Here is a 54,569-nt window from a genome sequence, read left to right on the forward strand (position 1 = left end):
TCAGCGCGGGCCCGACGCTGGTGGAGGACGGGCGGACGCGCATCGACGCCGCCACGGAGGGCGTCCTCGACCCGCAGGACCTGTCGTTCGGCTTCGCCTGGGCGAACAACCGCCAGCCCCGCACCATGGCCGGCATTGACCGGCAGGGCCGGCTGCTGCTGGTGACCGTGGACGGCCGCCTCAGCGGCGGCAGCGAGGGCTTCACGCTCGCCGAGGGCGCCGCCTTCATGCGCTCCCTCGGCGCGGTGGACGCGCTCAACCTGGACGGAGGCGGCTCCTCCGCCATGGCGGTGAACGGCGCCCTGGTCAACCGCCCGTCGGACGCGACGGGCGAGCGGCCGGTGGGCGACACGATCCAGGTGCTGCCCACCCGCTGACGCCCGCCCGTCACCGACGCGGCGCCCGTCCGGCCGGAACCCCCGGCCGCGACGGACGCCGCGTTCAGCGGCCTCGGCCAGATCGGGTGCGCGCCCGCCGTCCGATTCTCCTCACCCGATAGCGTGGTCGGTCATGATGCGCAGTTGGACCCTGCCGATCCTGTTCGTGGTCGCAGGCGTGCTCATGGCGGTTGCGGTCACCGACACGGGCGTGCCGTTTCTCGTGGCGTTCGTACTGCTCGCGGGGCTGAACTCGCCGCTGATGTTCCCGCGCTCGATCGCCGCGACGGAGGCGCGCCGCCGCAGCGCCCTGGACGGCCGGCCGATCGTCTACTGGCGGCCGGGCTGCAAATACTGCATCCGCCTGCGGATCCGGCTCGGCCGCGACGCCCGCCGGCTGCACTGGGTCAACATCTGGCGCGACCCGGACGGCGCGGCCGAGGTCCGGGCCGCCAACAACGGCAACGAGACCGTCCCCACCGTCGTGACGGCAGGCCGTCCCCACGTCAACCCCACCCCCGACTGGGTACGCGGCCAACTCCCGCCATCCACGTGACCCGCTGGGCGTGCGAGTGGGGAGCCGTCCGCGAAACTCCGTTGCGTGCCCGTGGACCCGCCGACCAAGATCGGGCCATGGGATCGGACAGGATCGATGCGGGCCGGCTGATCTTGCGGCCCTTCACTCCGGAGGACATCCCGTGGGTCTACGAGGTGTCCCTGGATCCGGCGTTGCAGCACTTCGTGGACCTGCCGTCGCCGTACCGCATGGAGAACGCGGCGTTCTTCGTCGAGGAACTGGCCATCGCGGGCGGGCCGGACGGACGGCGGCTGGAGTTCCTCGCGGAGGACGCCTCCACCGGAGAACGCCTGGGCCGCGTGGGTCTCGGGCTGGGCACGCCGGGCACGGCCGAGATCGGCTACTGGGTCGCGCCGCAAGCCCGCAAGCGCGGCGTCGCCACCCACGCGGTGCGAACGGTGTGCCGATGGGCGTTCCGTACTCACGGCCTGGAACTGATCGAGTGGCGCGCTGAAGTAGGAAACCTGGCCTCGCGCCGGGTCGCCGAGAACGTGGGCTTCATCGTGGAGGCCACGCTGCGGAAGCGGCTCTTCCATCGGGGCGTACGGGTGGATGCGTGGGTCGGCTCCCTGCTGGAGACCGACGCTCGGTGAACGCACCGCTTGCCGCACCTCGTCCACCGGCAACGGGGTGACGCCGCGGCCCCGGACGTCCGGCACCTGAAGGCCACCGCCGCCGCCCACGTGACCCACTGGGCGTTCGCCTATGCCAGTTGTTCGCGGGCGAGCCGGTCGAACACCTCGCTCAGGTCCAGGTCGCGGGCGATGTCGAGGACGGCCTTGGCCATCACCGAGCCCGGGCCCGTGCCGGACAGCACCAGCCCGACGCGCGGCTCGTGGGCGGGCCGCTCCAGCCGGACGACCCGCATCCCCTCCGGGACGCCGAACATGTACAGCCACGCGTGCGCGATGACGCTGGACCAGCGGTGGGTCGCCACGTGCGCGAACAGGGCGGAGACGGTGTCGGTCTCGATCGCGGGGACGGCCACCGCCCCGGCCTGCCGGAAGATGGCGTCCAGGATGCGGCGGTTGCGCATCTCGGGGGCGAGCAGGCACAACGGCAGCGCGGCGACCTCGGCCCAGCGGGCCACCCGCCGCTCGGCCAGTTCGCCGTCGGCGGGCGTGAGCAGCAGGTAGCGCTCCTCGTACAGCGGGACGGTGCGCATCTCGCCGAAGTCCTCCTCGCCGTCGTCGAGGTAGGTCATCGCCATGTCGATCTCGTACTCGGTCAGCCGGCGCGCGATCTCCCGCGACGACAGCGACGTGAGCAGCACCCGTACGTGCGGATATCGCTCGCAGAACGGTGTCGTCAGCATCGACGCGGCGGTCAGCGCGGTCGGGATCGCCCCCATGCGCAACCGGCCCGTCAAGCCCTCGCGCATCCTGGACAGGTCCTGGCGCAGGGCCTCGGTGTCGGCGAGGATGCGATGCGCCCACAGAAGCACCCGCTCGCCCTCCGGCGTCAGCCCGGCGAAGCGCTGCCCGCGCCGCACGAGGGGCACGTCCAGCTCGCGTTCGAGCTTGCGGATGGCTGCCGACAGCGACGGCTGGGAGACATGGCAGGCGGCCGCGGCGCGGGCGAAATGTCGCTCCCGGGCCAGGGCGACGAGATACTCCAACTGGCGCAACAACACGTCACAGCATGCCCCGGGCGTGCCCGTCCCGTCCACCCCAAGATCGCGAGCGACAGGAGATCCCCTTGCCCGCCACCCTTGCCGGCGACTTCGACTACGACCGTCACGGACACGGCTACGCCCAGCAGCGCCGTACCGATCCGCGCATCGCCGCCCGCGTCGAGGCCGCGCTCGGCCAGGCGCGTACCGTCATCAACGTGGGCGCGGGCGCGGGCTCCTACGAGCCGGAGGACCGGCACGTGGTCGCGGTCGAACCGTCGGCGGCCATGCGCGCCCAGCGCCCCCGCCACCTGGCCCCCGCCGTGGACGCCACGGCCGAGCGGCTGCCGTTCGACGACGACTCCTTCGACGCCGCCATGGCCACCGTCACCGTCCACCAGTGGGGCGACACCGAACGCGGCCTGCGCGAGCTGCGCCGCGTCAGCCGCGGCCCGGTGGTCGTCCTGACCTTCGACGGCGACGCCCTCGACCTGCTCTGGCTCGCCGAGTACGCCCCGGAGCTGATCGTCGCCGAGCGCCGTCGCTACCCGCCGATCGAGCTGATCGCCTCCCTCATCGGCGGTCACGCCGAGGTCGTGCCTGTCCCGATCCCGATCGACTGCGTGGACGGGTTCACCGAGGCCTACTACGCCCGCCCGGAACGCTTTCTCGACCCGCGGGTCCGCGCCTCGCAGTCGGCGTGGGGCTTCGTCGACGACGCCGCCGAGGCACGCGCGGTCGACTCACTGCGGCGCGACCTGGACAGCGGCGACTGGGACCGCCGCCACGGTCACCTGCGGGAGCAGCCCGAGTTCGTGGGATCGCTACGGCTCGTCATCGGGCATCCGTGATCCACCGCATTTGGTACGGGAGTTCCGCCCGCCCCGACCTCACTTGTGCACCCCTTCCGTCTGCGGGAGCAGCCCCTTGCCGCATGGGCCTGCTCCCGCAGACGGGCTCACCCTGCTGATGGTGTCAGTGAGGCGATGACCGCCAGAGTCGTGTAAGGCATGGTGAAGCCGCCGCCGGCCGCGTCCACGGCGGCGCCGACGGCTTCCAGCACCTCGGCGAGCTGGTCCGGCGTGAGCCGGGTCAGTCCGCCGGTGGTGGGCAGCAGGTCGAGCCATTCGGCGCGGGTGTAGTGCCGCTCCCAGTCGAAGCGCCACAGCTCCGGCTCGCCGAACGCGCCGGCCTGCCGGATGCCGTCGGCGAACGTGGCGAACATCTGCTGGTAGACCTCCTGGGCCGGCCTCGGCGGGCCGGAGCCGAACGGCGAGTCGGGCACCACCCGCCGCATCGCGTCGGCCAGCGCCTCGGCGATCGGCGGCGGCGCGTCGTACACGTGGGCGAAGGCCGCCAGCAGTCCGCCGGGACGCAGCACCCGCGCCGCCTTGGCCGCGCCCGTGACCGGGTCCACCCAGTGCCAGGACTGCCCGGCCACGACCGCGTCGAACGTCCGCCCGGCGGCCTCCCAGCTCTCGAACGTCGCCACCTCGACCTCGACCCCGCTACGGCGGGCGAACTCGGCCATGCGCGCGTCCGGCTCGACTCCCAGCACCGCGCAGCCGGCCGCGAGGAACTGCCGGGCCTCGATGCCGGTGCCGCAGCCGACGTCCACGACGTCCCGGCCGGGGGCGGCGGCCATGATCCGCCGCACCAGGGCCTCGGGATAGGGGGGCCGGGCGCGGTCGTAGCGCTCGGCGTCGATCCCGAACGACTCGGCGATCTGCCTGGCCTTGTGGGGCGGCGTGGGCTGGGGGTGCTCCTGCGATATAGTGGGCATGCGCCCACCTTAGTGGGCAAGCGCCCACTCGACAACCGGACAACGTTCCGCGCTGGGCGAAAGACCGATGAAGGGAAGAACGGGCGATGCCGACCGGAGTGGCCCTCCGCGATGTGCGGCAGCAACTCTTCGACGCCGCCGAGCGCGTCCTGCTCAGGGACGGGGCCAACGGGCTGACCAGCCGGGCGGTCACCGATGAGGCGGGCGTCGCCAAGGGCGTTCTGCACCGGCACTTCGACGACTTCGACGCCTTCCTGGCCGAGCTGGTGCGGGCACGCATCGCCCGGCTCGACGGCCGGGCCGCCGAGCTGCGCGGCTCGGCGGGGACCGGCACCGTGGCCGGCAACCTCACCGCCGCGCTGCTCGACCTGTTCGATCCCGTCGCCGTGGCGGTCGTCAGCCTCGTCATCTTCCGGGACGAGCTGCGCGCCCGCCTGCGCGAGGACCGGCCCGCGCCCGGCGTCCCGGTCCTGACGCAGGCGGCGGGCATGATCACCGCCTACCTGGGCGAGGAGTGCGAGATGGGGCGCATCGCGGCCGACGCCGACGTGGACGCGCTCGCGCTCTCCCTGATCGGGGGCGCACACCTGCTGTACGCCGACAGGGAGGCAGGCCCGCCGGAACCGGAGACCGTCGGCAAGCTCGTGCACGCGGTCATCGCCGACGTCGTACAGAGGCGCCTGCTCTGAGGCCGGCGAGGCCGCGGCCCGGCGTCGCCGTGGCGCGGAGGCCCTGTGGCGCGGTGGCTCGGTGGCGCCGTGGCTCGGTGGCGCGGCGGCACGGTGGCGCGGCGGCACGGTGGCGCGGCGGCACGGTGGCGCGGTGGCGCGGTGACCCGGCGGGGCGGTGACCCGGGGGGCCGTGGCCCGGCGGGGCCGGCGGCGGATCGGTGTCCTGCCCGGGCTCCCAGCCGTTGAGTGCAGGCCCCTGGCGGCGTGCCCATCCGGCTGATCGCGGGGGCCGAGGATCCGGCGCACACGCTAGCGGCCCGGGCGCGCGACGGTCGCACGGCTCTCCGGCTGGGGCGCGGATGCGGCCCTGGTGTGGCTCAGGGAGCTCGGGATCCAGGGCAACGGGCATTTGCTGGTCTCCGAGGACAACGAGCGCGCGGTGCTCGATGTCATCGCCGCGCAGAGCGACACGGTCGCCGGGATCGGCGCCACCCGTCCTGTGTCCGTGGCACCGTCCGTCCGGGGTCTGGCGCCGCCTGTCCTGGCCGTGGCACCGTCCGTCCGGGATCTGGTGCCGCCCGTCCTGGCCGTGGCATCGTCCGTCCGGGATGGCGCCACTCGTCCTGTGTCCGTGGCATCGTCCGTCCTGGATGGGGCGGCACCCGAGCGGGTCCTTCCAGTGGTGGCGGGTGACGAGACCGGTGGTCGAGGTGGTGGATCGGTGCTCTGGTGGGGCGGGCAAGGGGCTCGGTCGCGTCAGGGCATCCGGCTTCTGGGACGGTGGGCGGTGCCGGTGGGCGCGGGCAGGAGTTTGCCGAACGGGACGGCGCGCAGGGCCCGGAGGCGCTCGGCGGCGCCCGCGTGGCCGTGGTCGGCGGCGAGCCGGTAGTAGAACCTCGCGATGTCGCCCTTGGCCGGCCCTTCCTGCTCGTAGGCCTGGCCGTAGCCGAAGGCCTGGTCCGCCGCGAACTCGATCGGGCGCGGATCGCCCGCGAAGGCTTCGGCCTCGGGGTGGCGTCGCTGGACGGCCGTGTGGATCCAGTAGCGGGCCGCCGCGGAGTCGCCGGTCAGCACGTGGATGACGGCCAGGCGGTAGGCGGACTCGACGTCGCCGCCGCCCGCCCACCGGACCAGGCGCGCGACGGTCCTGTTGGTACGCCGCTCCGCCTCGTCGGCGGGCGTCTTGAAGAGGTCGTACGAGCCGGGGGCGTACGGCGGGGACGGCTCGTTCCTGGCGGCACGCCAGCGGGCCTGCCACTGGGCCACGGTGCCCAGGTCGTCCGTGGGCAGGCCGGTCAGCTCCGCGTGGCGACGACAGACCATCACGAAGGAGGCGACCAGCTTCCAGTCGGGCAGGCGTTCCCGCTTGCCGTTGAGGATGTCGTTGAGCGTGCTCTCGGGCAGTTCCTTGGGGATGCCCGGCGCGCGCGACAACACTTTCATCTCGGAATAGCTCGGCTGGCCGGCCGATTCCCGCAGCTCTATGAGCTCAGCAATGAAGGCGGATTGAGATCCTGCCCTGAAGGTTTCAGTCATCGTCCTTGATCACGGAGTCCAAAGGGTCGAAATCTTCTGGTGCCGTCATATTTCCAGAAAAGTTCTCACAGCTCGGGACACTTCCCGGATTCCATCTCATCCGGTTGCTGTGGCCACCTCAGGTGATCATCGCCCCATCAGTCCCAAGCGTAGCGCCCAGCGCAGTTTGATGAGATGAATTCGCTTTTGTCGCTATCGGCTGGCCTATAGCCGGATAAATCCGGATGGATCCGGATGACCTCGGCGGGTCGCGGAGGTTTGCTTTCCCGCGACCGGTATTCGGTGTCGTTCGGGTCCGTCCGAGCACGTGTGGACCGCTGGCCCGCCGCCTTCCCCAGGATGCAGGGTTGGCCGCGTTCGCCGCTGCCCTTCGGGAGGCCATCGCCCCATGCCGTTACTCACGGCCCGCCCGTCAAGCATCGCGTACTGCGCCGACGCCGCCTGCCTGGCAGACGAGCAACTGCTGGTCACGCTCTTGACGACGTGGGTGCTCGCGACGGGACGCACCCCGCCCGCCGTACGCCCCGACGACCTGACCCCCGAAGAGCTCATCGACTTCTGGGCCGACGACCGTGTCTGAAGAAAGAGGACCGATGTTCACCACCTGTCAGCTGCTCACGCTCACCGTGACGATCACGATCGCCGCGATCACGTGCGCGCTCCTCCTGGCCACCGGCGCGGAATGGCCGGGCGCCCTGCTCGGCGCCGGCGGTGCGGGCGGCGCCACGCTGGCGACCCTGCCCAAATTGCTGAACCGGCGCGAACCGTAGCCGCCCCATGCGCCCCACACCTACAATCAGCGGGCAAAAGATCCACATCTACCCGAATTAACCACGACCAGAGGCGGCTACATGAGCGGCAACGTCCCTGCCGGGATCAACCCGGACATCCCCAACGTCGCCCGCATGTACGACTACTACCTGGGTGGACGCGACAATTTCGCCTCGGACCGCGCGGCGGCCGAGAAGATCATCGAGCTCGGACGGCAGATGGGCAACGACGCCCGCGAGATCGCCCGCGCGAACCGGGCCTTCCTCGGCCGGGCCGTGGGCAGCCTCGCCGCCACCGGGATACGCCAGTTCCTCGACATCGGCGCCGGGCTGCCCACCCAGGACAACGTGCACCAGGTGGCCAAGCGGCACGCCACCGACAGCCGCGTGGCCTACGTGGACAACGACCCGGTCGTGCTCAACCACGCCCGCGCCCTGCTGGCCAGGGATTCCGACGTCATCACCGTCGAAGGCGACCTCAGGGACGCCGACGCCATCTTCGACAACCCGGACATCACCTCGCATCTGGACTTCAGCCGGCCGATCGCGGTGCTGCTCGTCGCCATCCTCCACTTCGTCCCGGACAACGACGAGGCCGCGGGGATCGTCGGCCAGGTCAAGAAGCGGCTGCGCCCGGGCGACTACCTGGTGCTGTCGCATGTGTCGGCGGGCACCACGACGCAGCGGGACGCGCAGGAGGGGCAGCGCGTCTATTCCGCCACGACCTCCGGCGGGATCGCCCACCGCGGATATGCCGAGATCTTCCCGTATTTCGATGGCCTGGAGCTGCTGCCTCCCGGCCTGGTGCCCGTCGCCGACTGGAAGCCGGCCGTCCCGCCGGGCCCGGACACGGACTTCGACAGGCCGGGCATCCTCGGGGCCGTGGCCAGGGTGCCCGGGTAGCGGGCCCTCAGAGGGCGGCGAGGAGCTGCCGCATGCGGGTGATCTCGATGCGCTGGTCGGAGTCGACATGGGTGGCGAACTGGTCGATCTCCGGCTCCATGCCGCCCTTCTCGGTGTACAGCTGCTCCACCATCCGCAGCGCCCCGGTGTGGTGCTGGATCATGTACTGGTAGAAGAGCCGGTCGAACTGCTCGCCCTTGGCCGCGCGCAGCTCGGCGAGCTGGGCCTCGGTGAGCATGCCGGGCATGAGCGCGCCGCCGCTGTGAGCGTGCCCGGAGTCCACGCTGGGCACCTGCTGCATGCGCTCGCGTAGCCAGTTGACCATCAGGTCCATCTCGTCCCGCTGCGAGACCTCGATGCGCTTGGCGAACCGCGGCAGACCCGTGCTCTCGGTGCGCCCGGCGACCAGGCCGGTCATCTCCAGCGCCTGCGCGTGGTGGCGGATCATCCCCTGCATGAACCGTACGTCCGCGTCCGTGTAGTCGGTGTCGGGCGGCTGCACCTGGTCCAGCGGCAGCACCTGGCCGGTCTCACCAGGCCGTCCCGGCTGTACGACGGTCACCGAGGACCGGTCATCGGAGCACCCGGTGAGTACGGCGGCGCCGATCAGCAGCGAGGGAACGAGAAAGCGTAACCACGACATAAAGGACGCTCACTTCGAAAATGCTAGAAACCGGACATATCGGGAAGGGCGGACGTGATATAGCACATCTCACCAAATTACTTTAGTGTCCGCATAACCGTCGTGCCGCATACCGGCGCTCCGAGTCGGCACTCGGACCTGTCCGGGGTCGTGGCACGCGCGTTGGGTCACGCCAGGAACACCAGAAAAGGAGGGGTGCGACCCATGCAGGAGATCAGTACGGTACGACGTCGTACCGGGTTGCGCAGCTTAGTTTTGATCGCCGCGGGGGTGATCTTAGCCGCCCTGCTGCCGACCACCGCCGCGTCGGCCGACCCGGCCGCGCCGGGGACGGACCCGCGGGTCGGGCTCGGAGCCGGATGGCTCGACGCCCAGCAGGCCGCCAACGGGCTCAAGCTCGTCGCCCACCAGGACCGGCCGGAGGGTTTCTTCCAGCCGGACAATCCGGGCAACCTCGCATTCGCGAACTCCGACCTCGCGTTCAGCGGTAAGTACGCGTTCGTCGGGAACTTCAACGGCTTCAACATCTACGACATCTCCAAGCCGTCCCAGCCGGCCCTGAAGACCTCCGTGGTCTGCCCGGGCGGCCAGGGCGACATGTCGGTGTACGGGAACCTGCTGTTCATGTCGGTCGAGGAGACCCGGGGCCGGCTCGACTGCGGCACCCAGGGCGCTCCCGGCACCGTGAACCCGGAGCGCTTCCGCGGCGTCCGGATCTTCGACGTGAGCAACATCGCCCAGCCGGTGCAGGTGGCCGCGGTGCAGACCTGCCGCGGCTCGCACACGCACAGCGTGGTGACCAGCAAGAAGGACAAGGAGAACGTCTACATCTACGTCTCCGGCACCGCCGGGGTACGGAGCGGCCAGGAGCTGACCGGCTGCGCGAACGCGCCGGCGACCGACCCGGCCACCGCTTTGTGGCGGATCGACATCATCAAGGTTCCGCTGGCCGCCCCGCAGAACGCGGCCATCGTCAGCCAGCCGCGCCTGTTCACCGACCCGGCCACCGGCGCGATCAACGGTCTGCAGAACACCCCGCCCGCGCCGACGCACCCGTCCGGCGGCAACTGGTCGCCGCAGCCGGTCACCAACCACTGCCACGACCTCACCGCCTTCCCGGCGAAGAACCTGGTCGCGGGTGCCTGCGCCGGCAACGGCATCCTGATCGACACCACTGACCCGGTCAACCCGGTCCGGCTGGACGAGGTCACCGACCCCAACTTCGCCTACTGGCACTCGGCGACGCTGAGCAACGACGGGACGAAGGTCGTCTTCACCGACGAGTGGGGCGGTGGCACCGGCGCGCGCTGCCGGAACACCGACGAGCCGTCGTGGGGCGCGGACGCCATCTTCGACATCGTCGACGGCAAGATGGAGTTCCGCAGCTACTACAAGATGCCCGCGGTCCAGACCACCACGGAAAACTGCGTCGCCCACAACGGGTCGCTGATTCCGGTGCCCGGACGGGACATCATGGTCCAGGCGTGGTACCAGGGTGGCGTGTCGGCGTTCGACTTCACCGACTCGGCCCACCCGAAGGAGATCGCCTTCTTCGACCGCGGCCCGATCAACGCCGCCCAGCTGGTGACCGGCGGTCTCTGGTCCGCGTACTACTACAACGGCAACATCTACGGCTCGGAGATCGCTCGCGGTCTGGACGTCTTCGAGCTGACGCCGACCGAGGACCTGGCCAAGCCGGAGATCGCCGCCGCGGCGAAGGTCAAGTCCGACCTGTTCAACGCCCAGCACCAGCCGCAGGTGACGCACCAGCCCAGCTTCGAGGTGGTCCGGTCGTACCAGGTGCAGACCGAGCGGGCAGGCACGATGAAGAAGGGCACCGCCATCGCGGTGGACAAGCTCATCGACTCGGCCGAGCGCATGGTCGACCGGCGGCTTGAGCGGGTGGCCGCGATCGAGCTGCGTACCGCCGCCAAGCTGCTCAGGACGTCTGACCCGGCTCAGCGCGCCTTCGCCGGCGCGCTCAACGACCTGGCCGGAGCCCTGGACTAGCGACCGTACGACGCCACGAGGGGGCGCTCCCGGCCGGGGGCGCCCCCTCCGCGCGTCCTGGCCTCCGGCGCGTGACCCGAGCGAGTCCCGCACGCGCCACACTGGGAGGATGCCCAGACGTCCGTTACTCGCGCTGCTGGCGCTGATCACGTTGTCCGGCTGCGGCTCCGGCTCGGCGCTGAGCCAGGCCGCGATCGACCAGGCCGCCCGGCAGGGCGTGGCGCCCGACCTGATGTACGTGGTGGACCTGCCCGGATACGAGCTGGCCGAGCAGTCGGTGGGGGCGGTCAACGAGGAGGGGTTCGGTGCCGTCTACACCGCGGCCGGCGGCAAGCAGGTGGAGCTGCGGGTGGATCGACCGCCGTACAAGTGCGTCGGCACCTGCGAGCGGGACGGCGACGGCTGGTACACCGAGCACGAGGACCGGCAGGAATACGTGGCGGTGCGCACCGACCATTACGTCCGCCTGGTGGCTCCGGCCGGGCAGGTGGACCGGGCGGTGCTGAAGGAGGCGGCGGAGGGCGCCCGCCCGGCCGTCGGCGACGGGACGCCCGCTCCTGACGAGCGCGGCGACGGGACGCCCGCTCCGCCGCGGAGCCCGGTCGAGCGCGGCGACCTGCCGGAGAACGGCGACGGCGCCCCCATCCAGCCCACCGGCGCCGGCGGCTGAAACCGGCGACCCAGGCGAGGACGACGCGCCCGCGGCCGGGGCGGGGGTTTCAGTCGTCGAGGGTGGACACCGGGGTGCCCAGCGCGTCTAGCGCGGCCCAGAACTCCTCCTGGACGGTGGTCGCGTACAGGATTTGCAGCTGGCCGAGGCGTTCCGGCCGGTTGACGCCGACGATGGTCGAGTGCACCAGCGGGTTGCGGAGCGAGAACCACAGCGCCACGGCGGGTAGCGTGAGCCCCCACTCCTCGCAGAGCCGCCGGACGCGATCCACCCACGCCAGCAGCTCCGGCGGGCTCGTCCGGTAGGCGTAGCGGTCGCCCCGCCCGGCCAGCAGCCCGCCGCCGAAGGGCGCGGCGTTGAAGACCCCCATGCCGAGCTCGGTCGCCTGCTCGATGAGTGCTTCGGCGCGGCGGTCGACCAGGGTGTAGCGATTGTGGGTGAGCAGGACGTCGAACACGCCGGCGGCCACGTATCTCGTCATCATCGTGACCTCCCCTGCGGCGATGCCGATCGCGTCCACCAGCCCCTGGTCGCGCAGCTCGGTCAGGCCGCGGACGGCGCCGCCGGGGCCGAAGGCCTCCTCGACGGTGATGGTGTACGGGTCGTGCAGGTGGAGCAGCGGCAGGCGGTCGAGCCCGAGGCGGCCGGTGCTCTCCTCGAACGACCTCCAGACGCGGTCCCGGTCGAACCGCCCGGTGTCCGGGTCGGCGTCGACCTTCGTCACGATCTCCCGGTCCGCCGGCAGGCCGTGCGCGGCGATCGCCTGCCCCAGGGCGGTCTCGCTGCGGCCCTGGGCGTAGTTGTTGGAGGTGTCGATCACGGTGAAGGGGCCGGTGAGCAGCATCGCGGCCAGCTCGACCGGGTCGGCACCCGAACCGGCCGCCGGGTTGCCGAGCGAGGACGTGCCCAGGCTGATCGGGCTCACGCGCAGAGCCGTGCCTCCCAGGGTCCGCAGGCTGGTGGACGGCGCGGAGTCGGTCATGAAGTGCCTTTCCTTGGATGCGAGCCGGCCCGACGAGCATGCCGGGCGACCGCGCGGCGGGCAAATCACCCTCGGAGGACAAGCTCGGACCAGTCCGCTCGCATTGCTTGTCATTTAGTGACATGCTGTCGTTTGAGGACGGAAGGGGTGTCAGCGCGGTCATGACGACGGAGAAGCGCGGCGGGGGAGGGATGAGCGAGCAGCGGCGTACGCGGCTGCGGCTGGAGATCTCCCGGGAGGCGGCGCGGCTGTTCTGGGAGCAGGGCGTGGCCGCGACGAGCGGCGACCAGATCGCCGAGGCCGTGGGCCTGTCGACGCGCACCATCTGGCGGCACTTCCGCAGCAAGGAGGCCTGCGCCGAGCCGGTCGTGATGCAGGGCGTCATGACGCTGATGAGCGTGCTGCGCCGCTGGCCCCGGGAGAGCTCTCTTGAGGACCACCTGCTCGCGGAGCTGACCCGGCTCGGCCACGAGAAGCCGCCCGTCGATCTCGCCGACGAGCTGCTCGCCATGAAGATGATCCGGCTCGCCGACACCGAGCCGGCTCTCCGTTCGGCGTGGTTGATGGCCTGTGACCAGACCGAACGCGAGATGCGCGCGATCATCGGCGACCGTCTTGAGCGCCCCGCCGACGACCTGGAGGTGCGGCTGCACGCGGCGGCGGCGGCCTCTGTGGTGCGCGTTCTCGACGAGCACATCGGCGCCGCCGTCCTCGCCGGGGGCGACCTCACCGAGTTCCAGGACGTGCAGGCCCTCACCCGGCGATACGCCCAGGCGATCCGTACAGCCACCGGCGGAGCCGTCGGCGACCCCATCGGCTGAGACAGCGCCGATCGCACCGCGACGAACCCAGAAGGGTGTCCGTTATGCCCATGCCCGACAAGGCGCGCGAGGTTCCGCGCCTCGCCGTTGAAGATCTCTTCGGCGCGCCCCTTCGTGCCGGCGCGTCGATCTCACCCGACGGCTCCACCATCGCCTACCTGGCTCCCTGGCGGGAGCGCCTCAACGTATGGGTGGAGAGCGTCGATTCGGACGGGGAGGCGCGCTGCGTCACCGCCGACCACGACCGCAGTGTGCTCCGCTACCACTGGAGCGACGACCCGCGCTGGCTGCTGTACGAGCAGGACGGGGCCGGCGACGAGAACTGGCACGTCTTCCGGGTCGACCTGGACGACCCGGACGCCGAAGCCGTCGACCTCACCCCCTTCCCCGGGGCCAGGGCCGTGGGCTTCGAGATGAGCGTCACCCGGCCGGGCAAAGCGACCCTGCATCTGAACCACCGCAACCCCGTCGAGTTCGACCTCTACGAACTCGACATCGCCACGGGTGAGCTGACGATGCTGGCACAGAACCCCGGTCAGGTCGGCGGTCTGCTGCACACGCGCGACGGCGACCTGTACGCCCACGGCCTGACGGCCGACGGCGACATCGAGCTGTCGCGGTGGGACCCCGGCACGGGGCAACTGCGTCCGGTCATCACCTTCGACGGCTCCGACTACCCGCTGGACATCCAGCCGTTCCAGCTCACCCCGGACGGCACCGGCGCGTGGATCGGCTCCAACCGCAACAGCGAACGGACCCGCGTCGTGCGGCTCGACCTGGCCACCGGCGAGGAGTCCGAGGTCGACAGCCACCCGCTGTACGACCTCGACCCGCGTTCCGCCGTCTTCCCCACACTGCCCTCGCCGCTCATCCTCGACCGGGGCACGGGAGAGCTGATCGGGGTGCGCTACCTTGGCGAGCGGCAGGTGATCCGGCCGCTGGACCCGCGTTTCGCCGCGGTCCTCGAGAACCTCGAAAAACTGTCCGACGGCGACCTGCTGGCACTCTCGTCCGACACGAGCGGTCAGCGCTGGATCGTCAGCTTCAACCACGACCGCGACCCCGGCGTCACCTACTTCTACGACCACACCACCCGGCAGAGCCGGATGCTCTTCCGGCCCTACCCGGACCTGGACCCCGATGTGCTCGCCCCCATGACACCGGTCACGATCCCCGCCCGGGACGGACTGCGGCTGCCCTCCTACCTGACGCTGCCCGTGGGAGTGGAACCCACGCGGCTGCCGCTGGTGCTGCTCGTCCACGGCGGCCCCTGGCACCGGGACGGCTGGGGTTTCGATCCCAGCGCCCAGTTCCTCGCCAACCGTGGGTACGCGGTGCTCCAGGTCAACTTCCGCGGCTCGACCGGCTACGGCAAGGCGTTCCTCAAGGCCGGCATCGGGGAGCTGGCCGGGAAGATGCACGACGACCTCATCGACGCCGTGGACTGGGCCGTCAAGCAGGACTACGCGGACCCGGACCGCGTCGCGATCTTCGGCGGCTCGTACGGCGGTTACGCCACCCTGGTCGGCGTCGCCTTCACCCCCCACGTCTTCGCCGCGGCGATCGACTTCTGCGGCCCCTCCAACCTCGTCACCTACCTGCGCACCGCACCGGAGTTCGTCAAGCCCTACCTGGTCAACAACTGGTACCTGTACGCCGGAAACCCCGACGACCCGGAGCAGGAGGCGGACCTGTGGGCCCGCTCGCCCCTCAGCCGCGTCGACGACATCCGCACACCGCTGATGGTGATCCAGGGCGCCAACGATCCCCGCGTCGTCAAGGCCGAGTCCGACCAGATCGTCGACGCGCTGCGCGCCCGCGGGGTCGAGGTCGAGTACATGGTCAAGGAGGACGAGGGCCACGGCTTCGTGAATCCGGAGAACAACATCGACATGTACCGCGCGGTCGACCGCTTCCTCGCCCGGCACCTGGGGGGAGCGGCGGACCCGGACAGGTCCCGCGGGGACGAGGCATAGAGTCCGCGGTATTTGGGTCGTTCGGCCGGTTGCCATGGGACGGGAGGGGAAAGCACCCGACTGATACGTCGTGACAGGGAGCAGGTGAGCGATGCCCGCACACGAACCGGCGCCCTGCGGCGGGCGGCCATGAGGCTCGCCGGCGCGCACGTCCTGGTCACCGGGGCCTCCTCCGGCATCGGGGCGGCCACCGCGCGGGCGCTGGCCGGCACCGGCGCGCGGCTGACGCTGGCCGGGCGCGATCGCGCCCGGCTGGCGGCCGTCGCCGCGGCCACCGGCGGTGACGTGCTGGCCTACGACGTCGCCACCCAGGCCGAGGAGCTGGTCGCCCGGGCCGGGCCCGTCGACGTGCTGGTGAACAACGCCGGCGTGGGGTGGGCGGGGCCGTTCGTGCGGATGCCGGCCGGTGACGTCGAGCGGCTGCTGGCGGTCAACCTCGCCGCGCCGATCGCGCTCACCCGGCTGCTGCTGCCCGGGATGGTGGCGGCGGGCCGCGGGCACCTCGTGTTCGTGGCCTCCATCGCCGGGGCGGTGGGCGTGGCCCAGGAGGCCGTCTACTCGGCCACCAAGGCGGGGCTGCTGGCCTTCGCCGAGGGCCTGCGCCACGAGTTGCACCACGTGCCCGGCGTCGGCGTGTCCGTGCTGCTGCCCGGGGTGGTGGACACCCCCTTCTTCGTCCGGCGCGGCACCCCGTACACGCGGGCCTGGCCGGCGCCGGTCGCGCCGGAGCGGGTGGCGCGGGCGATCCTGGCGGCGATCAGGGACGGCCGGCCGGAGTCGTTCGTGCCGGGCTGGCTACGGGTGCCGGCCAGGCTGCGCGGAGCGGCGCCCGGCGCGTTCCGCGCGCTCGCCCGGCGTTTCGGAGGCATGCCGGGGCCGGCCGCCGACGGGTGAGCGGGTCAGCCGTTCCTGATGGCGCGCAGTGACTGCCGCAGGGACCCGACCGTGGCCAGGACGGCGGTCGGCTCGTATCCGCAGTGCGCCATGCAGTTGTCGCACCGGGGATCGCGGCCCCGGCCGTAGGCCGACCAGTCGGTGTCCTCGATCAGCTCGCGGTAGGTCTGCGCGTACCCGTCGGCCATCAGGTAACACGGCCGCTGCCAGCCGAACAGCGAGTACGACGGGATGGCCCAGGCGGTGCACGGAAGCTCGATCCGGCCCTCCAGGAAGTCCAGGAACAGCGGCGAGTGGTTGAACCGCCAGCGCCGCCGCCGCCCGCCGGCGAACGCCTCGCGGAACAGCGCGCGGGTCTCCCGTACGCCCATGAACCGGTCCTGGACGGGCGCCTTCTCGTACGCGTACGCGGGAGAGACCATCATCTGGTCGACCGCGAGCTCGTCATTGAGGTAGTCGAGCACCTCGATGACGGTTCGCGGGCTGTCCGAGGAGAAGAACGTCGTGTTGGTGGTGACCCGGAAGCCGCGCCGCTGGCACTCGCGCACGGCGGCGACCGCCTCGTCGAAGACGCCCTCCTTGCACACCGAGGCGTCGTGCCGCTCGCGCACGCCGTCGATGTGCACGGTCCAGGCGAAGTAGCGCGAGGGTTCGAACTCGTCGATCTTCTTGGGGATGAGCAGCGCGTTCGTGCACAGGAACACGTACTTCTTCATCTCGACGAGCCGGTGGACCAGCTCGCCGATCTGCGGGTGCATGAGCGGCTCGCCGCCGGCGATGGACACCATCGGGGCGCCGCACTCCTGTATGGCGGCCACGGCCTGCTCCACCGGCATGCGCCGCTTCAGCACCTCGGCGGGATGCTGGATCTTGCCGCAGCCGGCGCATTTCAGGTTGCACGCGAACAGCGGCTCCAGCTCCACCAGCAGCGGGAACTTGGTACGCCCCCGCAGCCGCTGGCCGAGGATGTAACCGCCGACGCGCAGGACCTGCCGTATCGGGATCGTCATGACAACGCCTCCTTCGGTAGCGAGAACTGCACGGTCTCTCGGGCGATCACCCGCTCCTCGACGGCCACCGGGCCGAGCCCGCGCAGGGCCGACACGATGTCGTCCACGAGCGAGGGCGGGGCGGAGGCGCCGGCGCTGAGCCCGACCGTACGGGCGCCGGCGAGCCAGTCGAGGGCGATTCCGCCCTGGTCGTCCACCAGGTGGGCCGGGGTGTGGTGGCGGGCGACCTCCACCAGGCGCAGCGAGTTGGAGGAGTTGGCCGAGCCCACGATGAGGACGACGTCGGACTCCGCGGCGATCGCGCGGACGGAAGCCTGGCGGTTGGTCGTCGCATAGCAGATGTCGTTCCGCTTCGGCCCCCGGGCGTCGGGGAAGCGGCCGCGGATCGCGGCGGCGATCTCCGCCGCCTCGTCCTCGGCGAGCGTCGTCTGCATGAGGTAGGCCACCGGCCGGTCGCCCGGCAGGGCCGCCACGTCGTCCACCGTCTGCACCAGCACGCCCGCCCCGCCGGTCTCGCCCAGCGTGCCCTCGGCCTCCTCGTGGCCGGCGTGCCCGATGAGGGCCACCAGGCGTCCCTCGGCGGCGAACCGGCGCGCCTCCGCGTGCACCTTGGACACCAGCGGGCAGGTCGCGTCGATCACCCGCAGCCCGCGGCGGTCGGCCGCGTCCCGGACCTCCGGGGACACCCCGTGCGCGGAGAAGACGGTCACCGCCCCGGCCGGCACCTCGTCGAGCTCGTCCACGAACACCGCGCCGCGCCGGCTCAGGTCCGCCACCACGTGCAGGTTGTGCACGATCTGCTTGCGTACGTAGACGGGCGGGCCGTACCGCTCCAGCGCCACCTCGACGATCTCGATGGCGCGCTCCACCCCCGCGCAGAACGAGCGCGGCTCGGCCAGCAGCACGATCCGCGGCCCGGTGGCCGCAGCCCAGCGCGCCAGGACGGGGCCGACGGCGCCGAGCGTGCGGCGGGCGGCGACGCCCCGGGCGAGCGTGCCCGGGCTCAACAGCGGCGCCGCGGGCGTGTCGACGATGACCCGCACGGCGGCCAGCGGCCTGCCCACGGTGGCGCGGGCCAGCGGCCCGGTCTCCATGTCCACGGCGTACGCGCCGGTCGCCGCGAGGCGGTGCCGCTCCGCGCCGCCGACCAGGTGATCGGCGGTGACCAGCGGCCCGATCCGGACGGGCAGCCCGGCCCTGGCCAGCTCTCCCGCGAGGAGAGGAGCGGAAGGACACGGATGCACACGCCCGGCGAACCGGACCTCGCTCGCCACCAGGACGTCGCCGGGCCGCAGGCTCCGGTCGACGGCGCCGCCGAAGCCGACCACGGCCACCGCCTCTTGCCCGCCCAGGCCGACGGCCGCCCTGGCCGCCCGCCGTGGGCCGACCCCGGTGACGACCACCCTGGTCCCGGACAGGCCGGCAGGCAGGCCGCGGCTGACCGCGCGGGCCTCGATCCCGAGCGCGGCGCAGATCAGCAGCCCCGTCACGAGGATTCCTGACCTGCCGCGTCGCGGCGCAGGTAACGCCCGAGGGCGCTGATCGGGAAGACGAGCCGGTAGAGGTGGTAGTTGAGGTAGAAGTCGCCGGGGAAGCCCGTGCCGGTGAAGTACGGTTCGTCCCAGGTGCCGTCCGGCCGCTGCCGCTCCACCAGCCAGCGCACCCCCTTGTCCACCGCCGGGGAGCGCTCACCGGCGGCGAGCAGGGCCAGTAGCGCCCAGGCGGTCTGCGAGGCGGTCGAGGCGCCGCGGCCGATCCAGGCCGGGTCGCGGTAGGAGCGCAGGTCCTCGCCCCAGCCGCCGTCGTCGTTCTGGTGCCGTTCCAGCCAGGAGACGGCGCGACGTACCGAGGAGTGTCCGGGACGGACGCCGGCGGCGACGAGCGCGGGCACGGCGGCGCCGGTGCCGTAGACGTGGTTCGCTCCCCAGCGGCCGAACCACGACCCGTCCTCCTCCTGCGCCTTGAGCAGCCAGACCACCCCCCTGCGCAGGACGGGCGAGCCGGGCCGCTCCTTGGCCAGCGCCTCGACGACGTGCGCGGTGACGTCGGCGGACGGCGGGTCGATCACCGCGCCGAAGTCGCAGAACGGCAGCCTGGTGCAGAGCGTGCGGTCGTTGTCGGCGTCGAACGCCCCGAAGCCGCCGTCGGCACTGGCCATGCCGGCCATCCAGCGGACCCCGCGCTCGATCGCCGGCCGCGCCCCGGGGCGGTCCAGCCGGCGCAGCGCCAGCACCACCTCCGAGGTGTCGTCGGTGTCGGGGTAGCCGTCGTTGTCGAACTCGAACGCCCAGCCGCCGGGCGCCAGGCCGGGCCTGCGTACGGCCCAGTCGCCCGCCGTCGTGACCTCCTCGCGGAGCAGCCAGTCGGCGGCCGCGGTGACGGCCGGATGGTCGGCGGGAGTGCCCGCGTCGAGCAGCGCGTTGATCGCCAGCGCCGTGTCCCAGACGGGCGACTGGCACGCCTCCAACCGGCGCCCCCGCTCGTCGCGGATGGTGAACCGGTCGAGCCCGCCGATCGCCCGGCGCATCACCGGATGGTCCAGGTCGTAGCCGGACAGGTGAAGCGCGAGGATGGAGTACACCCACGGAGGCTGGATGCCGCCCCAGGACCCGTCGGCCTCCTGGCGTGCGACGACCCAGCCGACGGCGCGCCGCAGCGCGGTCCGCCGCAGGACCGGCGACGGATGCCGCTCATACCGGTGCAGCACCTTGTCCAGCGCTTGGAACACCGTCTCCCAGCCCCCGCGCGCCGCCCGGCGGGGCGCCCGTCCGGTACGCAGCTCGGGCAGCTCGAACGGGAGCCCGCGCACCGGCCGGTGCGCCATCACGACGGTCATGGGCACGATCGTCTGCCTGGCCCAGCAGCCCCAGTCGTAGATGTTGAGCGGGAACCACCGCGGCAGGAACATCAGCTCGGGAGGCACGACCGGCAGGTCCCGCCACGACCACTCCCCGAACAGGGCCAGCCAGATCCGGGTGAACACCCGGCTAGCCTCGATGCCGCCCATGGCCCTGACCTGCCCGGCCGCGGCCCGCATGTGCTCGGCCTCCGGCGGATCGCCGGCGAGCCGCAGCGCGGCGTACGCCTCGATCGTGGTGGACAGGTCCGCGGGTCCTTCGTGGAAGTTGGCCCACGTGCCGTCGGCCCGCTGCTCGGAGCGGATCCACCGGGCGGCCTCCGCGGTGTCCTGCTCGGTGCGGATGCCGAGGAACTGCCGCAACAGCAGGTCCTCCGCGTCCATGGTCACGTTGGTCTGCAGCTCGCCCTTCCACCAGCCCTCCGGCGACCGCAGGCCGATCAGGTGGTCGCAGGCGGCCTTTAGGGCGTGCTCGGCGGTGGCGAGCCCGCTCTGAGTCGTTTCGAGGGTGGTCATGTCAGTGATCCCTGGCTGTGATGAATCGGGCGATCTGCAGGAACTCGGCGCGTACGTCCGCCGGCAGGTCCGCCTCGTCGAGCCGCCGGGCCGCGGCGTCGAGGCGCCGCTCGGCCTCCAGCTCGGCCCACGCCCGGCCGCCCGCCTGCTCCACCATCCGGGCGGCCTCGTGCAGGTCGGCCTCCGCCAGCTGCCCCGGCCTGGCCAGCAGCTCGGCGAGGCGCTCCCCGGACTCCGTACCGCCGGTGAGCGCGGCGACCACGGGCAGGCTCTTCTTGCGGGTCCGCAGGTCCGACAGGACCGGCTTGCCCGTCACCTCGGGTTCGCCCCAGATGCCGAGCAGGTCGTCGGCCAGCTGGAACGCCAGACCGGCCTCGGTGCCGAACTCGAACAGCGAGCCGGCCAGCGAGCCGCTGCCCTCCACCGCGGTGACGCCGATCGAGCAGGCGCAGGCGAGCAGCGCGGCGGTCTTGTGCCGCGACATCAGCAGGCACTCGTCCCTCGTCACGTCGTCACGGTCCTGGAACTCCAGGTCGAGGGCCTGGCCCGCCATGAGCGAGAGCGTGGCGTGATTGAGCATGCGGGCCGCCGCCGCGTAGCCGGGGGTTTTCTGCTCCAGCAGGAGCTCCCCGGCCAGGACGAGCAGCGCGTTGCCGCAGAGGATCGCCTGGGAGCGGCCGAAGACCGTCCAGGCGGCCGGGCGGTGCCGGCGTACCGGGTCGTCGTCCATGACGTCGTCGTGCAGGAGGGAGAAGGCGTGCACGAGCTCCACCGCGGCGGCGGCGGGCAGGCACCGCTCGGCGCCGGCTCCCGCGGCCCGGGCCGACAGCACCGCGAGCGTGGGCCGCAGGGCCTTGCCGCCGGCGGCGCGGGGCCGGCCGTCGCCGTCGGTCCAGCCGAAGTGATAGCGGGCGACGCGTGCGGCGTGCGGGTCGAGGCGGTCGACGGCCGCGCGCAGCACCGGCTCGACGAGCTCGCGGGCGGCCTCCGCCGGTGGCAGGGTCAGGGTCATGACACGCTCTCCTGGTGTCGCATGTGGTGTCTGACCAGGCTGGCCGCGTGGAGTCCGCTGCGTACGGCGCCCTCCATGGTGTCGGGCCAGCCGGTGTCGGTCCAGGCGCCGGCCAGATAGAGGCCGGGCCATCGGGTGGTGCCCTGCGGGCGGAGCGCGCCGCTGCCGGGGCCCTGGCGGAACGTCGCGCGCCGCTCCCTGGTAACGAAGAAGTCGGTCATCCTGGCCTCGTGCGCGGCCGGGAACACCGAGCGCAGGGCCGGGGCGAAGACCTTGCGGATGTCCGCGGTCGGCCGGTCGATCCACGTGTCCGCGACCGACACCGACACCGCCAGGTACTGTCCCTCGCCGAGTCCGGCGACGCGGGTCTTGTCGAACACCCACTGCACGGGCGAGCCGGTGACCGCGACGAACGGCATCCGCATGACCGGCCGGTCGTAGACCACGTGGACGTTGATGATGGGGCTCGCGTCCAGGGCGCTCCATCCGTCCCTGCCGGGCGCCGCCCCCGGCGGGACCAGCTTCGCGGCCTGCTCGTGGCGCGTGGCCACGACCACGGCCGACGCCCGCGTCCTGACGCCGTCCACGACGACGGCCGGGCCCGGCTCGATGGCCGTGACCTTCGCCGCCAGGCGCACGGTGCCGCCGCGCCGCGCGATGGCGGCCCTGGCTGCGGTGTCGTGCAGCTCGCCCAGCGGGACCAGCGGGATGCCCAGGTCGGCGGCGTCCGTCCGGCCGAGCAGGGCCGTCTTGAACACCTTCACCGCCGGGCCGAGCGCGGCCTCGTCGACGCCGGTGTTCAGGGCCGCGACCGCGAGCAGGTCCCAGAGCGCCTCCCGGACCGGGTCCCGCTGGCCGTGGGCCGCGAGCCAGCTCCCGAACGTCATCGTGTCGAGTGCCGGATCCGCCGGATCGAGCCTGCTCAGCGCGAGCGAGCCGCGCAGGGCCTGGAGCCGGTCGCCCGGCCCGAGCAGGCGGTAGCCCGCGAGCGCGGGCACGAAGTGGAGCGGGCCGGGCAGCGCGGTGCGGCGCAGCCGTCCCGACCGGCCCGCCGTGCCCAGCACCCGCACGTCGAACCGGCTCTGCAGGCCGACCCGCGCGGTGCCGCCGAGCCGTTCCAGCAGCCCCCGGTACGCCGTGCAGCAACGCAGGAAGACGTGCTGGCCGTTGTCCACCGTCAGCCCGCCGCGCTGGAAGGAGTAGGTGGCGCCGCCCAGCCGCGGGCGGGCCTCGTACAGGGTCACGGGATAGCCGCCCTCGGCGAGCGCCAGGGCGGCGGTGATGCCGGCCAGTCCGCCGCCGACCACGGCCACCGGCGCGATCGTCGTCACAGGTCTCCCGGGGAGGGTGTCGTCGGCGCCGGTTCGCGGCGCGGGCCGCCCTCTCACGCGGACGGCAGTCGTCGCATGTCCGCACCGGGCGGCCTCATGGTCATGAGGACCCGCGCCCACGCCCCGATCAGGCGTGCGCGGCGGGGCCGGACGGTCCGGCCCAGAACGTCGTGACCGGCGGCTTCGAGCGCGGCCAGGGTCGCGTGGCCGCCCGCGACGTAACCCGCGACCGCCGTGCGGGCGAAGCCGGACAGCGAGGCGACGATCGCCTCCCCCTCGGCCAGCATCGCCCCGGCCCGTGCCGTCTGCGCGGCCACCACGTCGCGCAACCGCGGTGACGTGGTCGCCGCCGCGAGCTCGCCGATCGGGCAGCCCGCCCGGCGCAGGTCCTCTCCCGGCAGGTAGACGCGGCCGCGCCGGTAGTCCTCGCCGACGTCCTGGCAGTGCTCGATGACCTGCAGCGCCGAGCACACCTTGTCGGACAGGGCCATCCGCGGGCCGCTGACCTCCCCGAACACGTGGAGGACGAGGTGGCCGACCGGATTGGCGGAAAGCTCGCAGTAGCCGAGGAGCTCGTCGAACGTCTCGTAGCGGGTGACCGTCTGGTCACGCCGGTTGGCGTCGATGAGGCGGTGGAACGGGTCGGCGGGGATCGAGCACTCCCGGACGGTGCGGGCCAGCGCCGAGATCGGCCCGAGCCGGGGCGGGTGGCCCTGGTAGAGCCGGATCAGGTCGGCCTCGGCCTCGTCCAGCAGCTTGAGCCGGTCGTCGGGGTGCGCGTCGTCGCCCAGGTCGTCGATCGAGCGGGCGAAGCCGTAGACGGCCATGAGGTGGTCGCGGTGCCGGCGGGGCAGCAGCCGGGAGGCCACCGGGAAGTTCTCCCGGCGCGCCTTTTCCGCCAACTCCCCTGAATGGCATCGTTTCGACCGCACGACATGGAATTATCCGCCGCCGGACAGCGCAAACATGGCGGCATTGGTTCTATATTACGTTGCCCGGCGATTGGCATTTAATTTACTTCACCGCGGCGTCGGGAAGGCCGCGTTTGAATGACCACGGAAAGGGGGACTGCCCGTAATGGAATACGCGCTCGTGAAGTGATTGGAGGCGGCCGCCCGGACACCGTGGTCGCGCAGCGGGCCCACGCTCAGGCCCATGAGCCGGCAGCGGTCCACGAGCGCGGGGAGGGCGCCGAGCGCCGATCTCCAGGAACCAGGGACGGAGGCGTGGTCGGAGTCATGGAGCAGTACGGTCGCCCCACCGCGCAGCCCACCCGCCACGGTGGCCAGCACCGAGCCGGGCGTGGCCGCCGCCTCCCAGTCGCGGCCCCAGACGGTCCACAACACGGGGTGGAGCCCCCGCAGGCGGGCGGCGAGCAGCGCTTCCAGGCTGAGCACCCCGTAGGGCGGGCGATACCAGACGGCGGGAGTCCCGGCGACCGCGCTCACCAGGTCGGCGGCCCGGCCGAGCTCCGCCGCCACCTGCCCCGGCGGGGCGATCAGCGCGTTGCCGTGCCGCCAGCCGTGCACCGCGAGTTCGTGACCCTCGGCCACGATGCGGCGGCCGAGGGGCTGGTGGCGCTCCAGCAGCTCACCGAGGACGAAGAAGGTCGCGTGGCAGCCGAGCCGCCCCAGCTCGTCCAGGAAGCGCGGGGTGGAGTCGGGATGGGGGCCGTCGTCGAAGGTGAGCGCCACATGGCGGGGGTCGCCGGCGCCGGCGAGGGCGGGCACCCGGCGCCGGACCGAGGGCAGCCAGGTGGCGGCGGGACCCACGTGCAGCAGGGCGAGGCAGGCGAGCCCGAGCGGCAGCGCGAGGCGGCCGAGCGTGGGGGATGAGACGGTACGGCGGCGCGTCCTCATCCTGAGCGCGTCGATGGGCAGCGGCCACGACGGGGTCGCCACCGAGCTGGCCGCCCGGCTCGCCGCCGAGGGTGCCGATACAGAGATCATGGATGTCCTCCGGATGCTCCCGCTCCGCCTGGGACCGGCGCTGCGGCGCGGGTATCGCTGGATGATCCTGCACGCTCCCTGGCTCTACGACGTCATCTACCAGGTCTTCTTCGTCGGCAAACGGGCCGGCGGCACCTCGCCGCTGACGGCGCTCGCCGCCCCCCGGCTGCGCCGGCTCGTCGCCGCCCGTGCCCCTGACGAGGTCGTCTCGACCTTCCACCTGGCGGCGCAGCTCACGGGGCGGCTGCGCGAGCGCGGCGGGCTGCCCTGCCCGAGTACGGTGCTGGTCACGGACTTCGCGGTGCACCGGTTGTGGCTGCACCGCGGCAACGACCTGTACCTGTGCCCGAACCCCGGCGTCATCGGGGAGATCGCCGCCAGGACCGGCCGGCCGGCGCTGCACTGCGCTCCTGTCGTGCGCCCGGAGTTCGCCCGGGCGGGGGCCTTCTCAGGGGGAATGGCCGGTTCGGGGGCAGCGGCCGGCGCCGGGGGAGTGCCCGGTTCTGGCGGGGCGGCGGGCTCGGATTCCGGTGAGCGGTTCGTGCTGGTGTCGGGTGGGTCGTGGGGGGTCGGGGAGGTCATCGCGACCGCGCGTACCCTGGCGAGGTCGGGGCGGTACACGCCGCTCGTCCTGTGCGGGGACAACACCGGGCTGCGGCGCCGCCTGCGGGCCGCCGGGCTGGGCCCGGGGCTCGGGTGGCGCGACGACGTGCCGGAGCTCATGGCGGCCGCGTACGCCCTGGTCGACAACGGCTGCGGCCTGACCTGCGAGGAGGCCTTCGCCGCCGGGCTGCCGGTCGTCATCCACCGGCCCATCAGCGGCCACGGCCGGGACGGCGCGCGGGCGATGGCCAGGGCCGGGGTGAGCCTCCACACCGTCACCGCGTCCGCCCTGCTGGCCGCGCTGGACCTGCTCAGGGACGGGCGGTCGGGACAGGGTCAGGCGGGCCGGGCGGCCGCGCTGTTCTCCGCGATGCCGGCCGAGGCGGGTCTCATCTCCGCGCCCCGGGCGTCCCGGTATGGGTCTGGATGATCGGCGACCTGGTCAGCACGATGACCCCGTAGACCAGGAGTCCGGCACCGGCCGCCTCCATCACGATCCATGGGCCGGTACGGATCGGCTCGCCGTACATCAGCGCGCCGTACAGGATGCCCGCCATGGGGTCGCTGATGGTCAACGCCGGCTGGGCGACGACGAGGGATCCGCTGTGCAGGGAGTTCTGCAGCAGGAACACGCTGCACAGGCCGGTGAACACCATCGCGTAGAGCGGCCAGGACACCGGCAGCGCACCCGGGTCGTCCTCCAGGAGCGTCACGCACTTCTTGATGAGCGTGGCGGTGAAGGCGAAGCCGATGCCGGCGGCCACGCCCAGCGCGGCGGCCCGGAGGGGCCCGCTGGACAGGGCAGCCAGCGCCACCAGCCCGGCGACCGTGGCCGAGGTCACCACGGCGGCGACGACCCATTCGGTGGTGTCCGGCGACCACCGCCCCGGGCCGGGAACCGCCGCGGCGAGGAACATCCCCAGGCCGGCCGAGAGCACGCCGATCGCCAGCCACGACCGCCGGTCCAGCACCGTGCCGAACGCCCAGGACAGAATGATCATGGTGAACGGGAGCTCGATCACCAGGGCCGGCTGGACCAGGGCGACGCCGCCCTGGGACAGCGCCGCCGCCTGGAAGACGAAGCCCGCGATGAGCGCCGTGATGCCCCACCGCCACAGCCGGTTCCTGACGAGTGCCCAGATCAGGCCGAGCCGCAGTCCGAGCTCCGGCGGCACCGTTCGCGCCGCTCGTCGTTGCAGGACAGACGCGCCGGCGTTGCAGGCCGCGGCGAGCACCGCCAGCAGAGCCGCAAAGATCAACGGAACCACGCTCGGCGTCGTCCGCGATGGCCTTCCCCCAAGGCGGAACTCCAGCGCCGGCACCGGGCCGCCCTGACCATGCCCTATCCGCCTCTTCCGCGTCGCGCCTGGACGAGGGCACGTACCGCGACCATGGACTTCTCCCGCGTCGTCAGCGACATCCGGGTGGCCAGCGCCCGGCCCGGATCGGCGGCGATGCGGTCGAGCAGGCAGCGGTAGATCCCGGCCATGGTGGCCGTGCAGGCGGCGCTGCGCGCGTCCAGCAGGGGCAGCAGGCGCATCCCGGTCGCGAACCAGTCGCGTGCCCGGTCCGCCTCGAACCGGACGAGCCGGGCCAGGCGCTCAGGTGGATCGCTGAACCGGCCGTACGCGTCGACGTCCAGGGCGCAGCCGAACCGTTCGAGGTCCTGGACGGGCAGGTAGACCCGCTTGGCCAGCCGGTCCTCCCGCAGGTCGCGCAGGATGTTGGTGATCTGCAGGGCCACGCCGAGCGCGTCGGCGAGCGGCGTGGCCCTCCCGACGTCGTCGGTGCCGAACACCCCCAGCGACAGCCGCCCGATCGAGCCGGCGACGCACCGGCAGTAGCCGACCAGGTCGTCGAACGTGGCGTACGTCGTCCCGCGCACGTCGGCGGCGCACCCCTCGACGAGGTCCGCGAACGCCGCGAGCGGGATCGGGTAGCGGCCGGCCGCCTCCAGCAGCGCCACCAGGACGAGGTCGGAGCGGGCGGGAGCGTTCTCGCCGAGCAGTTCGGGAACCGCGGCCAGGCGTTCCAGCCGCGGCCCGGCGGGGCCGTCGCCGTCCGCGATGTCGTCGATCCGGCGGGCCAGCGCGTAGACGGCGCTCAGCGCGCGCCGTTTGGGGGCGGGCAGCAGCCGCAGGCCGTACGAGAAGTTGCGGGCCTGACTGCGCATGATCTGCTCGCAGTGCCGGTACGCGTCATCGATGTCCGCCGCCCCGTCCCCGTCGGGTGAAGAGGCGTAACCCTGCCGTCGCCACATACTCGCGGCCCGGTCGAACATCATGGCCGCGACGGCCTTTTGCGTCGTTCCCCCCAAGACATGAGTGATGGCTGTCCGTTATGTCGCGGCAATAAACCCGCGCCTCGGGCTGATGACGCGCCCGCAGGAATCACTGGGGGAACAATTTACGGTCGGCTGAAGTATTCACCCGGGGCCGACAATTGCCCGGTAATTTCGTGGCGCCCCGTTTTCCTGTCGCGCCGTCGCCCGGCAGGCGTGGAGAATGCCGCGTCGGCCGGACCTGTTACGGCTTAGCCGTGGCTCGGGCTACTTGGGGTTCTTGCCGTTGGCCTTGCCCCTGCCGGGGTGTGCGTCGCCGTGCCCGGGCGGGATGCGGCCGATCGCCTTCTTGGCCTGGCCGAACGGTGCCGGGGCCCCGGCCGGGGGCGGGGCGGGCGTACCGATGGGCTCCGGGCGTGCGGTACGGCGCTGGACCGTGACCCGCCGGGACTCCCGCTTCGCGGCGGGTGACGGCGCCGCCGTCGTGGCGGGCTCAAGGGCAGGTGTCGCCGATGGCGCGGCGGATGTGGTGGGCCTGGTCGACGTGGTGGGCGCGGTGGACGTGGCGGGCGCGGCGGGATCGTGGCCGCCGGGTCGCGGCTCGGCCGCGGGCGGACCGGGCGACACGCCCGGCCAGAAGGTGGCGGCCAGCACGCCGAGAACCAGCGCGGCCACCACGGCCGCATGCCGCACGTTCGCGCGCCGCGCCCGGTCGAGGCTGAAGCGGGGGCTGAGATGGCGGGTGCGCTTCGGCGGGGCTGCGTCCGCGCCGGCGATGGCGCCACGGCGGGCCGCCGGCACCCAGGTGGAGGACAGGCGGTGGATCGCACGGGCCGCCGTGGAGACGGCGAGGTCGCCGGTCTGCGGCATGTCGTCGCGGGAGGGGAGGGAGACCCACCGCAGCTGGCGGCGGGCGGCGGCGATGCCGGTGCGGCAGGCCGGGTCCTTGTCCAGCAGGCCCGCGATGAGGGGGGCCAGAGGTCCGGCACGCTGGAAGGGGGCCGGGTCGGCGGTCAGTACGGCGCTGATCGTGGCCAGGGCGCTGCCCTGCTCGAACGGGGAGCGCCCCTCGACCGCCGCGTACAGCAGCACGCCCAGCGACCACAGGTCCGTCTGCGGCGTCGGCGGGCCGCCGCGCGCGCGTTCGGGGGCGATGTAGGCGGGCGTGCCGACCACGATGCCCTCCTGGGTCAGGCCCAGCGGTTGCTCCAGGCTGGTGGCCAGGCCGAAGTCGGTCAGCACGGCGTGGCGTTCGCCGGCGTCCAGGAGGATGTTGGCGGGCTTGACGTCGCGGTGCACGATGCCGGCGGCGTGCGCGGCCTTCAGGGCGTCCAGTAGTTGCAGGCCCAGCGCGGCCACGGCGGTGGGCGACAGCGGCCCGCGTTCGGCGAGGACGTCGGCCAGGGTGGGGGCCGAGACGAGCTGGAGCACGATCCACGGTCGTTCGTCGGCCTCCACGACGTCGTACACGGTGGCGATGTGCGGGTGGGACAGCCGGGCGGCCAGCCGGGCCTCGGTCATGGTGCGGCCGAGCAGCGCCTCGCGTTCCGAGGGCGGCCGGTGCTGCAGCGTGACCTCCTTGACGGCCACGGGGCGGTCGAGCAGCTCATCGTGGCCGCGCCAGACACGGCCCATGCCGCCCTGGCCCAGCTCGGCCTGGAGCCGGTAGCGGCCGGCCAGCAACCAACCCTCGTAGCGCGGAACCGACATAGCGCCCGGCCTACCCGATCATTGCGGGCTCATGCAACCTCTTTCGTATGACCTGCCGACTGCGCAGGCCGGAGGGTGCGGACTTCCGGCCCCGTCGGGGACACGCACCCCGCCACGGGGACGCCTCTCGGCTCGGGTGGCGCAGATCGTCGGCGGCGGCCAGGCTCGGTCCCCACCTATGACAGCGTGACCGAGCTCCCAGGACCGGCCGCCGAGACCGCCAATAGGGAGCCCTCCGCCGACGGGCTGCTCACCCCAGGCGGGCGTGGTCGATCTCGGGGATCCAGTGGTGCCGGTCGGCCGGATCGGGGCGGTGCGCGGGCCGTATCTGGCCGAGCAGGATGCGCAGGAGAGGGTGGCGGTTGCGGCGGTGCCAGACCAGCGACCACGGCATCAGCGGCACCGGCTCGATGATGGGGATGCGCCGCAGCCCGCTGCCTGCGGGATCGATGCTCATCTCGCCCAGCCCGACGGCCTCCTTCTCACCCAGGAACTGCTCCACCAGATGCCGCAGCCCGATCGCGGGCGCGTTGAACTTCAGCGGGACGTCCAACCGGTCGGCCAGGCGCCTCAGGTAGCCGCGCCACTCGGCGGCGCCCGCGGGGTCGGGCATCGCGATGCCGCCCGCGCGCAGGTCGGCGGGGCGCAACCGGCTCTTCCCCGCCAGGACATGATCCTCGGGTACGAACGCCGCCAGCGGCTCAAGGCGCACCAGCCGGTACGCCAGGTCCTCCGGCCACGGCCCCGGCAGGTCGTGCACCCGCCCGAAGGCGGCGTCGATCTCCTGCCGGCGCAGCGCGGGCACCGCGACCGCCAGGCCCTGCCGCATGCTCAGCTCCACCCGCAGCCGGGGATCGCGCTCGCTGGCCTCGCGGACCATGCGCAGCGGCGTGAACCGCTCGTCGTAGACGTCGACGCGCACGGGCTCGTCCGGCGGGCGCACCGTCCCCACGGCCCGGTCGAACGCCGCCAGCGCCTCCACCGCCGGCGCCAGGAACCGCCGCCCGGCCGCCGTCAGATCGACCGACCGGGTGGTGCGCTCGAACAGCGGCGTGCCCAGCGCCTCCTCCAGCCGGCGGATCCGCTTGGACAGCGCCTGCTGGGTGAGGAACAGCCGCGCCGCCGCCCTGCCGAAGTGCAGCTCCTGGGCCGCCGAGACGAAGGCCCGCAGGCCCGGGATGTCGGCGTCCATGCCCGGTAGCCTCGGCTGACAACGGCTGGTTGTCAATCCGGGCCCAAGCCTTGTTGGACGGCGCCCGCTGACGCCGGGTTGGCTGGTCGCTCGACGTCATCAGGTCGGCGAAGGGATCGGGCTCTTGGACATCGTGGAGATCCGACGCGAACTGCACCTGCTGCGGCTGGAGTTCGGGCAGGCGTACCTGTGGCACGACGCGGATGGGCTCACGCTGGTGGACACGGGCATCGCCACCTCCGGCGCGGAGATCGCCGAGGCGATCGGCCGGCTCGGGCTGCGTACGGACGCCGTACGGCAGGTCGTGCTCACCCACTACCACGAGGACCACTGCGGCGGCGCCGCGTCCGTGGCCCTGTGGGGTGACGTGACGGTGATGGCGCACCGGCTGGAGGCTCCGGTGATCCGGGGCGAGCGGTCCGCGCCGCCGCCGAACTTCACCGACGAGGAGCGGGCGCTGCACCGCGGCCTCGGCGCCCATCTGCTGCCGCCCGCCCCGCCGTGCCGGGTCGACCGCGAGCTGCGGGACGGCGACGTGATCGACTTCGGCGGCGGCGCACGGGTGATCGCCACGCCGGGGCACACCGACGGCAGCATCGCCCTCCACCTGCCACGGGCGGGCGTCCTGTTCACCGGCGACACCGTGGCACACGTCAACGGGCAGGTCATGCCGGGGGTGTTCAACATGGACCGCCAGGAGATGCTCAGGTCGTTCCGCCGGCTCGCGGAGGTCGGGGCCCAGGTGGCCTGCGTCGGACACGGCGAGCCCGTCGTCGGGGCGGACGCGTTGCTGCGAGAAGTGGCACGGAACATTCAGGAGTGATGGGATGTGTCCGTTTTTAACCCGTGACAGAAGGTTCGTCTGATCCTACAATCGTGCCACCTGTGATCTTTGGCCGCGCGGTGTCCAGTTTCACCGCGGGGCCTCTAGGGAGTGTTCGGTGAAAGTGAAGTCCCTGGTGGCGGGCGCGATCGCATTGGCGACGGCGGCAACACTGCAAGTGACCGGCGTCAGCCCGGCGTTAGCCGATGATCCGTACGAATCGTCCCCATCCAGCAACTCCGCCCACGGCGGCCCTGTCCTCGACGACGTCCACAACATCCCCACGAACGCTGTCGCGGGGAACGTCACGTTCCTCGACAACGTCAAGGGGGTCAGCGGCTACTCGGGGCTGAACTTCATCCATTACGAGAAGTACGGCTACGACTTCATGTTCGCCAACGGCACCGGCGGTCTTGCCGTCTGGTCGCTGAAGGACCCCAAGCACCCTGCTCTGGTCTCGACGATCACCGCCGCCCAGCTGCGCAGGCCGGGGGACACCCAGGACCGGTTCTGGGAAGGCGAGAACATGACCGTCGACCAGAAGCGCAAGCTGGTCTTCCTCAGCCGGGACCCGCGCGGCTTCGGCGGCACCGTCTCCACCGGGCAGTCGGGCGTCTACATCGTCGACGTCAAGAACCCGTGGAAGCCCGAGACGGTCGTCTTCGAGTCGATCCCGGCCGGGCACACCTCGACCTGCATCAACGACTGCAAATACCTGTGGACGGTCGGCCCGGCCAACACGGGCACGCCGGGCCAGGACCCGTCGTGGAAGGGCGTGCCGGTGCGGGTCACCGACATCCGCGACTACCGGCACCCGCGTACGTGGGACGGGGCGCTCGACCTCGGCCGGTTCGACGGGGTCACGGACTACGTGCACAGCGTCGACGTCGACAAGAACGGCGTCGCGTGGGTCTCCGGCGAGGGCGGCGTACGCGGCTACTGGACCGAGGGCCGGCACTACGACCCGGTGCAGAAGCGCCGGCGGGTCGCGACGGCGTTCGACCCGGTGCCGTACGCCGGAGGGACCGTCGTCCCCACCAACCCGGCGGGCACCGAGTTCTTCGACTTCTTCGACCACAACGCCTACCACAACACCGAGAAGCTCGGCGGCTTCGACAAGGGCGAACTGCTCTACATCACCAACGAGAACATCAAGACCTGCTCCCAGGCCGGTGAGTTCAAGATCGCCTCGCTGAAGGGGAGCTACGACGGTGACGCCTGGCGCTCGACGCCGGAGAAGCCGTTCCGGCTGGAGCTGATCAGCCACTGGTCGCCGTGGGGCAAGGAGGGCTCGTCCACCACCGGCAGCTGCTCCGCGCACTGGTTCACGGTGAACGGCAACATCGTGGCGCAGGCGTGGTACGGGCAGGGCACCCGCTTCCTCGACGTGTCGGACCCCAGGAACCCGACCCAGGTCGGCTACTTCCGGGTGCCGGCGGGCGACGGCGTGACCGCCGGCTCGGCCTCGGCCGCATACTGGCACAACGGGCTGATCTACGTTGCCGACTACAACCGCGGCGTGGACGTGCTCCGCTTCGACGGCAAGCTGGCCGGCAAGCCGGACAAGAAGATCTGCTGGAACTCGTGCGACAAGTGACCGGTTGAGCGGAAAGCCTGTCCGGGCGCGGAACGACGCCGTGCCTGGACAGGCTTTCGGCCGAGGAGGCGTTCCGGGCGGCCGGGCCGGACGCCGAGGTCAAGGAGAGACCCGGTCGATCAGGAAGTGAAGCAAGCGGTGCACTGGATGGGCTGCCGGATCATGGCCGGCGAGCTGCGTGCGGAACAGATCGGATGATGAGCGGCATGCGTCTCGCGAGCCGCCGCCGAGCCTGGCTGGTCACGCGGCTGGCGGTCATCGTGCTCCTCGTGGCCGGCGGCCTGGTCGTGGACCTCGTCTCCGCCGCGGCCATTCGCCCGGCCTACGCGCACGCCTACCTGACCGAGAGCTCGCCGGTCGACACCCAGGTGCTGGACCGGCCCCCGGCCGAGGTCAGGCTCCGCTTCAACGAGGCGGTGAGCCTCGGGCGGCGGGCGATCCAGCTGCTCGACGTGACCGGGAAGAACGTGGCGATCGGCGCTCCGGACCACGCGGACGGCAAGGCCAACACGGCGCGGGCGGCGCTGCCGGCGGGGCTGGCCGAGGGCACGTACGTGGTGGCCTGGCGAGTCACGTCCGCGGACTCGCACGTGGTGTCGGGGGCGTTCAGCTTCAGCGTCGGCCGGCCGAGCTCGCTGGCCGTCACCGTGGACCAGGACGCCGACCCCGCCGTTCCCGTCATCGACGCGGTCGGCCGCGCCCTGGCCTTCCTCGGGGTGGCCCTCGCGCTCGGCGGCGCGCTGTTCGTCGTCGTGCTCTGGCCCGCGGGCCGCGCCGACCGCCGCGGCCGGCGCATCGTCTGGTCCGGCCTGGCCGTCCTGACCATGGGCACGGTGCTGGTGCTGCTCGTGCAGGGGCCGTACGCCGAGGGCACGTCGCTCGCCGGAATGTTCGACCCCGCCCTGCTCAACGCGACGCTGACCACCCGCCTGGGCCAGGCCCTGCTGGCGCGACTGGCGCTCATCCTGGCCCTCGGCACAGCCTTCTGGATCGCCGTACGCGCAAAAGCGCCCGCAGCGCCCCCAGCGCCCCCAGCGTCCGCCGCGCCGGGATCGGGCGGTATCGGTCGCCGGGTCGTCGTGCCAGGGCTTGCGGTGGCGGGTGCTGCCGCGCTGGTGCTGACCTGGACGTTGGCGGATCACGCGCAGACCGGCATCCAGACCTGGCTGGCGGTGCCGGCGACCAGTCTGCACCTGCTCGCCATGGCCCTGTGGCTGGGTGGCCTGATCACGCTCGCGGCCTGCGTGGTCCTCCCGGCGGGGCGGCGGGAGCCCGTCCGCGCCGTCTCCCTGGAGCCCGTACTGCCGAGGTTCTCGCTGCTTGCGCAGATCTGCTTCGCGGTCATCGCGGTGACCGGCCTCTACCTGGCCTGGCGACAGGTGGGCACGTGGGGCGCGCTCGGCGGGACCGACTTCGGGCGCCTGCTGCTCGGCAAGCTCGCCGCCGTCCTCGCCCTGCTGGCCCTGGCCGCCGGGGCGCGGCGGTTCGTCCAGCGGCGCGGCCGCGAACTCCTCGACGCCGCCCCGGCCGCCGCCCTGCGCCGGCTGCGCCGCTCGGTCGCGGGTGAGGCCGTACTCGGCGTCGCCGTCGTGTCGATCACCGCCGTCCTGGTCAACACCGCCCCGGCCCGCGCCAGCTACGCGCCCCCGGTGCACAGCACGGTCCCCGTTCCGGCCGCCGCGGCGAACACCGCCGGGGCGCCTCCCGGGTTGCGGGGCGGCTCGGTCGAGGTACGGATCGAGCCGGCCAGGCCGGGCCGCAACCTGGTCGACATCTACGTCAACGGCGGGGACGGCTCGCTGGTCGCCGTTCCGGAGGTCTCCGGCACGCTGGAGTCCCAGGACCGTACGGTGCCGGCGCTGCCCGTCAAGGTGGCCGCCGCCGAGCCCGGGCACTACGTGGCGAACTCGATGGCCATCCCGTACCCGGGAGACTGGGTGCTGCGGCTGGACATCCGCGTCACCGACTTCGACGAGACACCCGTCCGTGTCCCGTTCACGGCACGCTGAAAGGCTGATGACATACATGCGAGCTGCTGACCGCGGGGCGTCCCGGTGGCGAGTGACCATGGCCGCCGGCGCCGCGCTCGTCGTCGGCGTGGCGGCGGGTTGCTCAGGAGCGGCTCCGCAGCCCCTGGCCAAGCCGCCCTACACCGTGAGCTCCGTCCGGTCCGGCCTCGTCAAACCCGCCGACCTGGGCAAGGGCGCGGTCGAGGTGGAGGACGGCGACCACGGGTCCCACGTCGTCTACACACCGCCGAACAGCATCCCGACCTGCCCATACGTCCAGCGCTCCGAGGACGTCCAGGTCGCCGTGCAGCCGGCGGTCGAGCCGGTGGGCGGTAACCCGACCGGGCGGTTCATCGTCGGCCCGCAGCGCGTGGGGCCGACATCGCTGCCGGTCGTCACGCAGGGCGCGGTGGTCTTCGAGAGCGACGCGCTCGCGGGCAACACGATGAGCACCGTCACGGCGGAGTCGGCCAAGTGCCCGGAGGCGTTCAGCGTGCTCGGCGGGCCGCCGTCCGTCGTGGGCGACTACAAGGTCGGCAGCCGGCCGTTCGAGCTGAACGGATGGAAGGGCTTCGCCCAGCATCTCGTGCACACGTCGCCACCGACGATGAACCCGGACACGTACGACGATCTGGTCACCGTCGTCGTGCACAAGGCGAACGCCATCATCTACGTCGGCTACGCGCAGATCAAGAAGGTGGGCCAGCGCGCCGACACCGACCAGAAGATCGAGACGTTGATGAGCACCACATTGGCCCGCCTCGGCTGAGCAGAAGGTTTGAGGAACGTTGAGAGTCCTGTCCGTCAGTGGAGCCCGGAGAGACCAAGCCGTCCCGAGGGGAGGGGCGGTACGCCGCGTCGTGGGCGGCCTCGTGGCCGTCGTGGTGGCGGCCTGCCTGGTGGGCGTCATGCCGGGGGTGGCGTTCGCGCACGTGGTGGTGAGCCCGGGCACGGCCACGCAGGGCGGCTATGCCGCCTTGACGTTCCGCGTCCCCAACGAGCGCGACGACGCGAGCACGACCGGGATCGAGGTGCAGTTCCCCACCGACTTCCCGCTGGCGTCGGTGTCGGTGAAGCCCGATCCCCGGTACAGGTACGAGATCACCAAGACCAAGCCGGCCCGGCCGGTCGAGGCGCACGGCGCGTCGGTGACCGAGGTCGTCGGCAAGATCACCTGGACCGCGGCGGACCCGGAGTCGGCCATCAAGCCGGGCGAGTACGACGAGTTCTCGGTGAGCGTCGGGCCGCTGCCCGAGACCGACCTCCTGGTGTTCAAGACGCTCCAGCGCTACGGCGACGGTGAGGTGGTGCGCTGGATCCAGGAGCCGGCCGCCGCCGGTGCCGAGGAGCCGGAGCGGCCCGCGCCGGTGCTCCGGCTCCTGCCCAAGGGCAGCGACGACACCCAAGGAAACCCGGCGGCGCAGCCGTCCACGGGCACCGGCGAGGTCGCCCTGGACGCGAGCAGCGCGCCCGCGAGCGGGTCCGACACGGGAGTCGCGTGGGCGGTGGGGCTGTCTGCGGCCGCCCTGGTGATCTCCCTGGCATGTGCCGCGACGCTCGTCGCACGCCGCCGCCGCGCCCCATAGCCGCGACGAGCCGACGGGCCCGGTAGCCGCGACGAGCCGACGGGCCCGGTAGCCGCGACGAGCCCGCCGGATCCGCGTCCGCGCGCAGCCCTCTCCCGGCACGCACGGGGATGGTCAGCTGGAGGCGCCGGTCAAGGTGAGGAATTCGCTGCGTGAGCGCGCGTCGGTGCGCAGCAGCCCGAGCAGCGTCGAAGTCGTGGTGGTGGAGCCGATGGCCTGGGCGCCCCGCAGCGTCATGCAGGTGTGCTCGGCCTGGATCACGACGCCGACGCCCTTGGGGTCGAGCTGGGCCTGGAGCCAGTCGGCGACCTGCTTGGTGAGGCGCTCCTGCACCTGGGGACGGGAGGCGAAGTGTTCCAGGGTGCGGGCGAGTTTCGACAGCCCCAGGATGCGGCTCCCGGGCAGGTAGCCGATGTGGGCCCTGCCGACGAACGGCAGCAGGTGGTGCTCGCAGACCGATCGCAGGGGGATGTCCCGCGCCAGGACCAGCTCGTCGTACCCCTCGTCGTTGGGGAAGGTGGTCAGGTCGAACGGGCGGGGACTGAACAGCTCGGCGTAGGCGCGCGCCATCCGGCCGGGGGTGCCGCGCATGCTCTCGGAGCCGGTTTCGATGCCGAGGGCGTGCAGGAAGCTCTCGGCGGCAAGCTCAGCGGCGGCCAGATCGGGCTCTCCGGAGCTGCGGACCACGTGGAGCGCGGTGTGCGCCGGTTTCGGCGGCTCGGGGGTCTCGGGGGCCATGTGCAGGGGCGTGTGCGGGGGCTGGGTCATGTCAAGCTTCTCCTGCACTCCAAATTTCACCAGTGAACGTTGTCGTTATTCGAAGGTAGGTCGAAGAACCACGGGGAACATGCCATCGCCTGGACATTACACCCGTCACATTTGGCGGTATCGTCAGGGGCATGGCCTCTGATGTGGATCCGGCCGCGGCCCGGCCCCCCGCCACCGCGGGGGTCGAGACGATCGCGGTCCTCGGGGACGAGGTGCGCCGCGGGATGTACGGCTTCGTCCGGCGGGCCCGGCGGCCGGTGACCCGGGAGGAGGTCGCCGGCGACGCCGGGATCTCGGCGAAGCTGGCCGCCTTCCACCTCGACAAGCTCGTCGCGGCCGGGCTGCTGCGGGCCCGCTACGACAACCCGGCGGGCGTCCGCAGGGTGGGCCGCAAGCCGAAGGTCTACGAGCCGGCCGGCCGGGACGTCCGGATCAGCATCCCCGAGCGCCACCCCGACCTGCTCGCGGAGATCCTCATCGACGCCATGGTCACCACGGAGCCGGGGGAGGACCCGCGGTCGGCGGCGCGGAGAGTCGCCCACGGCCGGGGTGAGGAGCTGGGCGCGGAGCTCCGGGCCCGCACCCGCCCCGGCCGCCTGGGGCCCGAGCGCTCCCTGACGCTCAGCCGGACCATGCTGGAGCAGCACGGCTTCGAGCCGCAGCGCCAGGCCGCCACCGAGCTGCGGCTGCTCAACTGTCCCTTCCACCCCCTCGCCGCCCGATCGCCCGAGCTGGTGTGCGGGATCAGCCACGCCTTCCTCGACGGCTTCCTCACCGGACTCCAGGCGGCCGGGATCGAGGCGGTTCCGTCCCCCCGCCCGGGGTACTGCTGCGTGGAGCTGCGCACCACCCGCGGCGGCACCTCCTCCGGAGAGGAGGACGTGACCTGCCGCGGAGCCGGTCGGGACCGGTCGTGAGGAGCGGCATCACCCGCGCCCGGCGGCTCGGCGGGCGCGGCCGAACGCGACAGAGGAGCGGACATGGCAGCGAATACGGCATTCGTGATCGTCGGAGCCGGCCTGGCCGGTGCGAAGGCCGCCGAAGCCCTGCGGGAGGAGGGCTTCGACGGACCTGTCGTGCTGCTCGGGGACGAGCCCGAGCGCCCCTACGAGCGGCCACCGCTGTCCAAGGGCTACCTGATGGGCCAGGACGAGCGTGACAAGCTCTACGTCCACCCGTCCCAGTGGTACGCCGAGCACGACGTCGACCTGCGCCTCGGCGTCACGGTCACCGGCGTCGACCCGGCGGGCCACGAGGTGCTGCTCGCCGACGGCGGCCGGCTGGGTTACGCCAAGCTGCTGCTGACCACCGGCTCCTCGCCGCGTCCCCTCCCGGTGCCGGGAGCCGATCTCGACGGCGTGCACTACCTGCGCAGGATTCCCGACAGCGACCGCATCAAGCACACTTTGGAGTCCGCGACCCGCGTCGCGGTGATCGGGGGCGGGTGGATCGGCCTGGAAACGGCCGCCGCCGCCCGCGCGGCGGGCGCCGAGGTGACGCTGCTGGAGTCGGCGCCCCTGCCGCTGCTGGGCGTGCTGGGCCGCGAGGTCGCCCAGATCTTCGCCAACCTGCACACCGATCACGGCGTCGACCTGCGCTCCGGCGTACAGGTCGCCGAGATCACCGGCTACGGTGGCCGGGCCGGCGGTGTGTTGCTGGCCGACGGCAGCCGCGTCGAGGCCGACGCGGTCATCGTCGGGGTCGGCATCACCCCCAACACCGGCCTCGCCGCGGCGGCCGGCCTCGACGTCGCCAACGGCGTCCGCGTCGACGCGGGGCTGCGCTCGTCCCACCCCGACATCTACGCCGCCGGTGACGTGGCCAACGCCTTCCACCCCCGGCTCGGCAAGCACATCCGCGTCGAGCACTGGGCCAACGCCCTGCACCAGCCGCCCGCCGCGGCCAGGGCGATGCTCGGCCAGGACGTCTCCTACGACCGCATGCCGTACTTCTATACCGACCAGTACGACCTGGGCATGGAATACACCGGCTACGTCGAACCCGGCGGCTACGACCAGGTCGTCTTCCGGGGCCGTACCGACACCCGCGAGTTCATCGCCTTCTGGCTGGCCGACGGCCGGGTGCTCGCGGGCATGAACGTCAACGTCTGGGACGTCACCGACCCGATCGACGCCATCGTGACCTCCGGCCGCCGGATCGACCCCGCCCGGCTCACCGACGCGGACGTGCCGCTGACCGAGCTGCTCGCCCTGGCGGACGGCCGGCAGGAGCGCTAGCGATCAACGACACTGGGACCGGACGCCGGCCGACGTCTGGCGCGGCACGACTCGCTTCACCCACTGTTCTTCTGTGGGTGCGAGGGTGACGCCGCGCACAGCGTCGCATCAGCAAGGAAGGTGATCGCGTGTCCCAGCCCGCTACGGCCGCCGCTCCCGGGCGGACTCCCGCGTGGCGCTACGCCATCGGGATGTTAGGCACTTCCATCCCGATCAACATGATCAAGGGATCGATGATCCTCTACTACGTCGACATCCTGGGACTCGACGTACGCGCCTACGGCGTGGTCATGGTGATCTACGCGGTCATCGACGCACTGGACAACCCGCTGCTCGGCCACCTCTCCGACCGCACCCGCAGCCGGTTCGGCCGGCGCCGGCCGTGGCTGCTCGTCGGCGCGCCGATGCTCGCCGCCTGCATGATCGCGTTCTTCTCCGCGCCGAGCTCGCTGCGGGGCCTCGGGCTGGTGCTCTGGTTCGCGGTGTTCGCGATCCTGTGCGAGGCCTTCGACTCGATGCTCAACGCGAACTACGGCGCGCTGCTCCCCGAGCTCTACCCTCGCGAGCGCGACCGCGCCGTGGCCAACAGCCTGCGCCAGGGCTTCCAGCTGGTGGCGCTGGTGATCTCCCTCGCGATCACCCCGCTGCTCACGACGCAGGTGTTCGGCACCGAGGAGTCCACCCAGGGCTTCCAGACCACCGCGATCATCTACGGCGTGATCGCGTTCGTCGTGATCGCGTTCATGGCGCTCGGCGCGCGGGAGCGGCCCCGCTACTCCACCCGCGAGCGGCCGCTGCTGCTGCGGAGCGTCTGGTCGATCGTGCGCAACCCGATGTTCTGGTCGGTCGGGCTCACCGGCGCCTGTTACGGGATAGCCATGGCGCTCGTGCTCGCGGGCATCCAGCTGTACGTCCGCTACTCGCTCGGGCTCCCGGTCGGCAACGCGCTCTACCTCCAGGGCATCGTCATCCTCGTCACGGCGGCCGGTCTCCTGGTCTGGACGCGGGTCGTCGCCCGCCGCGGCGCGCTGTGGACCTGGCGGCTGGCCTTCGTGGTGCTCGCGGTCGGCTTCGCCGCCCTGTTCTTCGCCACCGACCTCGTGACCGCGATCGCCGCGGGAGTGCTCGTGGGCGCCGGGTGGTCGGGCATGCTCGCGACGAACGACCTCATCGTCGCGCGGGTGCTGGACGCCGACGCCGCCCGCAACGGGGAGCACCGGGAAGGGCTGTTCCTGTCCGCGTTCGGGTTCTTCGGCCGGCTCAACGGGGTCGTGACCGGACTCGCGCTCACCTCGCTGGGGGTGTTCTTCGGCTACAACTCGGGCGACGACCCCGGCGGCGACCCCGGGCTCGCGTTCCGGATCTACCTGTGCGTGTACCCGTTCGTGCTGACGGCGATCGGCGCGGTCGCGGCGCGGTTCGTCTCGATCCCGATCGAGACTCCGCCCGAGGCCGCCGAACCGGCCGAGCCGCCGCCTCCCGGTCCCGTGGACGAGTCCGCCGTGGAGCGTCCCCGATGACCCGCCGCGTCGTGATCACGGCCGACGATCTCGGCCGGGAGCCCGGGTCGACGGAGGTCATCCTCTCCCTGCTCGCCGAGGGGCACGTCAGCGCGACGACGCTCATCTGCGTCTCGCCGGTCGCGGAGCACGCCGCGCAGCGGGTCCGCAAGCTCGGCGTCGTGCCGCGGCTGCACGTGACGCTCACGAGCGAGCGCGGGGTGCCGCGCTGGCGGCCGCTCAACGGCGCGGCCAGCCTCGTCGATCCGGACGGGACGCTCAGTGACGATCCGCTGGCCCTCGGAGCCCGCGGCGAGGCCGAGGACGTCATCGGGGAGGCGGAGGCGCAACTGTCCTGGATGCGCGACCGGGGCGCCGCCCCCGAGGCGGCCGACTCCCACGCCGGCACCCTCTACGGCCTGCACGGCAGGTCGTGGCTGGCCGAGACGCTCGAATGGTGCGCGCGGCACGGCCTGGCCTTCCGGCTGCCCCGCGACCCGGAGCCGTACTTCGGCGGCCCGCTCCCGCCGCAGCTCGCGGCGGCGCACGAGAAGGCCGTGGCCTTCGCCGACGCGCTGGGCGTGTCCATCCCGCGGACGATCGCGACCAACCGGCGCACCGCGTCCGAGCTCGGCGGCTACGAGCGGCTGCGGGACGACTATCTCCGCCGGCTCGCCGCCCTCCCCGAGGGCACCAGCGAGGTGTTCCTGCACCCGTCCAGGGAGGACGCGATCACGGGGCCGGACGGCATCGTACGGACCTGGGAGACGCGGCTGCTGCGTGACCCTGTCTGGCACGACGCCCTCGACAGTGAGGGCATCGAGGTCGTCGGAGGCTGGTGGCCCGCCAGGGAGGGCACGGGGTGAGCGCGGGTCTCAGAGCTTGCGGCCCACCGCGCCGTACGCGCCCGCTTCGTGGCGGGCACGGTTGACGGGGGCGTCGGGGCGCCAGTCGAAGACCGGGACGAGACCGGGCTCCTCCAGCTCGTAGCCCGCGAAGAAGCGGCGGATCTGGTCGCCGGTGCGCGGGGTGAAGGCGAGCGCCGCGCTGTTGTAGGCGTCCGCGCTCGCCCCCACCAGCTTCGGCGCGAAGTCGGCGGTGACGTGCGAGATGGCCAGGTAGCTGCCGGGGACCAGGGCCTCGCTGTAGCGGGCGACCAGGCCGAACGGGTCCTCGTCGTCCTTGACGAACATCAGCGTGCCCACGATGACGAGCCCGACGGGCCTGCTCAGGTCGATGGTCCCGAGCAGGTCCGGGTGCTTGAGGATGGTGTCGGGCTCGCGCAGGTCGGCCTCGATGTACGCGGTCCGCCCCTCGGGGGTGCCCCTGAGCAGCGCCCGGGCGTGGATCATCACGATGGGATCGTTGTCGACGTACACCACCCGCGCGGCCGGGTGCGCGGCCTGGGCCACCTCGTGGGTGTTGCCCTGCGTCGGGATGCCGGTCCCGATGTCCAGGAACTGGGTGACCCCCTGGGCGGCGAGGTGGCGTACGGCGCGGCCGAGGAAGGCGCGGTTGTCGCGCGCGCCCTGGACGACCCCGGGGGAGGCCTTGGCCGTGGCCTCCGCCACCGCCCGGTCGGCGGCGAAGTTGTCCTTGCCACCCAGCCAGTAGTCGTAGACCCGCGCCGAGTGCGGGACGGACGTGTCGATCCGCGGGTGAGGACTGGCCTCGGTCATGGTGGCCTCCAGGGGACAAAGGTGGTGCGAAAAATGATCTTACGCTGGGTGAAATCTTCCGCAGCTCCTTTCTAGCGATAAATCGGCCATAGGCGGGATATTTCGTGTGATTGCGGGTGCATTGCCGGGATCGCTTCGTCACCCTTCGTGTGCGCGACAGCCGCGTCCGGCCATCGGCCTCGGCGTCGGGGTCGGCGCGTTCCTGTTCGCCCCCGGTGGAACCGGCTTCGCTCCAAGCACGGCGTGGTCTCCCCGCTGGAATACCTCGCCCGGCGCTACAACGTGCCCACCCAGCAGGCGCTCGCCTACAGCGGGGCGCTGCTGAAAGTGGTCGACATCGCGGCCAAGTGGGTCGCGATCGCGGTGCTCCTGCGCGGGTTCACCGGCCTGCCGATCGTCTGGGGCATCGCGATCACCGGCGCGGTGACGCTGGTCTACATCACCGCGGGCGGCCTCTGGGCCGACGTGCTCACCGACTTCGGGCAGTTCATCATCCAGGGTGTGGCCGGCATCGCGATGTTCTTCGCGTTCCTGGCGCACCTGGGCGGTGTCTCCAGCCTTTGGACCATGTGGGACCGGCTTCCCGAGGGGCACGGCGACCCGTTCAGCGGGCCGTACACGGTGACGTTCTTCCTGGCCCTGCTGTTCATCAAGACCTTCGAGTACAACGGCGGCATGTGGAACCTGGTGTGGCAGGGCATGGTGTTCCACATGCTGCCCGGCTCCAGCACGGTCACGCCCAGGACGAGCCGGCAGCTCTGGACGCCGTTGGCGTGGACGTACTTGTAGATCGTCCGCTCGTTGGAGCCCTCCCTGCCGCCCAGTCGCACCGGCTCGGCGTCCGCCGGCGTGGCGTGCGTGGTCGGCTTGGCGGCGTGCGCGGTGGTGGAGACCAGGTAGAAGGCGCCCTCCTCGAACCACACGTCCGCCACGCCGCGGCCCACGTACAGCCACTCCCTGGGCTGGAGCCGGTACGTCCGGCCCTCGACGCGCACCGTGCCGGCGGCGGTGCCGACGTTGACCACGCCCAGTTCGCGGCGTTCCAGGAAGAAGCCGGCACGCAGTTGCGGCGGGTTGGGCAGGCCGGCGGGGCCGAGCACGCCGCCCACCACGATCCGGTCCTCGTGCGAGTGGACCAGCCGCGCCTCGCACGCGGCGAACAGGTCCTCCATCAGGAATCTGGCGCGTAACTGAGCGGTGGTCATGCCGGGAAGTTGGTCGGGAGCGGTGGCCGGAGGGTGAGTGCCCGCCGGCGCTCGCTGATCTCTGGTATGCCTGGACGGGCCGCCTGACCTGCGCGGATAGACTCTGTCGGAGGCGTCGCGGCGCGCGCGGACAGATTTGGGTGGCTTTGTTGTGCAGTGCCCGCTGGGAGTTCGTGGCCGGTTCATCGTGTGCGCCTAGCGTCCTGGTGACAGGCAACTGGATGGGACAACGGGCATGGAGCACATCACGTTCCTGGTCGTCGTGGTGATCATCACGGCGCTCGCCTTCGACTTCACCAACGGCTTCCATGACACGGCCAACGCGATGGCCACCTCGATCGCCACCGGCGCGCTCCGGCCCAAGGTGGCGGTGGCGATCTCGGCCGTACTCAACCTCGTCGGCGCCTTCCTGTCGGTGGAGGTGGCCAAGACGATCTCGGGCGGAATCGTGGACGACCGGCTGGTGACACCGCCGATGGTGTTCGCCGGGCTGGTCGGCGCGATCTTGTGGAATCTGCTCACCTGGCTGCTGGGCCTGCCGTCCAGCTCCTCGCACGCGCTGTTCGGCGGGCTGATCGGCGCGGTGTGGGTCGGCGCGGGCATGCAGGGCGTGCACTTCGGCACGGTCCTGGAGAAGATCCTCATCCCGGCGGTGGCCTCGCCGCTGATCGCGGGGTTCGTCGCGATGACCGCCACCTTCCTCGCCTACACGATGACCGCCAGGGCCCGGCACGAGTCCGTGACCAGGACCTTCCGCCTCGGGCAGGTCGCCTCGGCGTCACTGGTGTCGCTGGCGCACGGCACCAACGACGCGCAGAAGACCATGGGCGTGATCACGCTCACCCTGATCTCCACCGGTGCGCTGGCCTCCGGCTCCGCCCCGCCGTTCTGGGTGATCACCATCGCGGGGCTGGCCATCGCGCTGGGCACCTACCTGGGCGGCTGGCGGATCATCCGCACCATGGGCAAGGGCATCACCGAGATCGAGTCACCCCAGGGCTTCGCCGCGGAGGCGAGCGCGACCACCGTCATCCTGGCCTCCTCCCACCTGGGCTTCGCGCTGTCCACCACGCAGGTGGTCTCCGGCGCGATCCTCGGCACCGGACTGGGCCGGCGGCTGGCGCGGGTGCGCTGGTCGGTGGCGGGCCGGATGGCGCTGGCCTGGCTGCTGACGCTGCCCGCCGCCGCCGCGGTCGGCGCCGTCGCCGCCGCCGTGGCCACCACCGGCACGCTCGGCGTCACCATCGCCGCCCTGGTGACGATCGCCGCCGCGGCCGGACTGTACGCCGCCAGCCGGCGCAACCCCGTGCACGCGGGCAACGTCAACGACGTGCCCCCCGTGCCGCAGCAGGCAGCCGCCTGACCGAGGAGGACGTGATGGACATCAAGTGGACCGCGCTGGGCCAGGTCTTCATGGTCAGCCTGGCGGTCAGCGTCGTGGTCGTGGTCGTCTTCTCGCTCGGCGTGATGGCGCTCTCGGCCCGCCAGACCGTACGGGAACACGACAGCGGCGGCGGCTCCGGCGCGCTGGCCGCGGCCGTGGTCTGCTTCGCCGCCTGCGCGGCGGTGGTGGGTTACGGCATCTACCTGATCGTGCCGCAGTTCCACTGACGGGCGCTCGTACCGGCCCCCTGGGCGTCAGGGGTTGTCCAGGTCGACCGGTTCCAGGGGGCGGGTGGCCGGACCGTGCAGGACGGCTCCGTCGGTTCCGAAGCGCGAGCCGTGACAGGGGCATTCCCAGGTCCGTTCGGCCTGGTTGAAGGCCACGACGCAGCCCAGGTGGGTGCAGATGGCGGAGACCGCGTGAACGACGCCGTCCGGGTCGCGGTAGACGGCGCAACGGTGCCCGCCGACGCGTACGACGGCTCCTGCCCCCGGATCGATGTCGTCGACGGAATCGACGTGGGAGGAGCGCAGGCGATCTCCGACGAAGTGGCGTGCGACCTTGGCCTGGAGCTTGACGATGGGACCCGCCTCGCGCAGGGGGTGCAGCCGCCGGGGATCGTACAGCTCGGCCCACGGCAGGTCGTGGCCGGTGATGAGAGCGGACAGGAGCTTGCCGGACATGACGCCGTTGCTCATGCCCCAGCCGCCGAACCCCGCGGCGACGTGGACGTGCTCGGCCGCCGGGTGGAAGAGCCCCACGTACGGCAGGTGGTCGGTGGTGGAGTTGTCCTGCGCCGCCCATCGGTGGCTGATCCGCGTGCCTGCGAAGTGCTCGCGGGTCCAGTCCGCGAGCCGCTGGAAACGTTCGCCGGCGTCACCGGAGCCGGGCTCGGCGCTCTCCCCGGTGATGATGAGCAGGCGCTGCCCGTCCCGATAGGGAGTGGTGCGGACGGACCTGGTGTGGTGCTCCGGGGTGATGTACATACCGCCTGGATCTTGTTCTGGCGGAACGGGCGCCGCGACCACGAGCTCACGCCGCGGCTTCAGACGGGAGAACAGCAGCGCCCGATCGAACACCGGGTAGTGGGTGGCCACCACGACGTCGGTGGCGGTGACCGTGGTGCCGTTCTCGCACGCCAGCCGGCACGGCCGGCCCTCGTCCAGCCCCATCACCCGGGTACGCTCGTAGATCCGGGTGCCGTCCTCGGTCATCCGCCGCACCAGGGCGAGCAGGAATTTACGGGGATGGAACTGGGCCTGGTCCTCCACCCGGATGGCGGCCGCGACGTCGAACGGCAGGCCCGTCTCGGTCACCAGGGAGGCGGACAGGCCGGCCTGCCGGGCCGCGTCCACCTCGGCGGTGATCTCCTCGGCCCGCTCGGCGGACTCGACATAGGTGTAGGCGGGCAGGCGTTCCAGGTCGCAGTCGATGCCGAGATCGGCCACGGTCGCGAACACGTGCTCGATCGCGTCCTGCTGCGACTCCGCGTACAGCCTGGCGGCCCGCTCCCCGTGCGATCTACGGAGCTGGGCGTAGATGAGGGTGTGCTGGGCGGACAGCTTGGCGGTGGTGTAGCCGGTGACGGCGGCGGCGACGCGGTCCGCCTCCAGCACCACGACCGAGCGGCCCGCCCGCGACAACTCCCACGCCGCGCACAGCCCGGCGATCCCGCCTCCGACGACGGCGACATCGGCGGTGACGTCCTGCGCGAGCGCCGGGAACGACGTCGTGGCCGTCGACTCGACCCAGTACGACTCGGGCACCCCTGGAAGCGAAACCATAAGCGACGCCCTGCCCGCCCACCCGCCGATTAGGCACCCGCGTCACCAGCCCACGAGGCACGGCGGGTTTCGGCCGCTGTCACCGGGCACGGGACAGCAAGGCCCGCCGGCGTCGCCGAGTTCACCAGGGGTGTCGCGCCGGCGGGCTCATCACAGCGACAAGGCCCGGCGGGCCATCACAGCGACAGGGCCTCGGCGCCGGAAGGCGGCGGGGACCGGACGGAAGCTCGTCGTGGACACGCAGCAGGACGTGATCACGGTCCTGACCGCCGATCACCGCGAGGTGGAGCAGACCTTCGCCAAGCTCGAACGCATGGTGGGCGGCTGGAGGCATCCGCGATGCTCTCACCGGGAGAGGAGACCTCTGAGGGCATCGACGGGCCGGATCCTCACGCGCCGGCACCGTCTGAACGGCCGAAGTACGCGGCGACGACCTGGGAGTGGAGGGGGAAGGCCAGGTCCGTGGGGGCGTGGATGAGCAGCCATTCCGACGTCTCGGCCGTGGCCCGCATGGGCGGGAGGTCGGCCGCGCCGATCCGCGGGCCGAGGGCGAAGATCAGTACGGTCCCGTCGGGGGCGCTGATCACGTCGAGCAGCCGCACCGCGTCCGCGTCGACGGCCACCCCGGTCTCCTCGCGCAGCTCCCTGACGGCGGCCCGCTGCCAGGATTCGCCCAGGTCGATGTAGCCGCCGGGCAGGGCCAGCTTGCCACGGTGCGGCTCGACGTCCCGGCGGACCACCAGCACGCCGTGGTCCACGGGCAGCACCATGACCGCGACCGGCAGGGGGTTGAGGTAACTGGTGTGGCCGCACGCGCCGCACGTACGCGGCCAGGACAGGCCCGGCGGGAAGGCCGTGCCGCAGAAGGAGCAGTACGCGTTCCTGATCGCCACGAGGACGATCCTAGATCGCCAGACGACGCGCGCCCGCCCGGGTATGCCGCGTTGAGCGGGGCCGGAGAGCCCCGCTCAGCGCGTGGTGCTCCGTGGCCGGAGCGGGCTTTCACTTCTTGAAGGCGTCCTTGACCTTCTTCCCGGCGTCCTTGACCTTCTCGCCGGCCTGCTTCAGGCCACCCGCGGCCTGGTCGGCGCGCCCCTCGGCCCGCAGGTCCTCGTCGTCGGTGGCGTTGCCGACGTTCTCCTTGGCCCGCCCCTTGAGCTCCTGGGCCTTGTTGCGGATCTTGTCGTTGGTGCTCATGTCCTTGCCTTCCTGGTCGTATCCCCCCACAGGTCGTTGTACTTACCGACGAGAAGGCGTGAAAACGTACCTTTCGACCAGGCGTCACGAACCGGTCTGCTCCTGGGGGTGGGTGGCCAGTGCCTCGACGGACACGTCCATCCATTTCCACATCGGCAGCGAGGTCAGCGCCTCGTGCAGCACGGTGGGGTCCGCAGCCTCGTAGAGGCCGATGGTGGCGTTGCGCCCGGGGACCCGCCACAGCCGTTTGAGTATCCCCGCCTCCCGCAACTGCATGGCGCGCTCTCGTTCGGCCTTGCGCAGGTGTTCACGGGTATGGTCCGGCACGTCGGCCGGCATCAGGTTCTCGGTGCGTACCAGGAACTCCATCGATCTCCCCTCAAGAGGTGTGCAGGGCGAGCAGCAGCTCGGCGAGCTCCTTGGGCGCGGTGACCATCGCCTCGTGGCCGGTGGCGAGGTGGTGCACCGGCCAGCCGAGCGCCGCCGCCCGCTCGGCGTGCGGCTGGAACACCCGCAGCCACTCGGTGCACTCGACGTACGCCGCCGGCACCCGGCCCACGTCGCCCCCGAGCAGCAGGGGCTCGGTGTACGTGCGCCACGGATGCGGCGTCAGGCGCGGCCCCAGCCACTCCAGGTCCGCCTGCTCCGTCACACCGAGCACGGTCAGCGAGCGCACGGGGATGAGCCATCCGAAACCGGGACCGGCGACCGACTCCCGGTAGTGCCCGGCCACCGTCTCAGGAAGCAGGTCGATCGCGGCGTCCCCGTCACCGCCCACGAAGGCGTCCAGGTAGACGCGCCTGGCCAGCCGGTCAGGGACGCGGTCGGCGACGCCCGTGATCACCTGCCCGGCGTAGCTGTGCCCCACCAGGACGACGTCGCGGAGGTCGTACGCGTTGATCAGCGCCACCACGTCCTGGACGTGCGTCGACAGCCCCACCGACGGGCTGAGGAGGTGGGCCCGGTCGCTGACGCCGGTCAGGGTCGGCGCGTGGACCTCGTGGCCGGCCTGGACCAGCGCCGGGATCACCCGCCGCCAGGCCCACCCGCCGTGCCAGGCACCGTGCACCAGGACGAACGTACTCATGCCGCTCCCAAATCCTGAAAGAGTGCGAGCCCCGCGGCCGTGTTGGAGGCGGGCACGTGATAGGTGTCGTGGATGCGGGCGATCCTGTCGCTCATCGCCCCGCGCATGACGAGCCACATGATCAGCTCGATGCCCTCGGTGCCGGCCCGGCGGATGTAGTCCTCGCGCGTGAGCGCGGCCAGCTTCTCCGGCTCGGACTCGATCGCCCGCAGGAACATGCGGTCGAACTCGGGGTTGATGAGCCCCGCCCGCGCGCCGGCGAGCTGGTGCGACATGCCGCCGGTGCCGAAGACCGCGACCTTCAGATCCCCCGGGAACGACCGGATCGCCCGCCCGATCGCCCTGCCCAGCGCGTAGCAGCGGGCCGCCGTCGGCTGCGGGTACTGGATCACGTTGACCAGGACCGGCACCACCGCGCACGGCCACGCCTCTCCCGGGTCCGGGCAGTACACCGACAGCGGCACGGTCAGGCCGTGGTCGACGTCGAGCCGGTGGAAGGTCGCGATGTCGAACTCCTCGTCCATGAGCTCGCCCACGAGGTGCGCGCTCAGCTCCGGCGCCCCCCGCACCGGCGGCACCGGCCTGCGTCCCCACCCCTCGTCGGCCACGTCATAGGACTCGGCGGTGCCGATCCCGAAGGTGGGCACCAGGTCCAGGCCGACCGCGTTCGCGTGGTCGTTGTAGACGATCACCGCCACGTCCGGCCGGTGCGCGGCCATCCACGCACGCGCCGGCTCGTAGCCGTCGAACAGCGGCTTCCAGTAGGGATCGGCGGTCTTCCCGTGGTCCATCGCGGCGCCGATCGACGGCACGTGCGAGGTCGCCAGGCCCCAGATGATCTCAGCCAAATCTCCGCCCTCCGGATCGCATGGCCGCCGTGAACTCCTCGGCCGACATCCCCGTGAACACCCCGCCGAGATACTGCATCGACTTCTCGTCCAGTACCGCGAGCTTGAACGTGTAGAAGATGGACGCGCCCAGGTCCAGCATCGCGGTCCAGTCGCGGTCCAGGATCGCCCTCTTCTGCTCCGGCGTGAGGCCGTAGGCGTCGCAGTAGGCGTCCTCGTCCCGGGTGAACAGGCGCCGGTTCGCCGCGTCCTTCAGCGAGCCGCACAGGCGGTTGATCGCGTAGCCTCGCCTGCTGGCCGCCAGGTCCTGTAGGTAGTTGTCCTGCGCCTTGGTCATGACCGATCGTCCTTCTCGGAGACCGACTCCAGCAGCCGCCGCCGCCAGAGTTCGGTCCTGCTCAGTTCGTCGAATGTGAAGATGTGCAGCCCGCGGATGTTGCCGCCGGTCCTCGGCACGGCGAGGCCCAGCTCCCGGGCCAGCCTCGCCGGCTGGTACGCGCCCGGGAGCAGGAAGCGCCACAGCAGGCTCCGGTGCTTGCGCAGGAACCGCGCGGACTGGCCCAGCCCGAGGTTCGCCGTGATGCGCATCAGCTTGTGCCGGTTCACCGGGCCAGGTATCCCGACGTGGACCGGGAGGCCGATGCCCGCGGCGGCGATGCCGGCGGCCCAGTCCGCCGTCGTGCCGGCGTGGAAGCAGATCTGGGTGATGACACGGGTCGCCATCGGCGCCTTCCGCTTCAGCGCCAGCTCCAGCGCCTCCCGGGAAACGACCGGGTGGCCTTCGGGATACCCGGCGATGCCGACCTCCTCGAAGGGGTGGTGGGCCTCCCGCATGGCGCGCAGCAGCGCGTACGCGTCCTCGAACTCCCCGGCCGGGCGCGGCGCGTCACCGCCGACCACGAACACCGACCGCACCCGGGCCTCGCGCAGGCGGGCCACGACGTCGGCGACGTGCTGCCGGTCGCGGAACTGGCGTGCGGGCAGGTGCGGGGCGACGGTGTAGCCGTGCCGCACCAGGCGCTCGGTGAGGCCGAGCGTCGCGTCGATGCCCTTCGCCTTGGTGACCGTCACGGTCAGCGGGACGGTGACCGGTACGTGCTCCAGCACGTTCCGCTCGGTGTTCGGGAACGGCGTCACCTCGTAACTGATCCGGCGCAGGAGATCGGCGAGACATGAGCGCGGGGAACCGGCCCCGGCGCTCTCCCGCTGCGTGGCCATGGCACTTCCTCATCGCAGGCATTCGAGTCTCACAGACAACCAGTAGAGCGAAGGGCCCCGAGACTTTCGTCGGGCATTCAGGCGGGGCCGAGCGCGACAGAACTGCCGGAGACCCTGGGCCGAATGACGTAGGCCGGACCGGTCTTCGGGACCTGACCCCGGGGGCGCTGTTGCTCCTACCGTCCTAGGTGGCAGCCGAGGACCGCGAAGGAGAGGCCGGATGGGTTCGTTGCTGGTGATCAGTGCCCACGCGGGGGACGTCGTCTGGCGGGCGGCGGGGTCGATCGCGCTGGCGACCTCGGCCGGCGACCGGGCCAAGGTGCTGTGCCTGACGTTCGGCGAGCGGGGCGACGAGGTCGATCCCTCCGTGGTGCTGACGCACCCGCCGGCCGACCCCTACAACCAGGACCACCCCGCGGCCGCCAGGATGGCGCTGCGGGCGCGGGTGCTGGCCCAGGCGGCCGGGTACGACGCGCCGGGCGAGCCGCTGGGGGCGCCGCCGGTGTTCTTCGAGCCGCACCAGCCCGAGCAGTGCGACTTCAAGCCGGACGTGCTGCTGGACATCACCCCGGTGTTCGACACCAAGCGCAAGGCGATGGAGTGCCTGCCGGCCCAGCAGCACATGTGGGGCTACTACACCGACCTGGCCAGGCGCCGCGGCGTGCAGGTCAAGCGGAACGCCGGCCCCGACCTCGGCCTGCCGCACAAGACCATGGGAGAGGCTTACATGCGGCTGTACCCGCAGGTCACGGACCGCCTGTCATGAGGCACGTCATCGTCACCGACCCCCCGCGCGCCGACCTCGACCACGTCACCAAGCTGGCCGGATACGGGGTCGCCACCGTCCACGAGGCCCTCGGGCGCACCGGCTACCTCGGCCCGGGGCTGCGGCCCGTACATCTGGGGTCGCGCGTCGGCGGCACCGCCGTCACGGTGCTGTGCTGGCCCGGTGACAACCTGATGATCCACGCCGCCGTCGAGCAGTGCCGGCCCGGCGACCTCCTCGTCGTCACCACCACCTCCCCGTGCGGTGACGGGGCCTTCGGCGAGCTGCTCGCCACCGCCCTCCAGGTGCGCGGAGTGCGCGGGCTGGTCACCTCGACCGGCGTACGCGACGTCGCCGACCTGCACGCCATGGGCTTTCCCGTGTGGTCGGCCGCCGTCAGCGCGCAGGGCACGGTCAAGGCGACGGCCGGCTCGGTCAACGTGCCGATCACCATCGGCGGGCAGCTGATCCGGGCCGGTGACGCGGTCCTGGCCGACGACGACGGCGTCATGGTCGTGCCCCGCCAGGCCGTCACCCAGGCCCTTGATGCCGCGCAGGCCCGGGTCGACAAGGAAGCGGCGGCGCGGGAGGCGTTCCGCGACGGCGAGCTCGGGCTCGACCGCTACGGCCTGCGCGCCAAACTCGCCGAACTCGGCGTGGAATACGTCAGCGCCGCGGAGAACGACACCAGAACGGGCGGAAGATGAGCGCGAAAAACCTCCAGGAAGTCCTCGACCAGGCGGGCAACACGGTAGAGCTGCTGCGGAACTCCCAGATCGGGGCCTACGTCTATCCGGTCGTCCCGTACGAGTTCACCAACTTCCGCCGGGAGGTGATCGCCTGGCGCGAGACGGCGGTGCTGTACGACCAGTCCCACCACATGGCGAACCTGTTCATCTCGGGCCCGGACGCCCTGCGGCTCATCTCCGACACCGGCGTCAACAGCGTCGCGAAGTTCCCGGTGGACACGGCCAAACAGTTCGTCCCCGTCTCCCCCGAGGGAGGGGTCATCGGCGACGGAATCCTCTTCCGGGAGGCGGCCGAGGAGTTCATCTTCGTCGGACGCGCGCCGGTCGCCAACTGGCTCACGTACCGCGCCGGCACCGGATACGACGTCGAGCTCCGGCTGGACCCGCGTTCGCCGTCGCGGCCCTACGGCAAGCCGGTGACCCGCGACCTGTGGCGGTTCCAGATCCAGGGGCCGCGCGCGTGGGAGGTCATCGAGAAGGTCAACGGCGGCCCGGTGGAGCAGCTGCGCTTCTTCCACCTGGCGCACATGAACGTCGCCGGCGAGCGGGTCCGCACCCTGCGTCACGGCATGGCCGGCGCGCCCGGCCTGGAGCTGTGGGGCCCGTACGAGACCTACGACAAGGTACGGGACGCCATCCTGGAGGCGGGCCGCGAGTTCGGGCTCGAACCCGCCGGAGCGCGGGCCTACTCCTGCAACACCCTCGAATCCGGCTGGATCCCCTCGCCGCTTCCCGCGGTCTACACCGGTGAGGAGCTCCGGCCGTACCGGGAGTGGCTCGGCGCCGACAGCTACGAGGCGACCAACGCCCTGGCCGGCAGCTTCGTCTCCGACCGGATCGAGGACTACTACGTCAATCCGTGGGACCTGGGCTACGGCCCGTTCGTCAAGTTCGACCACGACTTCGTCGGGCGCGACGCGCTCGCGGCCGTCACCCCGGAGACCCAGCGGCGCAAGGTCACCCTGGCCTGGCACCCCGAGGACGTGGCCAGGCTGCTGGCCGCCCCCGTCGACCTGGACGGCCCCGGCTACCAGTTCTTCGACCTGCCCAACGCCAACTACGGATCGTCCAACTACGACTCCGTGATCGACGCCCACGACAACCTCGTCGGCCTGTCGATGTTCACCGGATACAGCGCCAACGAGCGCAGGGCCCTGTCCCTCGCCACCGTCAACCCGGACGTCCCGCTCGGCGCCGAGGTCCGCGTCGTCTGGGGCGAGCCGGACGGCGGGAGCCGCAAGACCACCGTGCAGCCGCACGAGCAGTTCGCCGTGCGCGCCGTCGTCAGCCCCGCCCCCTACTCGGTGATGGCCAGGGAGCACTACAAGCCCGGCTGGCGCACCACCGCCGCCGTCTGACGGCCGCGCGGCCTGCCGTGCTCTCGACACTTTCCGACGCTTTCGACGCCTTCGGACGAGCACGGCAGGCCGGCGGCGGGCGATCACGC

Annotated in this window: 56 protein-coding genes and 1 pseudogene (2 of these 57 only partly in view); 29 read left to right on the top strand and 28 right to left on the bottom strand. The window is 72.1% G+C overall.

Annotated elements, in window-relative coordinates:
- The 3 genes from BLS95_RS02825 to BLS95_RS02835 form a co-directional block, all read left to right on the top strand.
- Positions 1-377, top strand: partial view of a phosphodiester glycosidase family protein gene (locus BLS95_RS02825; RefSeq protein WP_090928786.1) — the 3' end only. It extends 1,243 nt beyond the left edge of the window; only the last 377 of its 1,620 coding nucleotides appear in the window; the start codon falls outside the window, past its left edge; it ends in the stop codon at positions 375-377.
- A 133-nt stretch (positions 378-510) separates the two neighbouring features.
- A complete protein-coding gene (locus BLS95_RS02830) occupies positions 511-933 on the top strand; it encodes a glutaredoxin domain-containing protein (RefSeq protein WP_090928788.1) in 423 nt (140 codons plus the stop codon).
- Positions 934-1,010: 77 nt separating this feature from the next.
- On the top strand, positions 1,011-1,547 hold the full coding sequence (locus BLS95_RS02835) for a GNAT family N-acetyltransferase (RefSeq protein ID WP_090928791.1): 537 nt from the start codon (positions 1,011-1,013) through the stop codon (positions 1,545-1,547).
- 110 nt (positions 1,548-1,657) lie between these two features.
- Here BLS95_RS02835 and BLS95_RS02840 read toward each other — a convergent pair whose 3' ends face one another.
- Complete coding sequence (locus tag BLS95_RS02840; protein ID WP_090929194.1) at positions 1,658-2,587, bottom strand: LysR family transcriptional regulator; 930 nt, start codon at positions 2,585-2,587, stop codon at positions 1,658-1,660.
- Between the two features lie 65 nt (positions 2,588-2,652).
- On the opposite strand from BLS95_RS02840, the gene BLS95_RS02845 reads away from it, so the two are divergent.
- The gene (locus BLS95_RS02845; RefSeq protein ID WP_245764779.1) at positions 2,653-3,417 is read left to right on the top strand and encodes a class I SAM-dependent methyltransferase; all 765 of its coding nucleotides are present in this window, start codon (positions 2,653-2,655) and stop codon (positions 3,415-3,417) included.
- A 107-nt stretch (positions 3,418-3,524) separates the two neighbouring features.
- Here BLS95_RS02845 and BLS95_RS02850 read toward each other — a convergent pair whose 3' ends face one another.
- Positions 3,525-4,349, bottom strand: a complete 825-nt coding sequence (locus tag BLS95_RS02850) for a class I SAM-dependent methyltransferase (protein WP_090928796.1) — start codon at positions 4,347-4,349, stop codon at positions 3,525-3,527.
- Between the two features lie 86 nt (positions 4,350-4,435).
- Here BLS95_RS02850 and BLS95_RS02855 point away from each other — a divergent pair, with 86 nt between their 5' ends.
- Entirely contained in the window at positions 4,436-5,038 is a 603-nt protein-coding gene (locus tag BLS95_RS02855; protein ID WP_090928799.1) for a TetR/AcrR family transcriptional regulator, read from the top strand.
- Positions 5,039-5,776: 738 nt separating this feature from the next.
- Here the strand turns inward: BLS95_RS02855 and BLS95_RS02860 are convergent.
- Positions 5,777-6,463 (bottom strand): hypothetical protein, encoded by a 687-nt coding sequence (locus tag BLS95_RS02860; protein ID WP_143043561.1) that lies wholly within the window; start codon positions 6,461-6,463, stop codon positions 5,777-5,779.
- 481 nt (positions 6,464-6,944) lie between these two features.
- Between BLS95_RS02860 and BLS95_RS02865 the strand changes: the two genes are divergently transcribed.
- The 3 genes from BLS95_RS02865 (at position 6,945) to BLS95_RS02870 (ending at position 8,229) form a co-directional block, all read left to right on the top strand.
- On the top strand, positions 6,945-7,136 hold the full coding sequence (locus BLS95_RS02865) for a hypothetical protein (RefSeq protein ID WP_090928804.1): 192 nt from the start codon (positions 6,945-6,947) through the stop codon (positions 7,134-7,136).
- A 13-nt stretch (positions 7,137-7,149) separates the two neighbouring features.
- Positions 7,150-7,326 (top strand): hypothetical protein, encoded by a 177-nt coding sequence (locus BLS95_RS55370; protein ID WP_176992987.1) that lies wholly within the window; start codon positions 7,150-7,152, stop codon positions 7,324-7,326.
- Between the two features lie 81 nt (positions 7,327-7,407).
- A complete protein-coding gene (locus tag BLS95_RS02870; RefSeq protein ID WP_090928808.1) occupies positions 7,408-8,229 on the top strand; it encodes an SAM-dependent methyltransferase in 822 nt (273 codons plus the stop codon).
- Between the two features lie 7 nt (positions 8,230-8,236).
- On the opposite strand, the gene BLS95_RS02875 is transcribed toward BLS95_RS02870, so the two are convergent.
- A complete protein-coding gene (locus tag BLS95_RS02875) occupies positions 8,237-8,872 on the bottom strand; it encodes a DUF305 domain-containing protein (protein ID WP_090928811.1) in 636 nt (211 codons plus the stop codon).
- Positions 8,873-9,076: 204 nt separating this feature from the next.
- Between BLS95_RS02875 and BLS95_RS02880 the strand changes: the two genes are divergently transcribed.
- Positions 9,077-10,882: an LVIVD repeat-containing protein gene (locus BLS95_RS02880; protein WP_176992988.1), complete on the top strand. Its 1,806-nt coding sequence runs from the start codon at positions 9,077-9,079 to the stop codon at positions 10,880-10,882.
- A 109-nt stretch (positions 10,883-10,991) separates the two neighbouring features.
- Positions 10,992-11,552 (top strand): hypothetical protein, encoded by a 561-nt coding sequence (locus tag BLS95_RS02885; RefSeq protein ID WP_090928816.1) that lies wholly within the window; start codon positions 10,992-10,994, stop codon positions 11,550-11,552.
- 49 nt (positions 11,553-11,601) lie between these two features.
- Here the strand turns inward: BLS95_RS02885 and BLS95_RS02890 are convergent, their stop codons facing one another.
- Entirely contained in the window at positions 11,602-12,534 is a 933-nt protein-coding gene (locus BLS95_RS02890; RefSeq protein ID WP_090928819.1) for an aldo/keto reductase, read from the bottom strand.
- A 122-nt stretch (positions 12,535-12,656) separates the two neighbouring features.
- Here BLS95_RS02890 and BLS95_RS02895 point away from each other — a divergent pair, with 122 nt between their 5' ends.
- The 3 genes from BLS95_RS02895 (at position 12,657) to BLS95_RS02905 (ending at position 16,225) form a co-directional block, all read left to right on the top strand.
- On the top strand, positions 12,657-13,355 hold the full coding sequence (locus tag BLS95_RS02895; protein ID WP_245764780.1) for a TetR/AcrR family transcriptional regulator: 699 nt from the start codon (positions 12,657-12,659) through the stop codon (positions 13,353-13,355).
- A gap of 44 nt (positions 13,356-13,399) precedes the next feature.
- Positions 13,400-15,331, top strand: coding sequence for an alpha/beta hydrolase family protein (locus BLS95_RS02900; RefSeq protein WP_245764781.1), 1,932 nt, complete (start codon positions 13,400-13,402; stop codon positions 15,329-15,331).
- 84 nt (positions 15,332-15,415) lie between these two features.
- Entirely contained in the window at positions 15,416-16,225 is an 810-nt protein-coding gene (locus tag BLS95_RS02905) for an SDR family NAD(P)-dependent oxidoreductase (RefSeq protein ID WP_245764782.1), read from the top strand.
- Between the two features lie 5 nt (positions 16,226-16,230).
- Here the strand turns inward: BLS95_RS02905 and hpnH are convergent, their stop codons facing one another.
- The 7 genes from hpnH to BLS95_RS02940 all read right to left on the bottom strand — a co-directional run bounded on the left by hpnH (position 16,231) and on the right by BLS95_RS02940 (position 24,810).
- On the bottom strand, positions 16,231-17,235 hold the full coding sequence (hpnH, locus tag BLS95_RS02910; protein ID WP_090928830.1) for an adenosyl-hopene transferase HpnH: 1,005 nt from the start codon (positions 17,233-17,235) through the stop codon (positions 16,231-16,233).
- Positions 17,232-18,725, bottom strand: coding sequence for a 4-hydroxy-3-methylbut-2-enyl diphosphate reductase (ispH, locus tag BLS95_RS02915; RefSeq protein ID WP_245764783.1), 1,494 nt, complete (start codon positions 18,723-18,725; stop codon positions 17,232-17,234). Before ispH ends, hpnH begins: the two co-directional genes overlap by 4 nt.
- On the bottom strand, positions 18,722-20,608 hold the full coding sequence (shc, locus tag BLS95_RS02920) for a squalene--hopene cyclase (RefSeq protein WP_090928837.1): 1,887 nt from the start codon (positions 20,606-20,608) through the stop codon (positions 18,722-18,724). Before shc ends, ispH begins: the two co-directional genes overlap by 4 nt.
- A 1-nt stretch (position 20,609) precedes the next feature.
- Entirely contained in the window at positions 20,610-21,620 is a 1,011-nt protein-coding gene (locus BLS95_RS02925) for a polyprenyl synthetase family protein (RefSeq protein ID WP_090928840.1), read from the bottom strand.
- Entirely contained in the window at positions 21,617-22,951 is a 1,335-nt protein-coding gene (hpnE, locus tag BLS95_RS02930; RefSeq protein ID WP_218135559.1) for a hydroxysqualene dehydroxylase HpnE, read from the bottom strand. The genes BLS95_RS02925 and hpnE overlap by 4 nt, the downstream gene beginning before the upstream one ends.
- A 53-nt stretch (positions 22,952-23,004) precedes the next feature.
- Positions 23,005-23,853, bottom strand: coding sequence for a squalene synthase HpnC (gene hpnC / locus BLS95_RS02935; RefSeq protein WP_090928846.1), 849 nt, complete (start codon positions 23,851-23,853; stop codon positions 23,005-23,007).
- Between the two features lie 117 nt (positions 23,854-23,970).
- Entirely contained in the window at positions 23,971-24,810 is an 840-nt protein-coding gene (locus BLS95_RS02940; RefSeq protein ID WP_090928849.1) for a polysaccharide deacetylase family protein, read from the bottom strand.
- On the opposite strand from BLS95_RS02940, the gene BLS95_RS02945 reads away from it, so the two are divergent.
- On the top strand, positions 24,776-25,933 hold the full coding sequence (locus BLS95_RS02945) for an MGDG synthase family glycosyltransferase (RefSeq protein WP_245764784.1): 1,158 nt from the start codon (positions 24,776-24,778) through the stop codon (positions 25,931-25,933). The two genes, BLS95_RS02940 and BLS95_RS02945, sit on opposite strands and share 35 nt — an antisense overlap.
- Here BLS95_RS02945 and BLS95_RS02950 read toward each other — a convergent pair.
- From BLS95_RS02950 to BLS95_RS02965, 4 genes are all read right to left on the bottom strand, one after another.
- Positions 25,893-26,762, bottom strand: a complete 870-nt coding sequence (locus BLS95_RS02950) for a DMT family transporter (protein WP_143043562.1) — start codon at positions 26,760-26,762, stop codon at positions 25,893-25,895. The genes BLS95_RS02945 and BLS95_RS02950 overlap by 41 nt on opposite strands.
- Positions 26,763-26,845: 83 nt before the next feature.
- Positions 26,846-27,787, bottom strand: coding sequence for a phytoene/squalene synthase family protein (locus tag BLS95_RS02955; RefSeq protein ID WP_245764785.1), 942 nt, complete (start codon positions 27,785-27,787; stop codon positions 26,846-26,848).
- 264 nt (positions 27,788-28,051) lie between these two features.
- Positions 28,052-29,494, bottom strand: coding sequence for a serine/threonine-protein kinase (locus tag BLS95_RS02960; RefSeq protein WP_090928862.1), 1,443 nt, complete (start codon positions 29,492-29,494; stop codon positions 28,052-28,054).
- Positions 29,495-29,744: 250 nt separating this feature from the next.
- A complete protein-coding gene (locus BLS95_RS02965; RefSeq protein WP_090928865.1) occupies positions 29,745-30,686 on the bottom strand; it encodes a LysR family transcriptional regulator in 942 nt (313 codons plus the stop codon).
- Positions 30,687-30,819: 133 nt separating this feature from the next.
- On the opposite strand from BLS95_RS02965, the gene BLS95_RS02970 reads away from it, so the two are divergent.
- The 5 genes from BLS95_RS02970 to BLS95_RS02990 all read left to right on the top strand — a co-directional run bounded on the left by BLS95_RS02970 (position 30,820) and on the right by BLS95_RS02990 (position 36,701).
- On the top strand, positions 30,820-31,509 hold the full coding sequence (locus tag BLS95_RS02970; protein WP_245764797.1) for an MBL fold metallo-hydrolase: 690 nt from the start codon (positions 30,820-30,822) through the stop codon (positions 31,507-31,509).
- A 118-nt stretch (positions 31,510-31,627) separates the two neighbouring features.
- A complete protein-coding gene (locus BLS95_RS02975; RefSeq protein ID WP_218135560.1) occupies positions 31,628-33,106 on the top strand; it encodes an LVIVD repeat-containing protein in 1,479 nt (492 codons plus the stop codon).
- Between the two features lie 206 nt (positions 33,107-33,312).
- Positions 33,313-35,115, top strand: a complete 1,803-nt coding sequence (locus BLS95_RS02980; protein WP_176992990.1) for a copper resistance CopC/CopD family protein — start codon at positions 33,313-33,315, stop codon at positions 35,113-35,115.
- 16 nt (positions 35,116-35,131) lie between these two features.
- Positions 35,132-35,884 carry a hypothetical protein gene (locus BLS95_RS02985; protein WP_143043563.1) on the top strand — a complete coding sequence of 251 codons (753 nt, stop codon included), beginning with the start codon at positions 35,132-35,134 and terminating at the stop codon, positions 35,882-35,884.
- Positions 35,885-35,975: 91 nt separating this feature from the next.
- On the top strand, positions 35,976-36,701 hold the full coding sequence (locus tag BLS95_RS02990) for a YcnI family copper-binding membrane protein (RefSeq protein WP_090928874.1): 726 nt from the start codon (positions 35,976-35,978) through the stop codon (positions 36,699-36,701).
- A gap of 114 nt (positions 36,702-36,815) precedes the next feature.
- Here the strand turns inward: BLS95_RS02990 and folE are convergent, their stop codons facing one another.
- Positions 36,816-37,469 carry a GTP cyclohydrolase I gene (gene folE, locus BLS95_RS02995; protein WP_176992991.1) on the bottom strand — a complete coding sequence of 218 codons (654 nt, stop codon included), beginning with the start codon at positions 37,467-37,469 and terminating at the stop codon, positions 36,816-36,818.
- Positions 37,470-37,600: 131 nt separating this feature from the next.
- Between folE and BLS95_RS03000 the strand changes: the two genes are divergently transcribed.
- From BLS95_RS03000 to BLS95_RS03015, 4 genes are all read left to right on the top strand, one after another.
- Positions 37,601-38,386: a helix-turn-helix transcriptional regulator gene (locus BLS95_RS03000; RefSeq protein ID WP_090928877.1), complete on the top strand. Its 786-nt coding sequence runs from the start codon at positions 37,601-37,603 to the stop codon at positions 38,384-38,386.
- Positions 38,387-38,449: 63 nt separating this feature from the next.
- On the top strand, positions 38,450-39,706 hold the full coding sequence (locus BLS95_RS03005; RefSeq protein WP_090928880.1) for an NAD(P)/FAD-dependent oxidoreductase: 1,257 nt from the start codon (positions 38,450-38,452) through the stop codon (positions 39,704-39,706).
- Positions 39,707-39,834: 128 nt separating this feature from the next.
- Complete coding sequence (locus tag BLS95_RS03010) at positions 39,835-41,226, top strand: MFS transporter (protein ID WP_090928882.1); 1,392 nt, start codon at positions 39,835-39,837, stop codon at positions 41,224-41,226.
- On the top strand, positions 41,223-42,071 hold the full coding sequence (locus BLS95_RS03015; protein ID WP_090928885.1) for a carbohydrate deacetylase: 849 nt from the start codon (positions 41,223-41,225) through the stop codon (positions 42,069-42,071). Before BLS95_RS03010 ends, BLS95_RS03015 begins: the two co-directional genes overlap by 4 nt.
- A gap of 9 nt (positions 42,072-42,080) precedes the next feature.
- Here the strand turns inward: BLS95_RS03015 and BLS95_RS03020 are convergent, their stop codons facing one another.
- On the bottom strand, positions 42,081-42,884 hold the full coding sequence (locus tag BLS95_RS03020; RefSeq protein WP_090928888.1) for an SAM-dependent methyltransferase: 804 nt from the start codon (positions 42,882-42,884) through the stop codon (positions 42,081-42,083).
- A gap of 147 nt (positions 42,885-43,031) precedes the next feature.
- Between BLS95_RS03020 and BLS95_RS55375 the strand changes: the two genes are divergently transcribed.
- Positions 43,032-43,673 carry a sodium:solute symporter family transporter gene (locus BLS95_RS55375; RefSeq protein ID WP_281249941.1) on the top strand — a complete coding sequence of 214 codons (642 nt, stop codon included), beginning with the start codon at positions 43,032-43,034 and terminating at the stop codon, positions 43,671-43,673.
- On the opposite strand, the pseudogene BLS95_RS59710 reads toward BLS95_RS55375, so the two are convergent.
- Positions 43,631-44,275 (bottom strand): annotated as a pseudogene (locus BLS95_RS59710) (5-deoxy-glucuronate isomerase); the annotation flags it as partial. The gene BLS95_RS55375 and the pseudogene BLS95_RS59710 sit on opposite strands and share 43 nt — an antisense overlap.
- A gap of 49 nt (positions 44,276-44,324) precedes the next feature.
- Here BLS95_RS59710 and BLS95_RS03030 point away from each other — a divergent pair.
- Together BLS95_RS03030 and BLS95_RS03035 are read left to right on the top strand one after the other, a co-directional pair.
- Positions 44,325-45,452 (top strand): inorganic phosphate transporter, encoded by a 1,128-nt coding sequence (locus BLS95_RS03030; protein ID WP_090928894.1) that lies wholly within the window; start codon positions 44,325-44,327, stop codon positions 45,450-45,452.
- Positions 45,453-45,466: 14 nt separating this feature from the next.
- A complete protein-coding gene (locus BLS95_RS03035) occupies positions 45,467-45,700 on the top strand; it encodes a hypothetical protein (protein ID WP_090928897.1) in 234 nt (77 codons plus the stop codon).
- 27 nt (positions 45,701-45,727) lie between these two features.
- Here the strand turns inward: BLS95_RS03035 and BLS95_RS03040 are convergent, their stop codons facing one another.
- From BLS95_RS03040 to BLS95_RS03075, 8 genes are all read right to left on the bottom strand, one after another.
- Positions 45,728-47,257, bottom strand: a complete 1,530-nt coding sequence (locus tag BLS95_RS03040) for an FAD-dependent oxidoreductase (protein WP_090928900.1) — start codon at positions 47,255-47,257, stop codon at positions 45,728-45,730.
- Positions 47,258-47,646: 389 nt separating this feature from the next.
- Positions 47,647-48,150, bottom strand: coding sequence for an NUDIX domain-containing protein (locus BLS95_RS03045; protein ID WP_090928903.1), 504 nt, complete (start codon positions 48,148-48,150; stop codon positions 47,647-47,649).
- Between the two features lie 109 nt (positions 48,151-48,259).
- Positions 48,260-48,454 carry a CsbD family protein gene (locus BLS95_RS03050; protein ID WP_090928906.1) on the bottom strand — a complete coding sequence of 65 codons (195 nt, stop codon included), beginning with the start codon at positions 48,452-48,454 and terminating at the stop codon, positions 48,260-48,262.
- A gap of 84 nt (positions 48,455-48,538) precedes the next feature.
- Positions 48,539-48,823, bottom strand: a complete 285-nt coding sequence (locus BLS95_RS03055) for a muconolactone Delta-isomerase (RefSeq protein WP_090928909.1) — start codon at positions 48,821-48,823, stop codon at positions 48,539-48,541.
- Positions 48,824-48,833: 10 nt separating this feature from the next.
- Complete coding sequence (locus BLS95_RS03060; protein WP_090928912.1) at positions 48,834-49,541, bottom strand: alpha/beta fold hydrolase; 708 nt, start codon at positions 49,539-49,541, stop codon at positions 48,834-48,836.
- Positions 49,538-50,389 carry a class III extradiol dioxygenase subunit beta gene (locus tag BLS95_RS03065; protein WP_090928915.1) on the bottom strand — a complete coding sequence of 284 codons (852 nt, stop codon included), beginning with the start codon at positions 50,387-50,389 and terminating at the stop codon, positions 49,538-49,540. Before BLS95_RS03065 ends, BLS95_RS03060 begins: the two co-directional genes overlap by 4 nt.
- On the bottom strand, positions 50,382-50,726 hold the full coding sequence (locus BLS95_RS03070) for a protocatechuate 3,4-dioxygenase (RefSeq protein WP_090928917.1): 345 nt from the start codon (positions 50,724-50,726) through the stop codon (positions 50,382-50,384). Before BLS95_RS03070 ends, BLS95_RS03065 begins: the two co-directional genes overlap by 8 nt.
- Positions 50,723-51,607: a methylenetetrahydrofolate reductase gene (locus tag BLS95_RS03075; RefSeq protein ID WP_090928920.1), complete on the bottom strand. Its 885-nt coding sequence runs from the start codon at positions 51,605-51,607 to the stop codon at positions 50,723-50,725. The genes BLS95_RS03070 and BLS95_RS03075 overlap by 4 nt, the downstream gene beginning before the upstream one ends.
- Positions 51,608-51,827: 220 nt before the next feature.
- On the opposite strand from BLS95_RS03075, the gene BLS95_RS03080 reads away from it, so the two are divergent.
- Genes BLS95_RS03080 through ligM form a run of 3 tightly spaced genes read left to right on the top strand, consistent with a single transcriptional unit; the run spans position 51,828 to position 54,480 of the window.
- A complete protein-coding gene (locus tag BLS95_RS03080; protein ID WP_090928923.1) occupies positions 51,828-52,373 on the top strand; it encodes a PIG-L deacetylase family protein in 546 nt (181 codons plus the stop codon).
- Entirely contained in the window at positions 52,370-53,080 is a 711-nt protein-coding gene (locus BLS95_RS03085; RefSeq protein ID WP_090928926.1) for a 4-carboxy-4-hydroxy-2-oxoadipate aldolase/oxaloacetate decarboxylase, read from the top strand. Before BLS95_RS03080 ends, BLS95_RS03085 begins: the two co-directional genes overlap by 4 nt.
- Positions 53,077-54,480 (top strand): vanillate/3-O-methylgallate O-demethylase, encoded by a 1,404-nt coding sequence (gene ligM / locus BLS95_RS03090; protein ID WP_090928929.1) that lies wholly within the window; start codon positions 53,077-53,079, stop codon positions 54,478-54,480. The genes BLS95_RS03085 and ligM overlap by 4 nt, the downstream gene beginning before the upstream one ends.
- 83 nt (positions 54,481-54,563) lie before the next feature.
- Here ligM and BLS95_RS03095 read toward each other — a convergent pair whose 3' ends face one another.
- Positions 54,564-54,569: the 3' end of an aldehyde dehydrogenase family protein gene (locus tag BLS95_RS03095; protein ID WP_245764786.1), read on the bottom strand. Its footprint extends 1,458 nt past the window's final position; 6 of the gene's 1,464 nt are visible here — the last part of the coding sequence; its start codon lies off the right edge, out of view — the gene reads right to left on this strand; its stop codon occupies positions 54,564-54,566.

This window comes from Nonomuraea jiangxiensis (assembly GCF_900099965.1).
Taxonomy (GTDB): Bacteria; Actinomycetota; Actinomycetes; order Streptosporangiales; family Streptosporangiaceae; genus Nonomuraea; species Nonomuraea jiangxiensis.

What these genes read in the sequence shown, in the direction of transcription:
- BLS95_RS02830 (WP_090928788.1), top strand. Translation starts at nt 511, where the DNA reads ATGATGCGCAGTTGGACCCTGCCGATCCTGTTCGTGGTCGCAGGCGTG.
- BLS95_RS02835 (WP_090928791.1), top strand. Translation starts at nt 1,011, where the DNA reads ATGGGATCGGACAGGATCGATGCGGGCCGGCTGATCTTGCGGCCCTTC.
- BLS95_RS02850 (WP_090928796.1), bottom strand. Translation starts at nt 4,349, where the DNA reads ATGCCCACTATATCGCAGGAGCACCCCCAGCCCACGCCGCCCCACAAG.
- BLS95_RS02855 (WP_090928799.1), top strand. Translation starts at nt 4,436, where the DNA reads ATGCCGACCGGAGTGGCCCTCCGCGATGTGCGGCAGCAACTCTTCGAC.
- BLS95_RS02860 (WP_143043561.1), bottom strand. Translation starts at nt 6,463, where the DNA reads ATGAAAGTGTTGTCGCGCGCGCCGGGCATCCCCAAGGAACTGCCCGAG.
- BLS95_RS02865 (WP_090928804.1), top strand. Translation starts at nt 6,945, where the DNA reads ATGCCGTTACTCACGGCCCGCCCGTCAAGCATCGCGTACTGCGCCGAC.
- BLS95_RS55370 (WP_176992987.1), top strand. Translation starts at nt 7,150, where the DNA reads ATGTTCACCACCTGTCAGCTGCTCACGCTCACCGTGACGATCACGATC.
- BLS95_RS02870 (WP_090928808.1), top strand. Translation starts at nt 7,408, where the DNA reads ATGAGCGGCAACGTCCCTGCCGGGATCAACCCGGACATCCCCAACGTC.
- BLS95_RS02875 (WP_090928811.1), bottom strand. Translation starts at nt 8,872, where the DNA reads ATGTCGTGGTTACGCTTTCTCGTTCCCTCGCTGCTGATCGGCGCCGCC.
- BLS95_RS02880 (WP_176992988.1), top strand. Translation starts at nt 9,077, where the DNA reads ATGCAGGAGATCAGTACGGTACGACGTCGTACCGGGTTGCGCAGCTTA.
- BLS95_RS02885 (WP_090928816.1), top strand. Translation starts at nt 10,992, where the DNA reads ATGCCCAGACGTCCGTTACTCGCGCTGCTGGCGCTGATCACGTTGTCC.
- BLS95_RS02890 (WP_090928819.1), bottom strand. Translation starts at nt 12,534, where the DNA reads ATGACCGACTCCGCGCCGTCCACCAGCCTGCGGACCCTGGGAGGCACG.
- BLS95_RS02895 (WP_245764780.1), top strand. Translation starts at nt 12,657, where the DNA reads ATGCTGTCGTTTGAGGACGGAAGGGGTGTCAGCGCGGTCATGACGACG.
- BLS95_RS02900 (WP_245764781.1), top strand. Translation starts at nt 13,400, where the DNA reads ATGCCCATGCCCGACAAGGCGCGCGAGGTTCCGCGCCTCGCCGTTGAA.
- hpnH (WP_090928830.1), bottom strand. Translation starts at nt 17,235, where the DNA reads ATGACGATCCCGATACGGCAGGTCCTGCGCGTCGGCGGTTACATCCTC.
- shc (WP_090928837.1), bottom strand. Translation starts at nt 20,608, where the DNA reads ATGACCACCCTCGAAACGACTCAGAGCGGGCTCGCCACCGCCGAGCAC.
- BLS95_RS02925 (WP_090928840.1), bottom strand. Translation starts at nt 21,620, where the DNA reads ATGACCCTGACCCTGCCACCGGCGGAGGCCGCCCGCGAGCTCGTCGAG.
- BLS95_RS02940 (WP_090928849.1), bottom strand. Translation starts at nt 24,810, where the DNA reads ATGAGGACGCGCCGCCGTACCGTCTCATCCCCCACGCTCGGCCGCCTC.
- BLS95_RS02955 (WP_245764785.1), bottom strand. Translation starts at nt 27,787, where the DNA reads ATGATGTTCGACCGGGCCGCGAGTATGTGGCGACGGCAGGGTTACGCC.
- BLS95_RS02960 (WP_090928862.1), bottom strand. Translation starts at nt 29,494, where the DNA reads ATGTCGGTTCCGCGCTACGAGGGTTGGTTGCTGGCCGGCCGCTACCGG.
- BLS95_RS02965 (WP_090928865.1), bottom strand. Translation starts at nt 30,686, where the DNA reads ATGGACGCCGACATCCCGGGCCTGCGGGCCTTCGTCTCGGCGGCCCAG.
- BLS95_RS02980 (WP_176992990.1), top strand. Translation starts at nt 33,313, where the DNA reads ATGCGTCTCGCGAGCCGCCGCCGAGCCTGGCTGGTCACGCGGCTGGCG.
- BLS95_RS02985 (WP_143043563.1), top strand. Translation starts at nt 35,132, where the DNA reads ATGCGAGCTGCTGACCGCGGGGCGTCCCGGTGGCGAGTGACCATGGCC.
- folE (WP_176992991.1), bottom strand. Translation starts at nt 37,469, where the DNA reads ATGACCCAGCCCCCGCACACGCCCCTGCACATGGCCCCCGAGACCCCC.
- BLS95_RS03000 (WP_090928877.1), top strand. Translation starts at nt 37,601, where the DNA reads ATGGCCTCTGATGTGGATCCGGCCGCGGCCCGGCCCCCCGCCACCGCG.
- BLS95_RS03005 (WP_090928880.1), top strand. Translation starts at nt 38,450, where the DNA reads ATGGCAGCGAATACGGCATTCGTGATCGTCGGAGCCGGCCTGGCCGGT.
- BLS95_RS03015 (WP_090928885.1), top strand. Translation starts at nt 41,223, where the DNA reads ATGACCCGCCGCGTCGTGATCACGGCCGACGATCTCGGCCGGGAGCCC.
- BLS95_RS03020 (WP_090928888.1), bottom strand. Translation starts at nt 42,884, where the DNA reads ATGACCGAGGCCAGTCCTCACCCGCGGATCGACACGTCCGTCCCGCAC.
- BLS95_RS03030 (WP_090928894.1), top strand. Translation starts at nt 44,325, where the DNA reads ATGGAGCACATCACGTTCCTGGTCGTCGTGGTGATCATCACGGCGCTC.
- BLS95_RS03035 (WP_090928897.1), top strand. Translation starts at nt 45,467, where the DNA reads ATGGACATCAAGTGGACCGCGCTGGGCCAGGTCTTCATGGTCAGCCTG.
- BLS95_RS03040 (WP_090928900.1), bottom strand. Translation starts at nt 47,257, where the DNA reads ATGGTTTCGCTTCCAGGGGTGCCCGAGTCGTACTGGGTCGAGTCGACG.
- BLS95_RS03050 (WP_090928906.1), bottom strand. Translation starts at nt 48,454, where the DNA reads ATGAGCACCAACGACAAGATCCGCAACAAGGCCCAGGAGCTCAAGGGG.
- BLS95_RS03055 (WP_090928909.1), bottom strand. Translation starts at nt 48,823, where the DNA reads ATGGAGTTCCTGGTACGCACCGAGAACCTGATGCCGGCCGACGTGCCG.
- BLS95_RS03060 (WP_090928912.1), bottom strand. Translation starts at nt 49,541, where the DNA reads ATGAGTACGTTCGTCCTGGTGCACGGTGCCTGGCACGGCGGGTGGGCC.
- BLS95_RS03070 (WP_090928917.1), bottom strand. Translation starts at nt 50,726, where the DNA reads ATGACCAAGGCGCAGGACAACTACCTACAGGACCTGGCGGCCAGCAGG.
- BLS95_RS03075 (WP_090928920.1), bottom strand. Translation starts at nt 51,607, where the DNA reads ATGGCCACGCAGCGGGAGAGCGCCGGGGCCGGTTCCCCGCGCTCATGT.
- BLS95_RS03080 (WP_090928923.1), top strand. Translation starts at nt 51,828, where the DNA reads ATGGGTTCGTTGCTGGTGATCAGTGCCCACGCGGGGGACGTCGTCTGG.
- BLS95_RS03085 (WP_090928926.1), top strand. Translation starts at nt 52,370, where the DNA reads ATGAGGCACGTCATCGTCACCGACCCCCCGCGCGCCGACCTCGACCAC.
- ligM (WP_090928929.1), top strand. Translation starts at nt 53,077, where the DNA reads ATGAGCGCGAAAAACCTCCAGGAAGTCCTCGACCAGGCGGGCAACACG.